At 60.3% G+C, this 53,080-nt stretch carries 60 protein-coding genes, 1 other RNA gene and 1 pseudogene (1 of these 62 cut by a window edge); 26 read left to right on the forward strand and 36 right to left on the reverse strand.

What is annotated here, in order from left to right; all coding sequences use genetic code 11:
• The first annotated feature begins 200 nt into the window (after nt 1-200).
• Nucleotides 201-1,511, forward strand: coding sequence for an MFS family transporter (locus ACP39K_RS23165; protein WP_033632262.1), 1,311 nt, complete (start codon nt 201-203; stop codon nt 1,509-1,511).
• A gap of 36 nt (nt 1,512-1,547) precedes the next feature.
• On the opposite strand, the gene pssA is transcribed toward ACP39K_RS23165, so the two are convergent.
• From pssA to trxC, 4 genes are all read right to left on the reverse strand, one after another.
• The gene (gene pssA, locus ACP39K_RS23170; RefSeq protein ID WP_028127521.1) at nt 1,548-2,903 is read right to left on the reverse strand and encodes a CDP-diacylglycerol--serine O-phosphatidyltransferase; all 1,356 of its coding nucleotides are present in this window, start codon (nt 2,901-2,903) and stop codon (nt 1,548-1,550) included.
• Between the two features lie 152 nt (nt 2,904-3,055).
• Nucleotides 3,056-5,704, reverse strand: coding sequence for a bifunctional acetate--CoA ligase family protein/GNAT family N-acetyltransferase (locus tag ACP39K_RS23175; protein WP_089184963.1), 2,649 nt, complete (start codon nt 5,702-5,704; stop codon nt 3,056-3,058).
• 42 nt (nt 5,705-5,746) lie between these two features.
• Nucleotides 5,747-6,442, reverse strand: coding sequence for a tRNA-uridine aminocarboxypropyltransferase (locus ACP39K_RS23180; RefSeq protein WP_004928866.1), 696 nt, complete (start codon nt 6,440-6,442; stop codon nt 5,747-5,749).
• A 114-nt stretch (nt 6,443-6,556) separates the two neighbouring features.
• On the reverse strand, nt 6,557-6,976 hold the full coding sequence (gene trxC, locus ACP39K_RS23185; protein WP_004928868.1) for a thioredoxin TrxC: 420 nt from the start codon (nt 6,974-6,976) through the stop codon (nt 6,557-6,559).
• Nucleotides 6,977-7,183: 207 nt separating this feature from the next.
• Here trxC and ACP39K_RS23190 point away from each other — a divergent pair, with 207 nt between their 5' ends.
• Nucleotides 7,184-8,272 (forward strand): tRNA/rRNA methyltransferase, encoded by a 1,089-nt coding sequence (locus ACP39K_RS23190; RefSeq protein ID WP_004928870.1) that lies wholly within the window; start codon nt 7,184-7,186, stop codon nt 8,270-8,272.
• A gap of 60 nt (nt 8,273-8,332) precedes the next feature.
• Here the strand turns inward: ACP39K_RS23190 and emrB are convergent, their stop codons facing one another.
• The 7 genes from emrB to ACP39K_RS23225 all read right to left on the reverse strand — a co-directional run bounded on the left by emrB (nt 8,333) and on the right by ACP39K_RS23225 (nt 15,650).
• Nucleotides 8,333-9,871 (reverse strand): multidrug efflux MFS transporter permease subunit EmrB, encoded by a 1,539-nt coding sequence (gene emrB / locus ACP39K_RS23195; RefSeq protein WP_016929856.1) that lies wholly within the window; start codon nt 9,869-9,871, stop codon nt 8,333-8,335.
• A 17-nt stretch (nt 9,872-9,888) separates the two neighbouring features.
• A complete protein-coding gene (gene emrA, locus ACP39K_RS23200; RefSeq protein ID WP_016929855.1) occupies nt 9,889-11,061 on the reverse strand; it encodes a multidrug efflux MFS transporter periplasmic adaptor subunit EmrA in 1,173 nt (390 codons plus the stop codon).
• Nucleotides 11,062-11,084: 23 nt separating this feature from the next.
• Nucleotides 11,085-12,536, reverse strand: a complete 1,452-nt coding sequence (locus ACP39K_RS23205; RefSeq protein ID WP_497008906.1) for an efflux transporter outer membrane subunit — start codon at nt 12,534-12,536, stop codon at nt 11,085-11,087.
• Between the two features lie 28 nt (nt 12,537-12,564).
• Nucleotides 12,565-13,083, reverse strand: a complete 519-nt coding sequence (gene mprA, locus ACP39K_RS23210) for a transcriptional repressor MprA (protein WP_004928879.1) — start codon at nt 13,081-13,083, stop codon at nt 12,565-12,567.
• Nucleotides 13,084-13,245: 162 nt separating this feature from the next.
• Nucleotides 13,246-13,593, reverse strand: a complete 348-nt coding sequence (gene ygaH, locus ACP39K_RS23215) for an L-valine transporter subunit YgaH (protein ID WP_048796612.1) — start codon at nt 13,591-13,593, stop codon at nt 13,246-13,248.
• Nucleotides 13,583-14,329: an AzlC family ABC transporter permease gene (locus ACP39K_RS23220; RefSeq protein WP_016929851.1), complete on the reverse strand. Its 747-nt coding sequence runs from the start codon at nt 14,327-14,329 to the stop codon at nt 13,583-13,585. The genes ygaH and ACP39K_RS23220 overlap by 11 nt, the downstream gene beginning before the upstream one ends.
• A gap of 121 nt (nt 14,330-14,450) precedes the next feature.
• On the reverse strand, nt 14,451-15,650 hold the full coding sequence (locus ACP39K_RS23225) for an MFS transporter (RefSeq protein ID WP_033639538.1): 1,200 nt from the start codon (nt 15,648-15,650) through the stop codon (nt 14,451-14,453).
• A 105-nt stretch (nt 15,651-15,755) separates the two neighbouring features.
• Between ACP39K_RS23225 and ACP39K_RS23230 the strand changes: the two genes are divergently transcribed.
• Complete coding sequence (locus tag ACP39K_RS23230) at nt 15,756-16,634, forward strand: LysR family transcriptional regulator (RefSeq protein WP_004928891.1); 879 nt, start codon at nt 15,756-15,758, stop codon at nt 16,632-16,634.
• Nucleotides 16,635-16,664: 30 nt separating this feature from the next.
• Here ACP39K_RS23230 and proX read toward each other — a convergent pair whose 3' ends face one another.
• From proX to proV, 3 genes are all read right to left on the reverse strand, one after another.
• Complete coding sequence (proX, locus tag ACP39K_RS23235; RefSeq protein ID WP_016929848.1) at nt 16,665-17,666, reverse strand: glycine betaine/L-proline ABC transporter substrate-binding protein ProX; 1,002 nt, start codon at nt 17,664-17,666, stop codon at nt 16,665-16,667.
• Nucleotides 17,667-17,735: 69 nt separating this feature from the next.
• Nucleotides 17,736-18,842, reverse strand: coding sequence for a glycine betaine/L-proline ABC transporter permease ProW (gene proW / locus ACP39K_RS23240; protein WP_115116541.1), 1,107 nt, complete (start codon nt 18,840-18,842; stop codon nt 17,736-17,738).
• On the reverse strand, nt 18,835-20,037 hold the full coding sequence (gene proV, locus ACP39K_RS23245) for a glycine betaine/L-proline ABC transporter ATP-binding protein ProV (protein ID WP_033639540.1): 1,203 nt from the start codon (nt 20,035-20,037) through the stop codon (nt 18,835-18,837). The genes proW and proV overlap by 8 nt, the downstream gene beginning before the upstream one ends.
• Nucleotides 20,038-20,163: 126 nt before the next feature.
• Between proV and ACP39K_RS23250 the strand changes: the two genes are divergently transcribed.
• Nucleotides 20,164-20,427 carry a hypothetical protein gene (locus ACP39K_RS23250; protein WP_126186591.1) on the forward strand — a complete coding sequence of 88 codons (264 nt, stop codon included), beginning with the start codon at nt 20,164-20,166 and terminating at the stop codon, nt 20,425-20,427.
• Between the two features lie 16 nt (nt 20,428-20,443).
• Here the strand turns inward: ACP39K_RS23250 and ACP39K_RS23255 are convergent, their stop codons facing one another.
• Nucleotides 20,444-21,130 (reverse strand): response regulator, encoded by a 687-nt coding sequence (locus ACP39K_RS23255; protein ID WP_033639541.1) that lies wholly within the window; start codon nt 21,128-21,130, stop codon nt 20,444-20,446.
• A 32-nt stretch (nt 21,131-21,162) separates the two neighbouring features.
• On the reverse strand, nt 21,163-22,755 hold the full coding sequence (locus tag ACP39K_RS23260; protein ID WP_033639542.1) for an ATP-binding protein: 1,593 nt from the start codon (nt 22,753-22,755) through the stop codon (nt 21,163-21,165).
• A gap of 326 nt (nt 22,756-23,081) precedes the next feature.
• On the opposite strand from ACP39K_RS23260, the gene ACP39K_RS23265 reads away from it, so the two are divergent.
• Nucleotides 23,082-24,437, forward strand: coding sequence for a 2-hydroxycarboxylate transporter family protein (locus ACP39K_RS23265; RefSeq protein WP_016929843.1), 1,356 nt, complete (start codon nt 23,082-23,084; stop codon nt 24,435-24,437).
• A 98-nt stretch (nt 24,438-24,535) separates the two neighbouring features.
• On the opposite strand, the gene ACP39K_RS23270 is transcribed toward ACP39K_RS23265, so the two are convergent.
• Nucleotides 24,536-25,507, reverse strand: a complete 972-nt coding sequence (locus tag ACP39K_RS23270) for a patatin-like phospholipase family protein (RefSeq protein ID WP_033639543.1) — start codon at nt 25,505-25,507, stop codon at nt 24,536-24,538.
• Between the two features lie 206 nt (nt 25,508-25,713).
• On the opposite strand from ACP39K_RS23270, the gene ACP39K_RS23275 reads away from it, so the two are divergent.
• The gene (locus ACP39K_RS23275) at nt 25,714-26,658 is read left to right on the forward strand and encodes an MBL fold metallo-hydrolase (protein WP_049300417.1); all 945 of its coding nucleotides are present in this window, start codon (nt 25,714-25,716) and stop codon (nt 26,656-26,658) included.
• 12 nt (nt 26,659-26,670) lie between these two features.
• Here ACP39K_RS23275 and ACP39K_RS23280 read toward each other — a convergent pair whose 3' ends face one another.
• Nucleotides 26,671-27,564, reverse strand: a complete 894-nt coding sequence (locus ACP39K_RS23280; protein WP_048795850.1) for a LysR family transcriptional regulator — start codon at nt 27,562-27,564, stop codon at nt 26,671-26,673.
• Between the two features lie 102 nt (nt 27,565-27,666).
• On the opposite strand from ACP39K_RS23280, the gene ACP39K_RS23285 reads away from it, so the two are divergent.
• From ACP39K_RS23285 to ACP39K_RS23300, 4 genes are all read left to right on the forward strand, one after another.
• On the forward strand, nt 27,667-28,407 hold the full coding sequence (locus ACP39K_RS23285; RefSeq protein WP_016929839.1) for an SDR family oxidoreductase: 741 nt from the start codon (nt 27,667-27,669) through the stop codon (nt 28,405-28,407).
• Nucleotides 28,408-28,471: 64 nt separating this feature from the next.
• Nucleotides 28,472-28,666 carry a DUF1289 domain-containing protein gene (locus ACP39K_RS23290; protein ID WP_060445239.1) on the forward strand — a complete coding sequence of 65 codons (195 nt, stop codon included), beginning with the start codon at nt 28,472-28,474 and terminating at the stop codon, nt 28,664-28,666.
• A gap of 77 nt (nt 28,667-28,743) precedes the next feature.
• Complete coding sequence (locus ACP39K_RS23295) at nt 28,744-29,031, forward strand: CopG family ribbon-helix-helix protein (protein WP_033639547.1); 288 nt, start codon at nt 28,744-28,746, stop codon at nt 29,029-29,031.
• The gene (locus tag ACP39K_RS23300; protein WP_033639548.1) at nt 29,031-29,318 is read left to right on the forward strand and encodes a type II toxin-antitoxin system RelE/ParE family toxin; all 288 of its coding nucleotides are present in this window, start codon (nt 29,031-29,033) and stop codon (nt 29,316-29,318) included. The genes ACP39K_RS23295 and ACP39K_RS23300 overlap by 1 nt, the downstream gene beginning before the upstream one ends.
• Before the next feature lie 43 nt (nt 29,319-29,361).
• Here the strand turns inward: ACP39K_RS23300 and nrdF are convergent, their stop codons facing one another.
• The 4 genes from nrdF to nrdH are packed head-to-tail and all read right to left on the reverse strand — an operon-like array spanning nt 29,362 to nt 33,112.
• Entirely contained in the window at nt 29,362-30,333 is a 972-nt protein-coding gene (nrdF, locus tag ACP39K_RS23305) for a class 1b ribonucleoside-diphosphate reductase subunit beta (protein WP_033639549.1), read from the reverse strand.
• 8 nt (nt 30,334-30,341) lie between these two features.
• Entirely contained in the window at nt 30,342-32,486 is a 2,145-nt protein-coding gene (gene nrdE, locus ACP39K_RS23310) for a class 1b ribonucleoside-diphosphate reductase subunit alpha (protein ID WP_072009650.1), read from the reverse strand.
• Nucleotides 32,468-32,872, reverse strand: coding sequence for a class Ib ribonucleoside-diphosphate reductase assembly flavoprotein NrdI (gene nrdI / locus ACP39K_RS23315; RefSeq protein ID WP_048795848.1), 405 nt, complete (start codon nt 32,870-32,872; stop codon nt 32,468-32,470). Before nrdI ends, nrdE begins: the two co-directional genes overlap by 19 nt.
• 9 nt (nt 32,873-32,881) lie before the next feature.
• Nucleotides 32,882-33,112, reverse strand: a complete 231-nt coding sequence (gene nrdH / locus ACP39K_RS23320) for a glutaredoxin-like protein NrdH (RefSeq protein WP_004928934.1) — start codon at nt 33,110-33,112, stop codon at nt 32,882-32,884.
• Nucleotides 33,113-33,531: 419 nt separating this feature from the next.
• Between nrdH and ACP39K_RS23325 the strand changes: the two are divergent.
• A pseudogene (locus ACP39K_RS23325) lies at nt 33,532-33,831 on the forward strand (MocR-like pyridoxine biosynthesis transcription factor PdxR); the annotation flags it as partial.
• Nucleotides 33,832-33,898: 67 nt separating this feature from the next.
• Here ACP39K_RS23325 and ACP39K_RS23330 read toward each other — a convergent pair.
• Nucleotides 33,899-34,207, reverse strand: a complete 309-nt coding sequence (locus ACP39K_RS23330; RefSeq protein ID WP_004928950.1) for an ElaB/YgaM/YqjD family protein — start codon at nt 34,205-34,207, stop codon at nt 33,899-33,901.
• Between the two features lie 229 nt (nt 34,208-34,436).
• On the opposite strand from ACP39K_RS23330, the gene asr reads away from it, so the two are divergent.
• Nucleotides 34,437-34,787, forward strand: a complete 351-nt coding sequence (gene asr, locus ACP39K_RS23335; protein ID WP_004928953.1) for an acid resistance repetitive basic protein Asr — start codon at nt 34,437-34,439, stop codon at nt 34,785-34,787.
• 195 nt (nt 34,788-34,982) lie between these two features.
• Here asr and ACP39K_RS23340 read toward each other — a convergent pair whose 3' ends face one another.
• Both ACP39K_RS23340 and ACP39K_RS23345 read right to left on the reverse strand, forming a co-directional pair.
• Nucleotides 34,983-35,363, reverse strand: coding sequence for a DUF4440 domain-containing protein (locus tag ACP39K_RS23340; protein ID WP_016929834.1), 381 nt, complete (start codon nt 35,361-35,363; stop codon nt 34,983-34,985).
• Nucleotides 35,360-36,742, reverse strand: a complete 1,383-nt coding sequence (locus tag ACP39K_RS23345; protein ID WP_497008914.1) for an MFS transporter — start codon at nt 36,740-36,742, stop codon at nt 35,360-35,362. The genes ACP39K_RS23340 and ACP39K_RS23345 overlap by 4 nt, the downstream gene beginning before the upstream one ends.
• A 105-nt stretch (nt 36,743-36,847) precedes the next feature.
• On the opposite strand from ACP39K_RS23345, the gene ACP39K_RS23350 reads away from it, so the two are divergent.
• The 3 genes from ACP39K_RS23350 (at nt 36,848) to ACP39K_RS23360 (ending at nt 39,457) form a co-directional block, all read left to right on the forward strand.
• Nucleotides 36,848-37,753, forward strand: coding sequence for a LysR family transcriptional regulator (locus ACP39K_RS23350; RefSeq protein ID WP_497008916.1), 906 nt, complete (start codon nt 36,848-36,850; stop codon nt 37,751-37,753).
• A 90-nt stretch (nt 37,754-37,843) separates the two neighbouring features.
• Nucleotides 37,844-39,016 carry an MFS transporter gene (locus ACP39K_RS23355; RefSeq protein ID WP_033639555.1) on the forward strand — a complete coding sequence of 391 codons (1,173 nt, stop codon included), beginning with the start codon at nt 37,844-37,846 and terminating at the stop codon, nt 39,014-39,016.
• A gap of 102 nt (nt 39,017-39,118) precedes the next feature.
• Entirely contained in the window at nt 39,119-39,457 is a 339-nt protein-coding gene (locus ACP39K_RS23360) for a DUF2002 family protein (RefSeq protein ID WP_016929830.1), read from the forward strand.
• 25 nt (nt 39,458-39,482) lie between these two features.
• Here the strand turns inward: ACP39K_RS23360 and ACP39K_RS23365 are convergent, their stop codons facing one another.
• Both ACP39K_RS23365 and ACP39K_RS23370 read right to left on the reverse strand, forming a co-directional pair.
• Nucleotides 39,483-39,929 (reverse strand): DUF1198 family protein, encoded by a 447-nt coding sequence (locus ACP39K_RS23365; RefSeq protein ID WP_033639556.1) that lies wholly within the window; start codon nt 39,927-39,929, stop codon nt 39,483-39,485.
• Nucleotides 39,930-39,996: 67 nt separating this feature from the next.
• Entirely contained in the window at nt 39,997-40,332 is a 336-nt protein-coding gene (locus tag ACP39K_RS23370; protein WP_004928976.1) for an MbeD/MobD family mobilization/exclusion family protein, read from the reverse strand.
• 184 nt (nt 40,333-40,516) lie between these two features.
• Between ACP39K_RS23370 and smrA the strand changes: the two genes are divergently transcribed.
• Complete coding sequence (smrA, locus tag ACP39K_RS23375; RefSeq protein WP_048794740.1) at nt 40,517-41,089, forward strand: DNA endonuclease SmrA; 573 nt, start codon at nt 40,517-40,519, stop codon at nt 41,087-41,089.
• 50 nt (nt 41,090-41,139) lie between these two features.
• Here the strand turns inward: smrA and ACP39K_RS23380 are convergent, their stop codons facing one another.
• The gene (locus ACP39K_RS23380) at nt 41,140-41,553 is read right to left on the reverse strand and encodes a DoxX family protein (RefSeq protein WP_016929826.1); all 414 of its coding nucleotides are present in this window, start codon (nt 41,551-41,553) and stop codon (nt 41,140-41,142) included.
• Between the two features lie 192 nt (nt 41,554-41,745).
• Between ACP39K_RS23380 and ACP39K_RS23385 the strand changes: the two genes are divergently transcribed.
• Both ACP39K_RS23385 and ACP39K_RS23390 read left to right on the forward strand, forming a co-directional pair.
• Nucleotides 41,746-41,976, forward strand: a complete 231-nt coding sequence (locus ACP39K_RS23385; RefSeq protein WP_115116547.1) for a (4Fe-4S)-binding protein — start codon at nt 41,746-41,748, stop codon at nt 41,974-41,976.
• A 1-nt stretch (nt 41,977) separates the two neighbouring features.
• Nucleotides 41,978-42,256: a GNAT family N-acetyltransferase gene (locus ACP39K_RS23390; protein ID WP_016929824.1), complete on the forward strand. Its 279-nt coding sequence runs from the start codon at nt 41,978-41,980 to the stop codon at nt 42,254-42,256.
• A gap of 32 nt (nt 42,257-42,288) precedes the next feature.
• On the opposite strand, the gene ACP39K_RS23395 is transcribed toward ACP39K_RS23390, so the two are convergent.
• A complete protein-coding gene (locus ACP39K_RS23395; RefSeq protein WP_212562951.1) occupies nt 42,289-42,471 on the reverse strand; it encodes a GDFGVC terminal motif YodC-like protein in 183 nt (60 codons plus the stop codon).
• A 120-nt stretch (nt 42,472-42,591) separates the two neighbouring features.
• On the opposite strand from ACP39K_RS23395, the gene ACP39K_RS23400 reads away from it, so the two are divergent.
• The gene (locus tag ACP39K_RS23400) at nt 42,592-43,107 is read left to right on the forward strand and encodes a DUF1543 domain-containing protein (protein WP_033649790.1); all 516 of its coding nucleotides are present in this window, start codon (nt 42,592-42,594) and stop codon (nt 43,105-43,107) included.
• Here the strand turns inward: ACP39K_RS23400 and ACP39K_RS23405 are convergent.
• Nucleotides 43,102-44,028 carry a LysR substrate-binding domain-containing protein gene (locus ACP39K_RS23405; protein WP_033639560.1) on the reverse strand — a complete coding sequence of 309 codons (927 nt, stop codon included), beginning with the start codon at nt 44,026-44,028 and terminating at the stop codon, nt 43,102-43,104. The genes ACP39K_RS23400 and ACP39K_RS23405 overlap by 6 nt on opposite strands.
• Nucleotides 44,029-44,113: 85 nt before the next feature.
• Between ACP39K_RS23405 and ACP39K_RS23410 the strand changes: the two genes are divergently transcribed.
• On the forward strand, nt 44,114-44,611 hold the full coding sequence (locus ACP39K_RS23410) for a GNAT family N-acetyltransferase (RefSeq protein ID WP_497008921.1): 498 nt from the start codon (nt 44,114-44,116) through the stop codon (nt 44,609-44,611).
• 73 nt (nt 44,612-44,684) lie between these two features.
• Here ACP39K_RS23410 and ACP39K_RS23415 read toward each other — a convergent pair whose 3' ends face one another.
• Nucleotides 44,685-45,419 carry a class I SAM-dependent methyltransferase gene (locus ACP39K_RS23415; protein WP_079450455.1) on the reverse strand — a complete coding sequence of 245 codons (735 nt, stop codon included), beginning with the start codon at nt 45,417-45,419 and terminating at the stop codon, nt 44,685-44,687.
• 100 nt (nt 45,420-45,519) lie between these two features.
• On the opposite strand from ACP39K_RS23415, the gene ACP39K_RS23420 reads away from it, so the two are divergent.
• The 4 genes from ACP39K_RS23420 to ACP39K_RS23435 all read left to right on the forward strand — a co-directional run bounded on the left by ACP39K_RS23420 (nt 45,520) and on the right by ACP39K_RS23435 (nt 48,679).
• Complete coding sequence (locus tag ACP39K_RS23420; RefSeq protein WP_082172235.1) at nt 45,520-45,972, forward strand: GNAT family N-acetyltransferase; 453 nt, start codon at nt 45,520-45,522, stop codon at nt 45,970-45,972.
• Between the two features lie 112 nt (nt 45,973-46,084).
• Entirely contained in the window at nt 46,085-46,495 is a 411-nt protein-coding gene (locus ACP39K_RS23425) for a DUF2946 domain-containing protein (protein WP_049278578.1), read from the forward strand.
• Nucleotides 46,496-46,614: 119 nt separating this feature from the next.
• Nucleotides 46,615-48,228 carry a DUF2534 family protein gene (locus ACP39K_RS23430; protein WP_497008922.1) on the forward strand — a complete coding sequence of 538 codons (1,614 nt, stop codon included), beginning with the start codon at nt 46,615-46,617 and terminating at the stop codon, nt 48,226-48,228.
• 103 nt (nt 48,229-48,331) lie between these two features.
• Nucleotides 48,332-48,679, forward strand: coding sequence for a DUF6404 family protein (locus ACP39K_RS23435; protein ID WP_060445246.1), 348 nt, complete (start codon nt 48,332-48,334; stop codon nt 48,677-48,679).
• Between the two features lie 97 nt (nt 48,680-48,776).
• On the opposite strand, the gene ssrA is transcribed toward ACP39K_RS23435, so the two are convergent.
• Nucleotides 48,777-49,140, reverse strand: a transfer-messenger RNA (tmRNA) gene (ssrA, locus tag ACP39K_RS23440).
• Nucleotides 49,141-49,189: 49 nt separating this feature from the next.
• A complete protein-coding gene (smpB, locus tag ACP39K_RS23445; RefSeq protein ID WP_016929804.1) occupies nt 49,190-49,672 on the reverse strand; it encodes an SsrA-binding protein SmpB in 483 nt (160 codons plus the stop codon).
• A gap of 161 nt (nt 49,673-49,833) precedes the next feature.
• Here smpB and ACP39K_RS23450 point away from each other — a divergent pair, with 161 nt between their 5' ends.
• Both ACP39K_RS23450 and ACP39K_RS23455 read left to right on the forward strand, forming a co-directional pair.
• Nucleotides 49,834-50,268: a type II toxin-antitoxin system RatA family toxin gene (locus ACP39K_RS23450; RefSeq protein ID WP_004929096.1), complete on the forward strand. Its 435-nt coding sequence runs from the start codon at nt 49,834-49,836 to the stop codon at nt 50,266-50,268.
• The gene (locus tag ACP39K_RS23455) at nt 50,261-50,545 is read left to right on the forward strand and encodes an RnfH family protein (protein ID WP_004929098.1); all 285 of its coding nucleotides are present in this window, start codon (nt 50,261-50,263) and stop codon (nt 50,543-50,545) included. Before ACP39K_RS23450 ends, ACP39K_RS23455 begins: the two co-directional genes overlap by 8 nt.
• A 118-nt stretch (nt 50,546-50,663) precedes the next feature.
• Here the strand turns inward: ACP39K_RS23455 and bamE are convergent, their stop codons facing one another.
• From bamE to nadK, 3 genes are all read right to left on the reverse strand, one after another.
• The gene (bamE, locus tag ACP39K_RS23460) at nt 50,664-51,002 is read right to left on the reverse strand and encodes an outer membrane protein assembly factor BamE (RefSeq protein ID WP_004929101.1); all 339 of its coding nucleotides are present in this window, start codon (nt 51,000-51,002) and stop codon (nt 50,664-50,666) included.
• Nucleotides 51,003-51,242: 240 nt separating this feature from the next.
• Nucleotides 51,243-52,904, reverse strand: a complete 1,662-nt coding sequence (recN, locus tag ACP39K_RS23465) for a DNA repair protein RecN (RefSeq protein WP_497008923.1) — start codon at nt 52,902-52,904, stop codon at nt 51,243-51,245.
• A gap of 86 nt (nt 52,905-52,990) precedes the next feature.
• A protein-coding gene (nadK, locus tag ACP39K_RS23470; RefSeq protein WP_004929107.1) for an NAD(+) kinase crosses the window boundary here: on the reverse strand, nt 52,991-53,080 show its final stretch. Its footprint extends 789 nt past the window's final position; 90 of the gene's 879 nt are visible here — the last part of the coding sequence; the start codon falls outside the window, past its right edge — the gene reads right to left on this strand; it ends in the stop codon at nt 52,991-52,993.

A 53,080-nucleotide genomic window follows, 5' to 3' on the forward strand; every position in this document is an offset into this window, starting at 1 on the left:
AGGAAAATCCCCGTTGTAATCCGCTTCAACTTTCATCGTACTGTTTAATATTCATCACAAAACCAACGCATTGTTTCTCTGAATGTCAGATATTCTTCGTCCGCTATCAAGTTTGGCTGTTAACTTATAAATAACAATAAAGTAACAACCAGGGCGGCAGGACGCCGAATTTCATCATTGCTATGGCTCGGAGAAATATCATGACAGAAACAACCTCGGCTCTTGGGGATGAGCACGGCGTCGAACAGGGGGCGCTGGATAACAAGAAACGCATTTTCGCTATCGTCGGGGCTTCATCAGGCAATCTGGTGGAGTGGTTTGATTTTTACGTTTACTCCTTCTGTTCCATTTATTTTGCCGCCTCGTTCTTTCCAGCGGGCAACAGCACCACGCAGCTGCTGCAAACCGCCGGTGTTTTCGCCGCCGGCTTCTTTATGCGACCTATCGGCGGTTGGCTGTTCGGCTATATTGCCGACAAGCATGGCCGAAAAAACTCCATGCTGCTTTCAGTCTGCATGATGTGCGCCGGATCGCTGGTGATCGCCTGCCTGCCGACGTATGAATCGATCGGCAGCTGGGCGCCGGCGCTGCTGCTGATCGCCCGCCTGTTCCAGGGGTTGTCGGTAGGGGGGGAATACGGCACCAGCGCCACCTACATGAGCGAGGTGGCAATCAAGGGGCGGCGTGGCTTCTACGCATCGTTCCAGTACGTGACGCTGATTGGCGGGCAACTGTTGGCGCTGCTGGTCTTGGTGATCTTGCAGCAGATATTGCCCGCCGAAGAGCTGAAAGCCTGGGGATGGCGTATACCGTTTGCCTTGGGGGCCGTGTTGGCGGTGGTGGCGCTGTACCTGCGCCGCTCGCTGAATGAAACCTCCGATGCGAAGACGCGTAACCACAAAGATGCCGGTTCGCTGACGGGGCTGTGGAAAAATCGCAAGGCGTTCCTGATGGTGCTGGGCTTTACCGCCGCCGGTTCACTGACCTTCTACACCTTCACCACCTACATGCAGAAGTACCTGGTGAACACTGCCGGTATGGACGCCAAGCTGGCCAGCGCCATCATGACCGTTGCGCTATTCGTCTTTATGCTGCTGCAGCCGGCGGTAGGCGCGTTTTCGGACAAAATCGGCCGTCGCAGCTCGATGCTGATCTTCTCAGCCTTCGCCACGGTGTTGACGGTGCCGATCCTGTTTGCCTTGAAAGAGGTGACCAACCCCTTTATGGCGTTCGGTCTGATCGTGTTGGCGTTGTTCGTTGTCAGCTTTTACACCGCGATCAGCGGGCTGCTTAAAGCCGAGATGTTCCCGCCGGAGGTACGCGCGTTAGGGGTAGGCTTGTCTTATGCGGTGGCGAATGCTCTGTTCGGCGGTTCGGCGGAATATGTCGCGTTGTCGCTTAAATCATTCGGCGTGGAGAATGCCTTCTTCTGGTACGTTTCCGGCATGTGCCTGCTGGCGTTGCTGGTTTCGCTTCGGTTGCATCGCAAAGGCAAGGAGATACAGCTGTAATAAAAACCCCGGCCTTGGCCGGGGTCAGAGTACCGCTTACAGGATACGGCTAATCAGCCGATCGATGCGGATACGCCGCAGACGGCGAATCAGCTTGCGCACCTTGATCGGATACTGCTGAATACTTTGCAGCTCCTGATAGTGGCCGACCACGGTGGTGTGAGTGCGGATGCACTCTAGCTCTTTTTGCCGCTGTTCGCGCATCTCTTGTTTGGGATCGTGGATCAGAATGGCGTTTTCCAGATCCAGCCGCCAGGCGCGCGGGTTGAGATTATTGCCGGTAATCAGCTGCCACTCTTCGTCTACCCACATGCCTTTCAGGTGATAGCTGTTATCGCCATCCTTCCACAGACGCACGATCAGCTGCCCGGTATCGATATAACGCTGCAAGCGGCTCAGGAAGCGGCGCAGGTTGATCTCGTACAGGTAGGGCAGCGCGCCGATGATTTTGAACGGCTGGTCTTCCGGAATATAGAAATCGTTGGCGGTCTTGTCGCCGACAATGATCTCCACCTGTTTGCCCTGGCGCAGCAGATAAATGATGTTGCGCACCAGCAGCGCCGGCAGGTTGAAGTAGGGGGTACAGAGCGTCAGTTTCTGGTCGGCGCACGACATCAGGTGATGAATGGTTTTATTCAGCACGCTTTGCTTGCCAAGCCCAACCAGCGGCGTCACCGCCAGCTCATCGTTGCCGGCCTTGCCACGGAAGTGGTAACCGGCGCGGCGCAGGGCGAAACGGAACAGACGGGTCTCGTTTTTGATCTCCGGGCTTTTCGGCCGATCGCTGCGATCGAGGCGCTGTACGGCGCCGGCGGTGAGCAGATGCTGCTTGATGTAATCGATCAAGGTATCGGCCAGCACGCCGTTGGTGATCAGCTGATAGCGATCGTAACGGTATTTCTCATGCTGATGCAGATAAACGTCGTTGATGCTGGCGCCGCTGTAGATCGCGGTATCGTCGACCACAAAGCCTTTCAGGTGCAGTACGCCTAACGCTTCGCGGGTATTGACCGGCACGCCGTAGATCGGCACCGACTGTTCCGGATGTTGGCTGGCCATGGCGCAGTACCAGTCGGCGTTGGTATTGGCGGCGGCGGCGCCGATGCGCCCACGCTGTGCGCGGTGCCAGTCGACCAGTACGCAGATTTCCAGCTCGGGCCGCCGCTGTTTGGCTTGATACAGCGCGTTGAGGATCTCGCGCCCGGCGTCGTCATGCTCCAGATACAGGGCCACCAGATAGATGCGTTGGGTGGCGTTGGCGATGGCGCTCAGCAGCGTGGTGCGAAAATCGGACGGCGCGTACAACGTACGAACATCAGCAACCGTCTGGGGGAGTTTGGGCAGTTGTGCAAGGTGTTGTTGATGTTTGCTACGTTTAAATTTTGACAACATCACAGTGCGTTTCTTCTCTCATGATTGATGGCCAGAACGCCACAGGCATAAAAACAATAAACCGAATAATCGGGCGATAATACCATTAGTTGCCCCGATTGTGCGTATGTTTTGGCGTTAAGTGGTGGATTCGTAGCGCATTGCGACGCAGGTCACTGCGCGTCGGCGGCCTGCAGCGGCAGCGTCAGATTGACGATGCCGTCCTCAAGCTGCACCTCGATGCCAAAGCCCAGCCGCTGCGCCAGTGCGATCATGCCGCGGTTATTCGGCATGGTGATGCCGCTCAGACGGGTCAGGCCATGAGCGCGCGCATAGGCGATCATTTTCTCCAGCAACTGACGGCCCAGGCCCAGGCCTTTGAGGTCGGAACGCACCAGCACGGCGAATTCGGCGTCGGTGTTGTCCGGATCGGACAGCGCGCGCGTCACGCCGATGATCTCGTCTGCGCGCACCGCCACAAAGGCCATTTCTCGATCGTAGTCGATCTGCGTCATGTTGGCCAAATCGTCATGGGTAAACTCGTTGATCTCGCTGAAGTAGCGATAATAGAGGTCTTCCTTGGTCACCCGGTCGATGAAATGTTTCAGCGTCGGCTCGTCTTCCGGCAGGATCGGGCGGAACAGGCATTGGCTGCCGTCTTTCAACACGATGGTCTCTTCCAGCTCATGCGGATAAGGGCGGATCGCCAGCCGCGCCTGCGGATCGCCGCTGAACGGCGCGAGCTGCATCGAAACGTCCAGCAGAGTGAATTCGCTGCCGGAGGCCAACACCGGGTGAATATCCAGCCGGGCGATCTCCGGGCAGTCGAGGATCAGGTTGGAGACCTGCACCAGCAAGCGGCTTAGTCCAGGGATATCTAAAGGCCGCAGCGCGCTGCGCCCGCGGATCTTGCCGCCTTTCACCGCCTGCAGCACCAGATAACGCGCCAGCGCCATGTTCAGCGGCGGCAGCGCGACCGCCACCTGATTTTCCTGGCGCCACTCCACGCCGCCTTCACCCAGCATGATCAGCGGGCCGAAAATCGCATCCTGCTCCACCGCGATGCGCAGCTCCTGGGCGCCGGCGCGGTTGGCCATGCTCTGCACCAGCAAGCCGTGGATGCGCGCCTGAGGATAGGTGCGCTTCACGCGGTCGAGGATCGCCTCCGCCGCGCGCTGCACTTCGGTCGCGGTGCGCAGGTAGAGCATGACGCCCTGAACTTCTGACTTGTGCGGGATATCTGGCGAACGAAGCTTCAGCGCTACCGGGTAGCCGATCTGTTCGGCGATATGTACCGCTTCGGCGCTGTCTTCGGCGATCCAGGTCGGCAGGGTGCTCAGGTCATAAGCCTGCAGAATGGATTGCACCTCGTGGGTATCCAACTGGGTAGCGCCTTCGGCCAGCGCCTGATGGATCAGGCGGTGAGCGTCGGCGGTATTGGCGGTCAGGCCGACCGGCAGCGCCGGGGTCTCTTTCAGCTGCTTCTGGTTGCGGCGGTATTCCACCATATGCATAAAAGCGGTCACAGCGCCTTCCGGCGTGCGGTAGGTGGGTATGGCGGCCTCGGTAAACAGCCGGCGCGCCTCTTGAGAAGAGTATTCGCCGCACCAGTTGGTCAGCAAGGTGATGCGTTTGCCGCGCGCATGCCGGTGCAGCGCGTCGATCAGCCGCTGCGCCGTGGCGGTGCCCGGCGCCGCCGCGCTCGGCGCATGGATCAGCAGCAGCGCGTCATAGTCGTGGCTGTCGAGCAGCGCTTCGAGAGCCGCCAGGTAGCGCTGCGGCGTGGCGTCGTCGCGCAGATCGAGCGGGTTGCCGGCGCGAATGAAATCCGGCAGCGCATCGCTCAGCTTCGCCAGGCTCTCATCGTTCAGCGTCGCCAGCTTGCCGTTGCGCCCGAGCAGCTCGTCCAGCGCCATTGCCGCCGGCGCCGCCCCGTTGCTGACGATCATCAGCCGCTCGCCGCGCAGCGGATGCATATGGCTGAGGGTTTCCACCGCGGAGAACAGCTCATGGGTATCCTGCACGCGCAGCAGGCCGGCTCGCTGGATGGCGGCGTCGTAGGCGGCGTCCAGCCCCTGCTGGCTGTTGAGCAGTAATTGCGCCTGTTGGCTGCGGCCGCTTTTGATCACCAGAATGGGCTTGTTGCGTGAGGCGCTGCGCGAGGCGGAGAGAAAGCGCCGTGCGTCGCTGATGTTTTCCAGATACAGCAGGATGGCGCTGGTTTTGCTGTCGCGCGCCAAAAAGTCGAGCAGGTCGTCGACGTCGATATCCAGGCTGTCGCCCAGCGCGATGAAGTAAGAGAAGCCGACTTCGCGCTGCTGCGCCCAGTCGAGAATGGTGTTGGCGACGGCGGCGGACTGCGAGATAAACGCCAGCTTGCCTTTTTGGATCGGCACCGGCGAGAAGCTGGCGTTGATGCCTTGCCACGGCGCCAGTAATCCCAGACTGTTGGGGCCCAATAGCCGCATGGCGTAGCGCTGCGCGCAGGCTTTCAGTTCGGCGAACTGTTCTGGCGGTGAAGAGAGCACGATGGCGGTTTTGCAGCCGCGCTGCCCCAGCGCGTCGAGCAGCGCCAGATTACGCTTGGCGTGAGTGCAGATGATCGCCAGATCCGGCGTCAACGGCAGGCTGGCGACGTCGGGGTAGGCCATGACGCCGCATACCGCCTTGTAGCGCGGCGTCACCGGCAAGATGGGGCCGCCGAAACCGCCGGCCAGCAGGTTGCTCATCATCAGGTTGCCGGCGCGGCCCGGCTGCTGCGAAGCGCCCAGAACGGCGATCGATTTGGGACGTAGTAGCGCTTCTAACCCTCGCTGGCTCATGCACGGCTCCTTTTGGCAACGTTACGCCTGATTTTAGGCGCTTTATGGCTGCATTGCTGTGACCGATGCCTCCGGCCGGGTCGGTTTTCCCGCCAGATACTGTTGACGGAAATAGCGAAAATGCTGATTCAACCCTTCGGCGGCCGGCAGATCGCCCGCCTGTTGCAGCAGGGCGGCGGCCACTTCCGCCGTGCAGTGTTGCTCGGCGCGGCTGGCTTCGCGCAGTTGGTAGTCCGATGCGGCGTCGACGTTGAGGGAAAACACCGGGAATTGATTGAGATACGGGCTTTTACGGAACATTTTGCGCGCCTCCGCCCAGGTGCCGTCCAGCATGATGAACAGCGGCGGTTTGCCGCCGACGGGCAGCGCGCTGAACACCGGCCGTTCGGCGTCGGCGTAGGACGCGGGGAACACCACATAAGGCTGCCGGGTGGGATCGTTGATGGCCGCCAGCAGGGCGGGATCGACCTCGGTACGCGACCAGAGGAACGCCTGGGTGTCCGGCAGGATATCGGCGATCAGGCGGCCGGTGTTGCTGGGCTTGAGCGGCTCGGCGCCGAACATGATCAGGCAGAAACGGCTGCCGGCCTGCTGTGGGCGAATGGTGTCGCACAGGCAGTTCTTATGCGGCAGCAGGCAACCCTGACAACGCGCCACACGGCAACCGCGCGCCAAAAAAGGGCGGGTGGCGCGGTCTAAACGGAATTGGCGCAGGCGAAGTACGGCGTTGTCGGTCATAACGATCCTGGGGAAAAACCGCTATTGTAACGCAGAAAAAAGCCCGCCGGGAGGGGCGGGCTCGATCGGGGCGCGTTCGCGCGCAATGGCGGGATACGGCCTATACTTGCCGAATCACACTAACTCGTTGAGCCAGTTATCAAACGGCGCTTTCGGCATCGCGCCGTTGAGCATGTCGACCATTTTGCCCTGACGGAACACCATGATGGTCGGGATGCTGCGGATGCGGAAACGGGCGCTCAGCTCCGGCTCGGCTTCGGTGTTCACTTTCACGAAGCGCACTTTGCCGGCGCGCTCTTCGGCCACGTCTTCAAAGATCGGCGCAAAGCTGCGGCACGGGCCGCACCACGGCGCCCAGAAATCGACCACGACCGGCAGATCGTCCTGCAGCAACTGGTCCAGCGTGGCGGCGGTGGCGTTGATCACTTCACCGTCGAAGAGCTCATGGCCGCAGCGGCCGCATTTCGCGTTGTCCGCCAGACGTTCTTCCGGCACGCGGTTGGTGGCATTGCAAGCTGCACAAACTGTATTCATGTTGACCTCGGGTACAGAGAAAGCATGGTCCCCGCAACGCGGTTGCGGAGATGTTTCTTTAATGCTGACAATTATCGGCAAAACCCGGCGCGTGAACAATGAGGTTTGTTCAATGGATGTGATAGTTGGGAGCTTTTAGCGCAAGTTGGTGGCTTCGTGCACCAACATCAGGTAATCTTCGCGCCCTGCGCGTTGGTGGAGAAGACAATGAACGATTCATTTAGTGGCAAGAACGGTAAAGTCAAAGTGATGTACGTCCGCAGTGACGACGACAACGGCGACGACCGTAACAAGAATAAACGTCCGGCCGGCAAAGGCCGTCCGGCTGACGGTGCGCGATCGGGCCGCACCGGTCAAGACAAGGCGCGCGGCGGCAACGATCGTCGCGGCGCCGACTCCCGCCGCAGTGAAAGCGATCGTCCTCGCCGTCCGGCGCGCTCTGAAGATCGCGGTGGCAATGAGTCGCCGTGGAGAACCGTCTCACGCGCGCCGAATGAAGAGCCGGCGTTCGATCATGGCGGCATCAGCGGCAAAAGCTTCATCGATCCTGAGCAACTGCGCCGCCAGCGCGCGGAAGAAACCCGCGTTTACGGTGAAAACGCCTGTCAGGCGCTGTTCGCCAGCCGTCCGGAAGCGATTGTGCGCGCCTGGTTCGTGCAGTCGGTCACCCCGCGCTTCCGCGAAGCGCTGCGCTGGATGGCGGCTAACCGCAAAGCTTACCACGTGGTGGATGAAGAAGAACTGGCCAAGGCTTCCGGCACCGAGCACCACGGCGGCGTCTGCTTCCTGATCAAAAAACGTCAGGGCCTGGATGCGCAGACCTACCTGAAAACCGCACCGGCGACCGACTGCGTGCTGGCGCTGGAAGAAGTGGGCAACCCGCACAACCTGGGCGCCATCGTCCGTTCGTGCGCCCACTTCGGCGTCAACGGCGTGCTGCTGCAGGATCCGGCGCTGCTGGAGTCCGGCGCGGCGGTGCGCACCGCAGAAGGCGGGGCGGAGCATATCAAGGCGATCAACGCTGACGATTTCCTGTCGGTGCTGGATACCTTCCGCAAGGCGGGTTACACCATCGTCACGACCTCGAGCCACAAAGGCACCGCGCTGGCGCAGGCCAAACTGCCGGCCAAGATGGTGCTGGTGTTGGGCCAGGAACGCGACGGTCTGAGCGACAGCGCCTGGCAGCAGGGTGACATGAACGTGTCTATCGGCGGCACCGGCAAGGTGGAAAGCCTGAACGTTTCCGTGGCGACCGGCATTCTGCTGGCGGACTGGTGGCGTCAGAATCAGGCGTAATCTTTTCTACGTCGGATAAAAAAACGGGCGCCCCAGGGCGCCCGTTTCGTTTATTGCAGCTTAGTGCGCGCCGCCGCCCCCACCGCCGCCGGAGCTGAACGGCGGTTTCGCCACCCACACCAGCACCAGCAGCACCAGGAACACCCCGGCCGATAGCCAGAAGATTTCGTTGGCGGAGATGATCAGGCCCTGCGCGGTGATCTCGTTGGCGATGTACGCCGACGCCTGCTGCTTGCTCATGCCGAGCTGCTCCAACTGGTGGTACATCTCCTGCGACTGCGGGTTGTACGGGTTGACGAACTCCGTCAGCTGCGAATGGTGCTGCGATTCGCGCTGCGTCCACAGGGTGGTAGTGATCGAGGTACCGATCGAACCCGCCAGCGTTCGCGTGAAGTTCGACAGGCTCGATGCCGCCGCCATACGCTCCGGCGGCAGGCCGGACAGCGTGATGGTGGTCAACGGCATGAAGAAGCAGGCGATGGCGAAGCCCTGGACGAACTGCGGCCAGGCGGAAGCGCCGAAGTCCATGCCCGGTTCAAACGTATAGGCGCGCCAGTAGAAGCACACGGCATACATGATGAAGCTGAAGGTCACCAGCCGGCGCATGTCGAGCCGGTTGCCGAACTTGCCGATGATCGGCGACAGCAGCACCGGGATCAACCCGACCGGCGCCGACGCCAACCCCGCCCAGGTGGCGGTATAGCCGTACACCTCTTGCAACAGCTGCGGCAACAGCACGATGGCGCCGAAGTACAGCATGTACGCCAGGCTGATGCACAGGCAGCCGATGGTGAAGTTGCGCGATTTGAACAGCGACAGATCCACCACCGGATGGTCGTCCGTCAGCTCCCAAACCACCAGGAACAACAGCGCCACCACCGCCACGACGGTCAGGGTGATGATCTCGGTCGAGTTGAACCAGTCCAGCTCCTTGCCCTGATCGAGCATCACCTGCAGCGAACCGATGCCGACGATCAGCAGCACCAGTCCAACCGTGTCGATCGGTTTGATCTCGGTTTTGGTTTCTCGCCCCTTCAGCGTCGCCATCGCCGCCATGATAACGAAGGCGCCGATCGGGATGTTGATGAAGAAGATCCAACCCCAATGGTAGTTGTCGCTGATGTAACCGCCGAGGATCGGCCCGAAGATCGGCGCGACGATAACGGTCATCGACCAGAGCGCCAGGGCCATCGCCCGCTTGGCGGGCGGGTAGTTATTCAGCAACAGGCTCTGCGACAGCGGGATCAGCGGCCCGGCCACCACGCCTTGGATCACGCGGAAGAAGATCAGCATGCCGAGGCTGTTGGAGATGCCGCACAGCCAGGAAGCGAGGACGAACAGCGCGGTGGACCAGAGGAACAGCCGCACTTCGCCGATGCGCTTCGCCAGCCAGCCGGTGATCGGGATCGAGATGGCGTTCGCCACGCCGAACGAGGTGATCACCCAGGTCCCCTGCGAGTTGGAAGACCCGAGGTTACCGGCAATGGTGGGGATCGCCACGTTGGCGATGGTGGAGTCCAGCACCTGCATGAAGGTCGCCATGGCGAGCGCGACCGTCATCCAGGCGAGCTGGGCGCCTTCAAGCGGTTTCTGTGGCAAGATGGCCTCCCGCGCGCTTAGCCGGCGTTCGCATGGATCACGTCGGCGATCAGCTGGTTAACCGGCGCCAGATTCAACGCCAGCGCGTCGCTCTGGTACAGCGGTTTGTCGCGCACCACGTCAGACAACACGCGGCCGTCCAGATTGGCGGTGTCGACGGTCACCAGCGTCGAAAGACCGATGCGCAGCGGATGATCGGCCACCTGCTTGGCGTCGAGCTCAATACGCACCGGCAGACGTTGTACCACCTTGATCCAGTTGCCGGTCGCGTTCTGAGCCGGCAGCAGCGAGAAGGCGCTGCCGGTGCCCATGTCGATACCGACCACTTTGCCTTGATACACCACGTCATCGCCGTAGACGTCGCTGACCACCGTCGCCGGCTGGCCGATGCGCATGTTGGCGATCTGGGTTTCCTTGAAGTTGGCGTCAACCCAGATGTGATCGGCCGGCACCACCGCCATCAGCGGCGAACCGGCGGCGATCTGCGCGCCGACCTGCACGCTGCGGCGCGAGACATAACCGGTAATCGGGCTGATCACCTTGGTACGCTGCAGCGCCAGCCAGGCGTCGCGCATCTGCGCGGCGGCCTGTTGGATCGCCGGCTGCTGTTCCAGCGGGGTATTCAGCACCATCGCCTGATTGGCGTTGTATTGCTGCACCGCCACTTCCAGGGCGGCCTTGGCGCTGTCGACCGCATCGCGCGCGTGTTGCAGTTCTTCGCGGCCGATGGCGTCGACGCTGCCCAGCACCACGCGGCGTTTCAGATCGTTCTCGGCCTTGCTCAGATCGGTCTTGCGCAGGGCGATGTTGGCCTGATATTGCTTGCTGTTGATGATCAGCTGGTGGGTCTGACGCACGCTGTTGGCCAGGCCGGTCTTGGCGCGTTCAAACGCCTGCTCGGCATCGGTCGGATCGAGCGTCAGCAGCACGTCGCCCTGCTTGACGTAGTCGGTGTTGTCGAAATTGACGCTGTTCACGCTGCCGGACACCTGGGCCATGATCTGCACCTGGTTGCCGGAGACGTAGGCGTCGTCGGTTTCCTGATGATGACGCAGCACCAGGAACCAATACACTAAGTAAGCCACCCCTATAACAATGAAAATAACCGTCAGCAACAGCAGCCAAAATTTGCGCTGCTTCTTTTTGCCGCTCGGCTGCTGCGGGTTTTGAGTTTCCGCGCTTGCGCTCATGGTGTTCTCCAAGCCTTATATTATTATGCTTTCGAATCCGCTGCGGCCGGGGCCTGGTAGCCACCGCCCAGCGCGCGGATCAGTCCTATCTTCGCCTGCAGTAAATTGCTGCTGGCATTCAACTCCGCCTGTTGCTGCTGTAATAGCTGCGTTTGGCTGGTCAACAGATCGTCGCGCCCGATAATCCCTGCCTGGTAACGGGCGTTGGCGACCTGGTACACCTGTTGCATCGACTGGGCCGCGGACGCCGCCTGCAGCTGCTGTTGCGCAGAACTCTGCTGGATGGTGATGGCGTCAGCGGTTTCCTGTACCGCATTCAGGATGGTTTGGTTGTAGGATTCCACCGCTTCGTCATACAGCGCGGATTCCTCGCCCAGCTTGCTGCGCAGCGCCCCGGCATGGAAGATCGGCAGCGAGATCGCCGGCATCACGTTCCAGGCCTGGCTGGCCGCTTCAAACAGATTCGGGCTGGTGCCACTGGTATTGGTGGTCATCAGGCCGGCGAAGGCTGAAATGGTCAGGCTGGGATAAAACTCTTTACGCGCGGCGCTGACGCGCTGGCTGTAAGATTCCACCAGCTGGCGTTGCGCGGCGATGTCCGGGCGTTTACCCAGCAGATCCGCCGTCAGCTCGCCCTGCGGCGCCATCAGGTTGTCTGCGGGCAACGGCACCTGACGCAGGTGCTGCATGGCGTTCGGCCCCTGGCCCGCCAACGCGGCAAGCTGGTGTCTGAGCTGTTCGATTTGCGACTGCAGCTGCAGGATCTGCTGCTTGGCGACGTCGGACTGCGCCTGGGTCTGTTGCGGCACATCGACGCCGGTCAGCCCGGCCTGATAGCGCTGTTGGCGCAGCCCGGTCAGGCGCTCATTGTTGTTTACTTCCTGCTGCAGCAGCTTCTCGAGCGCCAGATTGCTCTGCAGCTGGTAGTAGGCGGACGCCACCGAGCTGGTCAGCGTCAGCGCCGCCTGTTCCTGCTCGGCGCGCGCGGCGTTGACCTGCGCCTTGGCGGCGTTCACCTGGTTGCGGTATTTGCCCCACCAGTCGAACTCGTACGCCAGGTTCAACCCCAGCGAGTTGGAGCTTTCGTAGATCGGCTTATGCGGATACCCCAGCCCCATATTGACGTTTTGCGGCACGCGCTGGCGCTGGGTGCTGGCGTTCAGATCCAGGTTCGGCCCGTTGGCGGCGCTGGCTTCACCCACCACGCTCTGCGCTTCGCGCACGCGGGCGGCGGCTTGACGCAGGGTCGGCGAGCTTTGCAGCGTCTGCGTCATCAGGGTATCCAACTGCGGATCCTTGAGGGCGCGCCACCACTGCGGGCTGACGGCCAGCGAACTGACTTTCGGCTGAGCCAACTGCAGGCTCTGCGGATCCATCAGCGTGGATTGCGGGGCAATATTATCGGTCGAAGCACACCCGGCCAGCAGTAACACGGCGAACAGCGGGGTGAATCTCCAGTGAAATGGGGATCGCATAAGTAGGTACCTGAACAGAAATTGTGAATTAGGGTAACTGTTCTGTGATTTCCATTTGATCCAGACGTGCCAGCAATTTGCGCGTCAGCTGTTCCAGCTGTTTTTGCTCATCGTCGGTCAATGTGGACCACAGGAAATGCAGACATTGATGCTGCGGCGGCAGCAGTTGACTGAGAAATTCTTCCCCCTGCGGCGTCAGGTGCAGATGCAGGCAGCGGCGATCGTTGTCGCTTTCCCGGCGCTCGATCCAGCCGCGTTTCTCCAGCTCGTCGGCGATGCGGGTCGCATTGGTGCGCGAGGAGCCTAAGGCAGAGCTTAGCTCAGAAGGTTGGATGCTGTGGCTTTCCTGCGCATCCAGGGTAATCAGCGCCATAAACAGTGTTTCGTTAATCCCCTGCGCTTTGAGCATCTTATTGCGGTTTTCCAGCAGCTTGCCTTGCATGTGCATGCACAGGCGGGTCAGCAGGATTTCCTGATAAGGGAAATCTTTCTGCCGCGTGGCGCGGAAATTCAGCATTTGTTCTATGGGGGCAAACGAGCTTTCCATAATTTAGGGCCTCATTAATTTCGTTCGAGATAGTAACGACGGTGACAAATAATGTAAATGTTCAGCCGTGCGGATAATTTAGCAATTCGTGTCATTTGTCAGTGTTTGTAAAGATGTGGCGCCTGAAAACGCCAGTGTGAAGCCAAACGATCGGGAGCGGCGTCAGCCCGCGCCGAAAATCATTAACAGCTTTAATGTGACGCCAAAGGCCGTTGCGCCGAGCAGCGTCGACAGAATGATGCTTTTGCTGCGGAAGAAGCACAGCGCCAGCGCGGCGAACCCCACCAACGTCGGCAGCAGTTTGTCCGGCTCGCGCATCACCACCGGCGTGCTGGAGACCACCAGCAGGGCGCAGATCGAGGCGATGCCGATGCTGTCGAGCAGCAGGGCGGCTTTACCGCGTTTGAGGCCGGGCTGGGCGCGCGCCGGCGCCAGCCGCAGCGGCAGATAACGGAACAGGTAATTGGCGCAGCCCACCACCAGGCCGATCACCAGCACATCAGTGTTCATGGCTGGCCTCCGCAGGGGCAGGTTGGAACAGAGCGGCGACGCAACCGGCGCCGATGCCGGCCAAAATGGCGACCGGGATGGAGAACAGCACCACGCCGAGCAGCGCGCCGGCCAATGAGGCTGCGATGGTCAGGCTCTGCGGACGCCGGAAGGCGGCCAACAGGAAGCTGAGAAACAGCGCCGGCAGCATGAAGGCCAGCGAGGCCTCGATCACCGGGAACTGCTCCAGCGGGCCGTTGCCGAACAGCGCGCCGAGCGCGGTGCCGGCCACCCAGGAGAGCCAGGAACAGAGCGCGATGCCCAGCATCCAGTTTTCGCTCCAGCTGCGGTTATTGCGCATCAGTCTGGCGGTGGCGGCGGCGAAGACCTCATCGGTCAGACCAAAGGCCCACATCGCCGTTTTACCGGGCGACATGCGCGAGACGATACGATGACGCAGCGCCGGGCCGTACAGCAGGTGGCGCACGTCCATCGCCATCACCGTCAATGCGGAGACCCACAGCGACATCCCGGCGCTCAGCAGGGCGGTGATCACGAACTGGCTGGCGCCGGCGTAGATGATGCAGGAGAAGAAAATGCTTTCCAGCGGGGAAAAACCCAGTTTGACGGCGCTGAGGCCGAAGGCGAACGCCACCGGGACATACCCGATGACGATCGGCAAACTGTCGACGACGCCGTTGGCGAAAGTGGCGCTGACGGCGGGCGGATTGAGGCTGTCTGCAGCTTGGCTTTGCATGGTTGTGGATCGCAGGGTAGATAGGACTTCAATAGTTTATGCCCAGAACATTACCAGAGAGTAAGTAATGTTTATACCCTGCACCGCTAATAAATTTCTTTAGTGACTATTTGCACGATAATCAGATTGTCGCGGGCCCCTGCGGATCGTGGTGCTTGCCGAGCCACCAGGTCAGCAGGTTGAGCAGGCATAACACCCCGCCGGCGGCGGCCACGCCGTACCAACCGGCATGTTGATAGGCCGAGGCGGAGAGCAGTGAACCGAGAGCGCCGCCGATAAAGTAGCTGGTCATGTAGCCGGCGGTCAGGCGGTTGCGCGCGTCCGGCATGATGCGGTACATCACGCTCTGGTTGGTGACGTGCACCGCCTGCACCGCCAGATCGAGGATCAGAATGCCGGCGATCAGCGCCCACAGCGATTGTTTGGCGAACGCGATAGGGATCCAGGACAGCAGCAGCAACACCAGGCCGACGGTGGTGGTCAGCCCGGCCTTGCCTTTGTCCGCCAGATGCCCGGCGCGCGAAGCGGCCAGCGCCCCGGCGGCGCCCACCAGGCCGAACAGCCCGATCACTCCCTCGGAATAGTTGAACGGCGGCGCGGCGAGCAGAAAGGCCATTGAGGTCCAGAGCACGCTGAAGTTGGCGAACGACAGGGCGCCGAGGATGGCGCGGGTGCGCAGCAGCGGCGTGCGGCAGAACAGGCTGAAGATCGAGGCCAGCAGCTGCGGGTAGTTCAGCCCGGAGTGTTGCTTATAGCGCGGCAGCGCGCGCCACAGGATCAGCGCCATCAGGATCATCAGCACGCTGGCGACCCAGTAGATGGTGCGCCAGCCGCCGAACGACGCCAGTGCGCCCGCGACGGTTCGCGCCAGCAGGATGCCGAGCAGCAGGCCGCTCATGATGATGCCGACGGTCTTGCCGCGCTTTTCCGGGTGGGCCAGCGTGGCGGCCAGGGGCACCAGGATCTGCGCCACTACCGAGAACAGCCCGGTGAGCGCGGTGCCGAGGATCATCATCGGCAGCGTGGCGGAGGTGGCGGTGATCAGCATGCCGCCGGCGGCCAGCAGCGTCATGAAGACGATCAGGCCGCGGCGTTCGAACATGTCGCCGAGAGGCACCAGCAGCAGCAGGCCGGTGGCGTAACCGAGTTGCGCGGCGGTGACGATAAAGCCGGCCTGGTTGACCGACAGGTTGAAACTGGTGGCGATGGTTTCCAGCAGCGGTTGCGCGTAGTAGTTGCTGGCGACCGCCAGGCCGGTGGCGATGGCAATCAGCACGGTCAGCGCCGGGCTGAGGCCCGGATGGGCGTTTTGTGGGTTCATGATTTTTTCATCACGGGAAGAAGATAGCGCGCAGTATCCGGCAACGCGTCTGCGGAAACCAATGTATAATTTTCATTTGATTTATCTCATTTCAAGATAGATGCCATGAACCTGAAACAGATCCGCTACGCGCTGGCGGTGGCGGAAGAACAGAGTTTCACCCGGGCGGCGCAGCGCTGCCATACGGTGCAGTCGGCGCTCAGCCACCAGATCGCCAAACTGGAAGAAGAGCTGGGCTGTACGCTGTTTGAACGCACCTCGCGCCGGGTGCGGTTGACCCCCGCCGGCCAGGCTTTCATTCCGTCGGCGCAGCGACTGTTGGCGGCGCAGCAGGCGCTGGTGGAAGAGGTGACCGCCGCCGGCGATGCGGTGTCCGGCACCCTGACCATCGGCACGATTTCAACCATAAACGCGATTGATCTGACCGAAAAGCTCGACAAGTTTCATCGCCACTATCCGGCGGTGAACATCCGCCTGTACGTTGGCATGAGCGAAGCCCTGCTGGAGGATGTGCGTCAGCAGAAGTGCGATATGGCGTTCGTCGGCATTTGGCCCGGCGATGTCGATTTACTGCCGATGTCGCACCGGCAGTTGACCGATGAGCCACTGGTGGCGCTGGTGGCGCCGCAGCACCCACTGGCCAACCGCGAGCGGGTAAACCTGCAAGCGCTGGCGGAAGTCCCGCTGGTGGATTTCTACAGCGGCACCGGCGCGCGGCGCCAAACCGATCGCGCCTTCCTGGCGGCGGGCATCCGCCGACACGTCAGTTTTGAGATAGATCATATCGAATGGCTGGAGAATTTGGTGCGGCGTGGATTGGCGGCGGGCATCGTACCTGTCTCGACCGCGCAACGCTTAAGCGCGCTGGTGTCGATTCCGATTGAAGACGGGCCGCGGCGCCAGGTGTATTGCATCTGGCCGCAGCCCTTGTCGAACGCCGCCGCACGTTTTTTACAGTTCAGCGGCATCGATATGGCGGGGTAGGGGCGCGGCAAAGGCGGCGCCCCTGAACGGTTACGACTTCGCCGCTGCGGCGGCGGTTTTCACCCAGCCGTCGAAGGTCGCCTGGTGCGCCTTGATCCAGCCGTTAACGTGGTTCTGGATATCGGCTTCCGAAGCCTGGCCTTCATGCATGCGCAGGTTTTGCGCGTTGATGTCGGCGATCGGCAGCTTCATGATGGCGAACAGCTTGGCGGCCGCCGGATTGGCTTCGGCCCACTGTTTGTTGGCGGCGATGCGCATGGTGTTGACCGGGAAGCCGTAGTTGGCGCCGTTAGGCAGCTTGGTGTCGACGTTCTTCTGCTCGCCCGGCAGCGAGGAGAACGGCACCTGCAGCCAGACCACGTCGCGGCCCGGCACCATCACATCGCTGACCCAGTACGGCGTCCAGGTGTAATACAGCACCGGTTTGCCCTCTTTGTAGCGGGTAATGGTGTCGGCGATCATCGCCGCGTAGTTGCCCTGGTTGTGTTCGACGGTGTTGCTCAGGCCGTAGGCCTTGATGTGGTGGTTGATCACCGCTTCGCAGCCCCAGCCCGGGGTGCAGCCGGTCAGATCGGCCTTGCCGTCGCCGTTGGTGTCGAACAGTTTGGCGATCTTGGGATCCTTGAGCTGCTCGACGTTGGTGATGTGGTATTGCTCGGCGGTTTTCTTGTCGATCAGGTAGCCCTGCGCGGCGCCGTTGACGTAGACGCCTTCGCGGTAGAACTTGGCGTCGCCGCCGGCGGCCTTGTACTGATCGGCGTGCAGCGGATCCCAGTTGACCGCGATAAAGGTCGCATCGCCGGAGGCGATCGAGGTGTAGGCGACGTTGTAATCCACTTCACGCGGTTCTTTCACGTCATAACCCAATTTTTCCAGCGCTTTGCTGACCAGCAGCGTCTGGAACGTCTCTTCGGATATGGTGCTTTGCACCGGCTGTACCGCGATCCCCTTGCCGGGTAAATCTGCCGCGCTCACGCTCTGTGAGCCAATCAGCGTCGTCAGGGCGAGAGCCCAGATGCCCGTGGTGCGCATAGTGTTTCCCCTCTTTCGATGTGGTGGTGTCATAGCCCGCCGGGGCCGTAGCCGCCGGCGGGAAAAGCGTCAGGCTTGCTTGATGAACGGGCGAGTCAGCAGCCCGATGGGGCCGCGGCGATACCAGCGGCCGATGCCTTTACTGCGGCGATCGCGCCCCAGCGATTGGGTGAGGCGATCGAGAATGATCGCCAGGATCACGATGCCGACCCCGCCGACGGCGGCCAGGCCCATGTCCAGCCGACCGATGCCGCGCAGCACCATCTGGCCCAAACCGCCGACGGCGATCATCGAGGCGATGACCACCATCGACAGCGCCAGCATCAGCGTCTGATTCACGCCGGCCATGATGGTCGGCATCGCCAGCGGCAACTGCACCTTGAACAGCAGTTGGCGCGGGCTGGCGCCGAAGGATTCGGCGGCCTCGATCAGATCCTCCGGCACCTGTTTGATGCCCAGAATGGTCAGACGCACGATCGGCGGCAGCGCGAAGATGATGGTGACCACCACGCCCGGCACGTTGCCGATGCCGAACAGCATGACGATCGGCACCAGGTAGACGAAGGCCGGGGTGGTTTGCATCGCGTCGAGCAGCGGTCTAATCACCTTGGCGGCGTGCTTGCTGCGCGCCAGCCAGATGCCGAGCGGCAGGCCGATAAGGATGCAGAAGAACAGCGCGGTCAGCACCAGCGCCAGCGTGACCATCGCCTGTGACCAGGCGCCAATGGCGCCGATGGCGATCAGGGAGAGCAGCGTCGCGGCGCCCATGCCGAGGCCCGAGACCTGCCAGGCGAGCAGCGAGAACACCAGAATGGCGATCGGCGCCGGCATGCCCAGCAGCAATTGCTGGAAGCCGCTCAGGATCATGTCCACCGGCACGCGGATGCCCTGGAACAGCGGGCGGAAGTGCAGCACCAGCCAGTCGATGCCTTGCGTGACCCAGGTGTCGAACGGCACCCAGGCTTTGTGGAACGGATCGAGCAGGCTGAAGTGCTCTGGCTGCGCCGGGGCGCCGCTGAGCCAATCGGCGCTTTGCCCGGCGGCGTCATGAGCGGCCGGCGGCGGCGTGCTGGACCAGGCGTCGCCGGCGTTGGCGGCGGCATCGCTGGCAGGTGCGGAGCCGGTATCGGCCGCTGCGGTAGCCCAGGGATCTTGGGTTTGCGTGGTATCACTCATTGGTTGAGCCCTCCTTGTCCAACGCCTGCAGCAGCATGGCCTTGGAGATGATGCCGAGATAGTTATGTTCCTCGCTCACCACCGGTACCGCGCACGGCGCCTGGGCGACCAGGGAAATCAGATCGCTGAGCGGTGTGTCGGCCGGCACGGCGGCGGGGGCCTCGAGCAGGGCATCGTCCAGCGTTTGATTGGCGGACAGCGCTTTTTTCAGCGACTCTATCGACACCACGCCGATAAATTTCTTCCCGCGTTCAACAACATAACCATAATCACGGTCCTCATCGCGCAGCAGCTGCAGCGCCGAGCGAGGGCCAAAACCGGGGGTTTTGCGGATCAGCGTCACCGGGCGCCGTTGGGCGATATCCTTGGCGCTGAACACATGACTGATGTCCACGCCGCGGAAGAAGGTGCGCACATAGTCGTTGGCCGGGTTGTTCAGGATCTCGTCCGGCGTGCCGACCTGGATCACCTCACCGCCCTGCATGATGGCGATGCGATCGCCGATGCGCATCGCCTCGTCCAGATCGTGTGAGATAAACACGATGGTGCGTTGATGCTGGGCCTGTAATTTCACCAGCTCATCCTGCATTTCGGTGCGAATTAACGGATCGAGCGCCGAGAAGGCTTCGTCCATCAATAATATATCCGGGTTATTGGCCATGGCGCGGGCTAATCCTACGCGCTGGCGCATACCGCCGGATAATTCATCCGGATAAGACAGCGCATAATTCTCCAGCCCGACCTGACGCAGGGCATCCAGCGCTTTTTCCTGGCGTTCCTGCAGCGGCATGCCGGCTAATTCCATACCAAAGGCAGTATTATTCAGGACATTCATGTGCGGCATCAGCGCGAATGACTGGAATACCATGCTGATCTTATTTCGCCGCACGGTGCGCAGCGCGGTGTCGGATATTTTGGCGATGTCCTCACCGTCGATCAACACCTGACCGCGGGTGGGTTCTATCAGACGATTGAGAAGGCGTACCAGGGTGGACTTGCCGGAACCGGAGAGCCCCATGATGACAAATATCTCGCCTTCTTCAATGGCCAGAGTGGCGTCTTTTACGCCGAGCGATAAGCCGGTTTTTTCAAACAGCCGATCTTTTGTCAGACCTTTATCCAGCAGTTTGAATGCGCGTTCCGGGTGTTCGCCAAATATCTTATACAGGTTCTTTACTTCGAGTTTAATTGCCATGCAATTTGCTGTTTCCTCTGGTTTAATTAACGCGTTATGGGCTGTCCTTAGCAAAATAAAAGAGCTTTTTACCCTAACACAGTGAATATCTGAGACAACCCTCAATGTCATTTAAATGGGATATTAGTGGTTTACATCAAGGTTTTAATTAGTTATGGTAATTTGGCCCGTGACTCAAAATTGACGGCCATTATTCGGCATAATGGTTTGGTTTTTGGGAAAATAATACGGTGTGGCGCAGAGAGATATTTTGGCGCCGCGCCTGCCGTTCGGATAATAAAAAACCCGACCAGAGGCCGGGCAAAAGTCATCAGTATTTCATCAGTTTTAACGACAGGTGCCGATATCGAGGGGGATATCGTCGAGCGTCATGTTATCGCCTTAGTGTGACAGCCAGATGGCAGCCTCAGGCCTTGCGGTACAGCCGCCGCGGATGGCCGATATTGCCGTACAGCATCTCCACCCGCACGAACTGGGTGGCGACGCAATATTCCAGATAACGGCGGGCGGTGGTCTTGCTGATGCCGACTTGCTCAACCACGTCTTCCACCGCATGCGCCACCGCCGGCTGGGCGATAAACAGCGCCTGCACCAGCTCGAGGGTATTGGTTTCGATGCCTTTGGCGCTCGGCTCGCTGGAGAACTGCTTCGACTGCAGGTTGTACAGCGCATCGACGTTGTCCTGATCGATGATCTTGAAGGTGCGCTGGGTCTGCACGAACTGCATGAAGCGTTCGAGCGAATTGCGCAGTCGCTTATAGGACACCGGCTTGATGATGTAATCGAAAGCGCCGTTGCGGATCGCCTGGCTGCAGGTATGCATGTCGCTGGCGGCGGTGATGAAGATCACCGAACAGGCGGGGTTCTTCACCGCCGGCTCTTCCATCAGCTCGATGCCCTGGCCGTCCGGCAGGAAGTTATCCAGCAGGATCAGCCGCGGCTGATGCGCGTTGGCTTTGGCCCGCGCTTCGGCCAGCGTGGCGGCGTAAGCCACCACCCGCAGGTTGAAATTTTTCTCGATGAACTCCGCGTGCAGCGTCGCCAGTTGCGGCTCGTCTTCCACGATCAGAACGTCCAGTGTTAGGTGTGACATAATCGGGTGCTCAAAAAATCGGGTTATGGGTTTTATTTAGGGATAAATATAGAGAATATCGCGCCGTGCGGCTCATTGTCCGACACTTCTATGCTGCCGTGCGCCTGCGCCACATGGCTGGCGACCAGATGCAGGCCGATGCCGTGGTCGCTTTTATCCGCTTTGGTGGTGACGCCCTGTTCAAACAGCGTATCACGAATCTCCTCGGCGATGCCGGTGCCGCGATCCGCCACCTCGATCACCAGCTCGTCGCTGCCGTCGCTGATATAGAGTTCAATCGCGTCGTGCGGCGCCGGGCAGTGCAGCGTCGCTTCCACCGCATTATCCAGCAGATTGCCGACGATCGACATCAGTTCGGTCTCATTCAGCGCCGCCGGGATCTGCCGCAGTTGGCAAGCCGGATCGAAGCGCAGCTCGATGCCTTTTTCTCTGGCGCTGGAATATTTGCCCAGCAGCAGGCCGCACAGCGCCGCCGAACTGAAGCGCTGCGAGATGAAATCGAGGATCTCCTGCGCGCCCTCTGACTGGGCTTCCACATAGCGGATGGCCTCGTCGTAGCGCTGCATATGCAGCAGCCCGGCCAGCGTGGCGGTCCAGTTCAGCTGCTCGTGGCGCATGATGCGCAGATTGTCGGCATAGCGTTTCACCTGGCTGAGCTGGCTGCTCAGGGTATTGATATCGTTCTTGTCGCGGAAGCTGATCACCCAGCCTTGCAACTCCTGCTCCTGCATGATGCGCACCCGGCTGGCGATCACCCGAACATGGTTGAAGCGGCACACCTCGTCATGCGTATCCTGGCCCAGTTGCGCGGCGGCGAAGAAGTCCGGCTGCGCCTGGATCACGTCGCCGATCGGCCGGCCCAGCAAGCTGGCGGCGGGCTGGTGCAGATCCAATAGCTCGCGCGCCGCATGGTTGATGGTGATGATCCGCAATTGCGGATCGATGGCGATCACGCCCTCATAAATGGCTTCCAGCAGCGCTTTTTGCTGGCGCACCAGCAGCGCGATCTCTTTCGGTTCCAGCCAGAACATCTGGCGCTTGAGATTTTTCGACAGCAGCCAGGAAAAAACGAACAGGGCGATCAGCAGCAGAACGATGGAGCCGATAATTTGCGTCAACGTCCTGGCATTTAAATTATCGATGTGCGATTTCAAATAGCCGACGGAAACGATGCCGATCACGTGATTATTTTCATCCAGGATCGGCGCCTTGCTGCGCAATGAAACGCCAATGCCGCCCTTGCGAATGGAAATAATGCTTTTCCCTTCCAGCACCTCTTTATTATCGCCGCCGATCATCGGCGTGCCCAAGCGGCCTTCGTATTCGGAATGATAAAGATGGCGGGCGTGATTATCGCCGATGACGATATAACTGGCGTCGCTGCTGGCGCGGATTTTTTTCATCAGCGCGGCAATTCTGGCGGCGTCGTGTTTTTCCACCGCGTCCACCAGCGAAGGGATAAGGGCGATTTCCCGCGCCTGCACCTGGGCGCGGGCGCCGAGATCGCGGTGCAGTTGCGCATCCAACTGGTAATAGGTGTAGGCGCCGATACAGGTCAGCAGCAGGCAGGAGAAGGCCACCAGGCACAGAAACAGTTTGATTTGAAATGAGAGTTTGAGGCGCATGGCGGAGCTTCACCGTAAAGAGATCCTGAAGCCTTACCCTATCACGAGAAGCGGGGTCTGTAATATTGCGCCCGATCAACTTGTGATCCCTCACACGGGATTAGAGTGAACCGGACGAGAATTGTTCGCCTGCGATAAAATTGATAAGCTTTAAAATAAAAACGGTATTAACACCATTAAAACCACGTCGGTTTTTACATAATCTTAATTAACCCCATAGAAACCATAACCACCATTAAAAACCCTTTTTAACTTTGAACATAATCACAGCAGATAATCCGTGCGCTTCTCTATGATGGCTGAACAAACTAATAAGAGGCCAGATTATGAGCACAACAGATGATTCTTACCTCGTAGCCAAAGACAAGACCGCCGATATTCCTCTGCGTGAGAAATGGTGGCGGATACTGGACAATTATAAAGTAGGGATTATTCCGTTACCGTTCTTTATTCTGGCCGGCGTATTGATTCTGCTCGACTGCCTGGAAGGCAAATTGCCGAGCGATATCGTGGTGATGGTGGCCACCCTGGCGTTCTTCGGTTTCGCCTGCGGCGAATTCGGCAAACGGCTGCCGTTGATCGGCAAAATGGGCGCGGCGGCGATCTGCGCCACCTTCATTCCTTCCGCGCTGGTGCACTATGGCCTGTTGCCGGACGTGGTGGTGGAGTCGACCACCAAGTTCTACAAATCGACCAACATTCTTTATCTCTACATTTGCTGCATCATCGTCGGCAGCATTATGAGCATGAACCGCCAGGTGCTGATCCAGGGCTTCCTGCGCATCTTCATTCCGATGCTGTGCGGCGAGATCGTCGGCATGCTGGTGGGGATGGGCGTCGGCATGGCGCTGGGCCTGGAGCCGTTCCAGATCTTCTTCTTCCTGATCCTGCCGATCATGGCCGGCGGCGTGGGTGAAGGGGCGATCCCGCTGTCGATGGGCTACGCGGCGATCCTGCACATGGAGCAGGGCGTGGCGTTGGGGCGCATTCTGCCGATCGTGATGCTCGGCAGCCTGACCGCCATCGTCATCGCCGGCCTGCTCAACCAACTGGGCAAGCGTTATCCGCACCTGACCGGCGAAGGCAGCCTGATGCCGAGCAAGCAGGGCGACAGCGGCATGAACGCGGTGGAAAAAATCAGCGGCAAGGTGGACGTCAGCACCATCGCCTGCGGCGCGTTGCTGGCTATTCTGCTGTATATGGTGGGCATGCTGCTGCATCGCCTGATTGGCCTGCCGGCGCCGGTGGGCATGCTGTTCGCCGCCGTGGCGGTGAAGCTGGCGCACGGGGTATCGCCGCGCATTCAGGAAGGCTCGCAGGTGGTGTACAAATTCTTCCGCACCGCCGTGACTTATCCGATCCTGTTCGCGGTCGGGGTGGCCATCACGCCGTGGCAGGAACTGGTGGATGCGTTCACCGTCCAGAATCTGATCGTGATCGTTACGACCGTCAGCGCGCTGGTGGCGACCGGTTTCTTCGTCGGCAAGAAAATCGGCATGCACCCTATCGATGTGGCGATTGTCTCCTGCTGCCAGAGCGGGCAGGGCGGCACCGGCGACGTCGCGATCCTCACCGCCGGCAACCGCATGTCGTTGATGCCGTTCGCCCAGATCGCTACGCGTATCGGGGGCGCTATCAACGTCTCGCTGTCGCTGCTGGTGTTAGCCAAGTTCTTCGTATAACTCCTATAAATCCTTAGCGTTACTTTGCCTTTCCCCGCCCCCGCGGGGATTTTTTTTGCCCGCGCGCCGGCCAGACGCGCGGGCAAGGGGAACGCCGGTTATGCCGCCTGTTTCATGGCGGCATCGTACCAGGCGAAGTAGCGCTCTACGCCGCGTCGGCCGGATTCGATCAGCGCGCGTTTCTTCTCTTCGCTGATGCCGAACTCCAGCGTGCCGACGTCGAGCGTGTCGACATACACGGTGCGCTTCCAGTCGTCGCTGTCCAGATGCACCTTGGTTTGGATGTCCAGCATCACGTTGGCCACCGCCAGGGTGAAATCAAACAGGTTGTTGACCGGCGTGCGCGGGCCGGCCTGACCGGCGGCCTGGGCGATTTCACCGGCGGAGTCCAGGCGAAGGCCCAGGGTGCGGGTGTTGATGCGTTGGCTGGAGACGTCGATGTAAGGCGGCGTGGCGGAGAAGTCATAGTCGAATAGCCGCACCGGGTAGTTGTCGATCATGCCGCCATCGATGCACAGGTCGCCCAGGGTATTGTTCTTCGCCACGAAGGCGAACGGGAACGACATCGAAATGCGCAGGCCGTCCGCCACTTTCATGCGCGGCGTAGTGCGGTGCGAATAAACTTCGCGTTGGCCGCTGTTGAGGTTGGCGCCGATAAAGTAAATCGACTTGAACCCTTTCGCCGCCTTCATCGCTTCGAACTGCTCGAAGGTGATATCCGGGTTGCCGGTATATTGCTTGATAATATCGCGTGACCATTGATAGAAATAATCGCCGGGCGCGATGCCGTATTGATTGAACAGGCGATAGGCGTCCTGGATCGTACCGAAAAAACCGCCGTTATAATCGAGGAATTTTTTAAAATCCATCGCCGACAGAATTTTGGTGACGTCCGCCGAGCTGCAGCCCAGGCCGACCAGCAGCGCGGCGATGGCGCCCGCCGAGGCGCCGGAGGTTTGCTTGATCTGCGGCATGATGCCTTTGGCTTCCAGCAATTCCAGCGCGCCGCCATAGGCGATGCCTTTTACGCCGCCGCCTTCAAAGACCAGATTTTCGAATTGATAGTTCATGATATTTCCTCACTCTTGATTTAGGGAGTAAGAAAAATAACCAAGTCGCGAACCGGAAAATATTGATTGGGGTTGTGTGAGTCGGCAAACAAAATTATTCATGATAAATATATTGTTTATATATTTATCAAAGGCATTTATTAAACAGGCGCATCGGGCTTTTTGCGTCAATACTTAGCGCTGTTCAATTCTCGCAAGGAGTCATCATGTTCTGGAAACGTTGTCTGCTGGGCGCGGCGCTGGCCGTTATGTCATTACAGGCCGGGGCCGCCGCGCCGCAGGCCAAAACCCCGACGCCGGGATTTTACCGCATCATGCTGGGCAGTTTTGAAGTGACCGCGTTATCCGACGGCATCATTCGCCTGCCGGCGGACAAACTGTTGCTGAACACCACGCCGCAGCAGATCGCCGCCGGGTTGGCCGAGCGGCATCAAAGCCTGCCGGTGGTCACCTCGGTCAATGCCTATCTGATCAATACCGGCGACAAGCTGGTGATGATCGACAGCGGCGCCGGCCAACTGCTGGGCGACGGCCTGGGCAAGCTGGTGGATAACCTGCGCGCGGCGGGCTACCAGCCGGAGCAGGTGGATGAGATCTACCTGACCCACATGCACCCGGACCACCTCGGCGGCCTGACGCACGACGGCAAGGCGGTATTCCCCAATGCGGTGGTGCGCGCCGCCAGCCAGGACGCGGACTTCTGGCTGAGCGCGGACCAACTGAAACAGGCCAGCGCAGGCAGTAAAAGCAACTTCGAACGGGCCCAGGCGGCGATCAAGCCATACCAGGCGATGGGCCACTTTAAGCCGTTCAGCGGCGACGGTGAACTGTCGCCGGGCATTGCCGCCTTCGCCGCCCACGGCCATACGCCGGGGCACAGCGTGTATCAGGTGACCAGCCAGGGCAAGAAGCTGTTGCTGTTGGGGGATCTGATCCACGTGGCGGCGGTGCAGTTGCCGCATCCGAAGGTGGCTATCAGCTTTGACAGCGACGCCAAGGCGGCTGTCGCTCAGCGGCTGCGGATATTTGGCGACAGCGCGCGGCAGAGCGAACTGGTCGGCGGCGCACACCTGTCGTTCCCGGGGTTGGGGTATCTGAACCGCCAGGGCGACGGTTACACCTGGGTGCCGTTGAACTACGGCGCGCTGTAACGCCCGCTCTCGTTATCGGTTCCGCTCGGCGAACACCCGGCTGAACCAGTCGAGAAATACGCGCACCCGCGGCGACAGCTGGCGGTTGCGCGGATAAAGCAGCGAGACCGGCATTGGAGGAGAAGGCCAATCCGGCAGCAGCGGCAACAGGCTGCCGTCGGCCAGATCGCCGCGCAGGTGATAGCGCGGCACCTGAATGATGCCCAGTCCGGCGCGGGCGGCGGCGACCAGGCTCTCCGCCGCGGTGACCGACACCGTCGCCGGCAGCGTGACGGGTTGCGCTTGTCCCGCCACCGTGAACGCCAGCGGCATCAGCGCGCCGGTCGCCGAAGAGCGAAAGCCCACCATGCGGTGATGGCGCAGATCGTCCAGGCTTTGCGGCGTGCCGAAGCGCTGCAGGTAGGCCGGGGCGGCGCAGGTCACCTCTTCCAGCTCGCCCAGGCGGCGCGCCACCATGTCGCTGTCCCGCAGTTTGCCGACGCGCACCACGCAGTCGATGCCTTCCCGCAGCGCGTCCACCAGCCGATCGCCTTCGCTCATATAAAGCTCGATATCCGGGTATTGCGCCAAAAAATCCGGCAAATCGGGCAACAGAAAATGGCGCGCCAGCGTGCCGTGCACGTCGATGCGCAGCAATCCGCGCGGTTTGGCGCCGGCGAACGCCATCTCTGCTTCTTCGATGTCCGCCAGAATGCTCAGACAACGCTGATAGTAGGCTTCGCCGTCCAGCGTCGGGCTGACGTGGCGGGTGGTGCGTTGCAGCAGCCTGACCTGCAGCCGGGCTTCGAGCTGTTTGATGGCGTCGGTCACGGTGGATCGCGGCAGGTTCAGATCCTGCGCCGCCTGGGTGAAGCTGCGTTGTTCTACCACGCGGGTGAACAGGCGCATGGCGTCGATTCTGTCCATAATTGTTCGTTTATTTCGGATAGTAATAACGAAGAATAGGGGATTATTCGCCGTGCCGAAAGGTGCATGATGACTGTACATTAACCCGATGAGGAGATATCCATGAATCACGCGACTCAACGCGTCGCCATCGTCACCGGCGCATCCCGCGGCATCGGCGCGGCCATCGCCGAGCGTCTGGCCGCCGATGGCTTTACCGTCATCATCAACTATTCAGGCAATCCGGCGCCGGCCGATGAGCTGGTGGGCAAGATAGAACAGCGCGGCGGCCGCGCCTTGAGTGTCAAGGCCGACGTCAGCGATGCGGCTGCGGTCGCCCAACTGTTCGACAGCGCCGAACGGGCGTTTGGCGGCGTCGACGTGCTGGTTAATAACGCCGGGGTGATCGCGTTGGCGCCGGTGGCGGACATGCGTGATGAAGATGCGGATCGCCTGCTCGACATCAATCTGAAAGGCAGCTTCAATGCGATGCGCGAGGCGGCGAAGCGCCTGCGCGACAATGGCCGCATCATCAACTTCTCCTCCAGCGTGGTGGGGTTGCTGCAGCCGGGGTACGGCATGTATGCCGCCAGCAAGGCGGCGATCGAAGCGCTGACCAGCGTGCTGGCGAAAGAGCTGCGCGGCCGCAATATCACGGTGAACGCCGTCGCGCCGGGGCCGACCGCCACCGGCTTGTTCCTCGACGGCAAAACCCCGGAGCTTATCGAGCGGCTGGCGAAGATGGCGCCGTTGGAACGTCTGGGCACGCCGGACGATATCGCCGCGGCGGTGGCTTTCCTCGCCGGGGCAGACGGCGGCTGGATCAATGGCCAAACCCTGCGCGCCAACGGCGGCATCATCTGATTGGCGACGCGCCGCCGCAGGATCGGGTATCCTGTGGCGGAACATATCACATCAAGGGCAACGTATGGCGGGCCACACTCAGCAATCCCATCCTGGCGTCAGATCGCCCTGCGTGAGCCTGTGCCGGATCGACGACGAAACCCAGCAGTGCCGCGGATGCCGGCGCACGCGGGCGGAGATCGCCGCCTGGCCGACCGCCAGCGACACGGAGAAACGCGCTATTTGGCGGCGGCTTGAGCTGCGTCAATCGGTGAAATAATCCTCTACATTATTGCGCTGCCAGACTGCATGTAGCACAATTGAGCTACATGTGATTGACCGACGTTAGGAGCGATTATGTCGACGACGACCATTCGTATTCCAGATGAGCTTAAAGCCCGAGTCGCTGCCGTCGCCGAGCAGGTTGGCGTCACGTCTCACAGCTTTATTTTGCAGGCAATAGCGGAGAAAACGCAGCAGGAAGAGTTGCGCCGTGACTTTGAGAATGAAGCGGAAAAACGCTATGCCAAGATAATTGCGACGGGAGAGACAGTCTCTTGGAAAGAGATGCGCGGTTATTTGGAAAATTACGCAGCGGGTGATACTGCCGCTGTCAAACCTCCGGTTAAAAAATTGGGGCGCTGATGGCAAATGTCGAGTTGGCGCCAGAGGTCAGGGATGATATCGAACGTATTCTCGCTCATTTGGCTCAGTATGGCGCTGCGGATTCAGGGCGGCGCATTCAGGAAATCATCCAGGCAATTGCGGTATTGGAACATAATCCATTGATCGGACGGTCCCTTGGCGCAGGGCTGCGTGAATTGATTATTGGGCAGCAAGCTCGCGGTTATTTGGCGCTCTACAAATACATTCCTGATATCGATACGGCGTTTGTTCTGGCGATCCGCAGTCAGAAAGAACAAGGGTATTGAATGCACGATACCGGCCTGAAAGACCGGCATCGCTGTCATGTCCTCAGAAATCCCAGTCCTCATCCTCGGTGTTGACCGCCTTGCCGATGACGTAGGACGACCCTGACCCGGAGAAGAAGTCGTGGTTTTCGTCGGCGTTCGGCGACAGCGCCGACAGGATCGCCGGGTTGACCTCCGCCATCGCCGGCGGGAACAGCGCTTCATACCCCAGGTTCATCAGCGCCTTGTTGGCGTTGTAGTGCAGGAAGGTCTTCACGTCTTCCGTCCAGCCGACGCCGTCGTACAGCTCCTCGGTGTAACGCACCTCGTTGTCGTACAGATCCTGCATCAGGTCGAAGGCGAAATTTTTCACCTGCTGGCGCCGCGCAGCGTCCACTTTCTCCAGCCCTTTCTGGAACTTATAGCCGATATAGTAGCCGTGCACCGCCTCGTCGCGAATGATCAGGCGGATCAGATCGGCGGTGTTGGTCAGCTTGGCGCGGCTGGACCAATACATCGGCAGGTAAAAGCCCGAATAGAACAGGAACGACTCGAGGAACACGCTGGCGACCTTTTTCAGCAGCGGATCGTCGCTGCGGTAGTGCGCCAGAATGATGCCGGCTTTCTTTTGCAGCGCGCGGTTTTCCTCGCTCCAGCGATAGGCGTCGTCCACGTCCGGCGTTTGGCACAGGGTGGAGAAGATTGAGCTGTAAGAGCGGGCGTGCACCGCCTCCATAAAGCTGATGTTGGAGTACACCGCCTCTTCGTGCGGCGTCAGCGCATCGGCGATCAGGGCCGGCGCGCCGACGGTGTTCTGGATGGTGTCCAACAGCGTCAGCCCGGTAAATACCCGAATGGTCAGCTGCTGCTCCTTCGGCGTCAGCGTGGCCCAGGAGGGGATATCGTTGGACAGCGGCACCTTTTCCGGCAGCCAGAAGTTGGAGGTCAGGCGGTTCCATACCTCCAGATCCTTGTCGTCTTCGATGATGTTCCAGTTGATGGCGCGCACCAGCGGCGCCGATGTTACGGTCGTCATAAGTTGCCTCACAGCGCGCAGGACACGCAGCCCTGCACCTCGGTGCCTTCCAGCGCCATCTGGCGCAGGCGGATGTAGTAAATGGTCTTGATGCCTTTGCGCCAGGCGTAGATCTGCGCGCGGTTGATGTCGCGGGTGGTGGCGGTATCGCGGAAGAACAACGTCAGCGACAGCCCCTGATCGACGTGTTGCGTCGCGGCGGCATAGGTATCGATGATTTTTTCCGGGCCAATCTCGTAGGCATCCTGGTAATACGCCAGGTTGTCGTTGGTCATGTACGGCGCCGGGTAGTAAACGCGGCCGATCTTGCCTTCCTTGCGGATCTCGATGCGCGAGACGATCGGATGGATGCTGGAGGTGGCGTTGTTGATGTACGAGATGGAGCCGGTCGGCGGCACCGCCTGCAGATTCTGATTGTACAGCCCGTGCATCATCACCGACTGACGCAGCGCGCGCCAGTCGTCGCGGCCCGGAATGGCGATGCCGGCGGCGGCGAACAGCTCGCGCACCCGCTCGGTCTGCGGCAGCCAGTCGCGCTCGGTGTACTTGTCGAAGTACTCGCCGCTGGCATAGCGAGAGTGCTCAAAGCCGTCAAAGGCGCCGCCGCGCTCGATCGCCAGCCGGTTAGAGGCGCGGATGGCGTGATAGGCCACGGTATAGAAATAGAGATTGGTGAAGTCGATGCCTTCTTCCGAGCCGTAGAAGATGCGCTCGCGCGCCAGGTAACCGTGCAGGTTCATCTGGCCCAGACCGATGGCGCGGGCGCTGCGGTTGCCTTCGGCGATCGACGGCACCGAGCGGATATCGCTCATGTCGGCCACCGCGGTCAGCGCGCGGATCGCGGTCTCGATCGCCTTGCCGAAGTCCGGCGCGTCCATGGTTTTGGCGATGTTCAGCGAGCCGAGGTTGCAGGAGATATCTTTGCCGATGCGATCGTAGCTCAGATCCTCGTGATAGGTGCTGGCGCGGTTGACCTGCAGGATCTCCGAACACAGGTTGCTCATGTTGATGCGCCCGGCGATCGGGTTCTCCCGGTTGACCGTGTCCTCGAACATCACGTAGGGGTAGCCGGATTCGAACTGGATCTCCGCCAGCACCTGGAAGAACTCGCGCGCGTTGATGCGCGACTTGCGGATGCGCTTGTCGTCCACCATCTCGCGGTACTTCTCGCTGACGGCAATCTCCGAAAACGGCACGCCATACACCCGTTCGACGTCGTAGGGCGAGAACAGGTACATTTCTTCGTTGTTCTTCGCCAGCTCGAAGGTGATATCCGGGATCACCACCCCCAGCGACAGCGTTTTGATGCGGATCTTCTCGTCGGCGTTTTCCCGCTTGGTATCGAGAAAACGCAGGATATCCGGGTGGTGGGCGTTGAGATACACCGCGCCGGCCCCCTGGCGCGCGCCGAGCTGGTTGGCGTAGGAGAAGGCGTCTTCGAGCATTTTCATGATCGGAATGACGCCGGAGGACTGGTTCTCGATGCGCTTGATCGGCGCGCCCACCTCGCGAATATTGCTCAGCATGAAGGCCACGCCGCCGCCGCGTTTCGACAGCTGCAGCGCGGAGTTCACCGCCCGGCCGATCGATTCCATATTGTCTTCGATGCGCAGCAGGAAGCAGGAGACCAGCTCACCGCGCTGGCGTTTGCCGCAGTTGAGGAAGGTCGGCGTGGCCGGCTGGAAGCGGCCGGAAATCATCTCTTCCACCAGATCCTGCGCCAGGGCGGTGTCGCCCGCCGCCAGCGTCAGCGCCACCATGCACACCCGGTCTTCGTAGCGTTCCAGATAGCGCTTGCCGTCGAAGGTTTTGAGCGTATAGCTGGTGTAGTACTTGAAGGCGCCGAGGAAGGTCTCGAAGCGGAATTTCTTGGCGTAGGCCTGCTGGAACAGCTGCTTGATAAACGGGAATTCGTACTGCGCCAGCACCTGCGGCTCGTAGTAGCCTTCTTCCACCAGATAGCGCAGCTTTTCCTCCAGGTTATGGAAGAACACGGTGTTTTGGTTGACGTGCTGCAGGAAGTAGTGCCGCGCCGCCAGCCGATCTTTATCGAACTGGATCCGGCCTTCCGCATCGTAAAGATTGAGCATCGCGTTGAGCGAATGGTAATCCAGCGCGCCCGTCTCGGGCCTGGTCAATTCTGTCGTTGCCAAAATGCGGTTACTCCCTGTCTAACGTTTTCAACGTCTTGCGTAGTGCCGAGCAGCTCGAAGCGGTACAAAAAAGGCACCTGGCATTTTTTGGCGATGATGTCGCCGGCGATGCCGTACGCTGCGCCGAAGTTGGTGTTCCCGGCGGCGATGACGCCGCGCAGGTATGAACGGTTTTGCGGAACGTTGAGAAAGCGGATCACCTGGATCGGCACCGCGCCGACGGCGCTGCCGCCGCCATAGCTGGGTACGATCAAGATATAGGGTTGTTCCACCAGCAATTTGCTGCGGGCGCCGGCGATCGGAATGCGGATCGCCGGCAGGCCCAGTTTCTCAACGAATCGGTGGGTGTTCTCCGAACTGCTGGAGAAATAGACCAGCGGATTCATCGCCGAGCCTCAGCAGGTGAGCGCCAGCGCGCCGATTTTGTCCGGCCGGAAACCGGACCAGTGATCGTCACCGGCGATAATCACCGGAACTTGCTGATAACCTAAGGATTTAACGTGGTTCAGCGCCTGCTGATCCTGGGTGAGGTCGATCACCTGATAATCAATCCCCTGTTTATCAAATGCGCGATAGGTGGCGTTGCACTGGACACAGTCCGGCTTACTGTAAATAATAATGCTCATGATTCGCATTTACCTTTAGGCTGAAGGAAAGGCGGACAAGTCAGATAACGGAGCATCGTTCCTGGCGTTTCTGACGGCGTTATCAACCGAACAACGGTCCCTGCGGTTGATAGATAAAATACTATATGTAGATATTTGTTTTATCAACCACTCTATATATGGTGTTTTGTGGGATTGGTTACGTAGACCGCGTCGGGGCTGGAAAAGGCGAGGGAAAAATTTTTTCGGGTGAGAAATTCTCCTCTCTCAGTGAAGAGGGGGAGTCGAGCGCATTCTGACGCATGCTGACGACCAGACGATTGAAGGCGTTCGAAAGTCGGAGCGGCGATCTCGTTATCGCTGAAGTACGCTTTCAGCGCCTCGAAAGCGCTGTCTGGCGCGCCGGTGGCGGCGATCAGCGTCACCGACTCGGCCCATTCCAGCGCGGAGCCTGGATCCTCGAGGATGACTACGACAGCGAGTTTCGCTATCACGGGCGGCCATTGCTGCCGTTGCTGCAGGCAAGCGTGGCGGATTTTATCCGGCAAGGGCATTTCTATCGCCACCTGAAACGCATGCGGCCGCTGTATCGCCAGCGGTGCGAGTGGTTGACGCAGGCGCTCTCTGATTAGCGCATCGACCATCCGGCGGGGCAGGGGTGACTGTCGGGGGGCGCCAATTTCAGCCGGCGAGAGGAGGCGGAGCGGGCGGTACAGGGGCTGGCGCAGCTGTTTCGCTAAAATTAAACGGCCCGCGATTTCCGCGGGCCAGACGCACATCTGTTTTATCTTTATGACTGCAGGGGTGTTAACGCCGGGCCAGCAGCACGCCGAGCACGATGCCGACGGCGGCACCGATCCCTACGCCCTGCCAAGGTTTGTCACGCACATAGCTGTCGGCTTGATCGACCGCGTCGCGCGCATGCTGTGTCAGACTGGTGGAGCCATTGAACCGCGCCCGGGCGTCGCGCAGCACGCCTTTCGCCTTGCTGTGCAGCTCTTTCAGTTCCTCTTTGGTCTTGTCACCGGACTCGCGCAACACTTCATCCAGCGTATCGGCCAACAGAGTGACGTCCTGATCGATATCGCGTTCTGTTCTTTCCGCTTTCTTAAACATTCAGCTCTCCATTTCGACACATGTCTTTCAAGTGTAGACCATGCCGAAATTTGCGTGGCCGATCACGGAAAAAAACCGCCGTCACGCAGGTGTTTGCCGGCGCCTGGGCTTTGTACATTTGGTTACTCGGCGAAACCAATCACTCACGGAAGCGGCGGTTTGATTCCACTAGTATCTGTTTCAACGGCTCCACCGGAGCTTACCGAAACAACACTCTGAGGATTTAAAGATGAAAAAAGTATTAGCGCTGATCGTTGCTGCCACTATGGGTCTGTCTTCTGTTGCTTTCGCTGCTGATACCGCAGCTACTGCTCCGGCTACCACCACCGCGCCAGCTGCGACCACCACTACCGCTGCGCCAGCGGCTGCTGCTGAAAAAGCGCCAGCTAAAGCAACGCACCACAAGAAAGCCAAGCACCACAAAAAAGCGCCAGCCCAGAAAGCTCAGGCCGCTAAAAAGCACCACAAAAAAGCGCCAGCTCAGAAAGCCCAGGCTGCTAAAAAACACCACAAAAAAGCGCCAGTGCAGAAAGCTCAGGCCGCTAAAAAACACCACAAAAAAGCCGGTAAAAAAGCTTAATTAAGTGATGTTTGCGGAACCGGAAGGTTCCGCACGCTCCAGTCCGTACTCCAGACACCCGGTTCTTCCGGGTGTCTTCTTTTGAGGCGACGCACGATGATCAATCGCTATCTGTTTGAAGTCATTTTCAGCGCGGTAACCCTGTGCGGGGTGATCGTCGGTTGGGAACTGTTTTTGGCCGGCAGCTTCCTGTGATCATTGCGCCGCGGCGGTTTCGTGCAAATGCCGCCAGCCGAGCGCGTTGGGCTGACGTTCAAATACCACCGTGGAGTAGCGCAGCGTAGCGCTTTGTCCCGGCAGACTCTGTTTTTCCCGGTAGCTGACTACCGCGCCCGTCGGCCATTCGGCCACCAGCTTCATCTCTTCTATCTCGATTTCCAAACCCGGTTTGGCGGCGCGATGCGCGTGGAAAAAAGCGCACAGCGCGGTGAAATCCAGCGGAGCGCCGTTCAGCGCGATCATGCTGAAATCCGGCGTAAAGCGCGCCAGCAGCGCCTGCTCTTCTCCGGTCCCTTTGCCCAGCCAGCGTTCAATGGCGATGTGAGCGTCGATCACTTCGGTAAAATACGGGTTCATAAAGCATCCTGTTGAGCGTTGAGTTGGCGCACGATGGCGCGGTTGGCGAGGCGCAGGCACAGCAGCAGCGGGATGAGTACGCTGGCGCCCGCCAGAATGAAGCAGGTGCGGTAAGCCGCCGCGGGCGGCAACACGGCCAGCAGCAGATTCAGCAGCAGGCTGAGCAGCGCCACGCCGAGGCAAAAACTGAGCTGGCGGTTGATATTCCACAGTGCGCTGGCGTCCGCCAATTGGCCGTCGGGGATCTGCAGAAACGCGCTGCTCTGCGCGGTGCTGCTGCACAGGCTGCCGCCGAACCCCATCAGGGCGAAGGCGGCGATCTGCAACGCGTGCTGCCCGGCCTGATCGATCTGCGCCAGCGTCAGCATGCCGGCGCCTTGCAACAGGCAGCCGACGATCAGCAGCGGCCGCGGGCCGAGGCGGTTAAAGGTTTTGCCGGTCAGCGTGATGGCCAGGAACGACGCCAGCGCCCAGGGCAGCATCAGGCCGCCGACCTGTGCGGCGGGCATGCCCAGCTGGTTTTGCAGATACAGCATCGCCATCAGGCTGACGCCGATGAACAGGCCGGGAATACACAAATAAACCGCCATGGCGTTGCGCAGCAGCGGGTCGGCGACCAGCCGCAGGTTCAGCAGCGGCTGCGGGGTACGCAGGCTATGGCGCAGATAAGAGGCCAGCACCAGCAGGCCGGCAGCCAGCAGCGCCGCACCGGAAACCTGATGGCCGGCTTCGCTCAGCCGGGTCAGGCCGAGCAGCAGCAGCGTCAGCGCTGCGCAGGCGCTCAGTAATCCTGTCGCGTCGAGCGGTTTGCGCGCCGCCGTCGGCGCTTCCGCTCGCAGCCACAGCGCCGCCAGCGCCAGGGCCAGGGCCGCCAGCGGCAGGTTGGCGAAAAACACCCAGCGCCAGTCCAACCGATCGACGAGCCAGCCGCCCAGCGCCGGTGACAGCGCCGGCGCCAGCAGCCCCACCAACATGATGGCCGCCGACAGCCCGGCGCGTTCATGGCTGCGGTACAGCTGATAGGTCAGCGTCTGGCCGATGGGGATCAGCAAGCCGCCGCCCATGCCCTGCAGGGTGCGCCAGCCGATCAGCGCGCCGATGCTGTCGGCGTTGCCTGCGCCGAGGGTGGCCAGCATGAACAGCGCCAGCGACAGCAGAAACACCCGCCGTCCGCCGATGCGCTGCGCCAGCCAGGCGCTGAGCGGGATCACCAGCGTCAGGCCGAGAATATAGCCGTTGCTGACCCACGCCAGTTGGCTGACCGATGCTCGCATCGCCTGGCCGATGGCGGGGTAGGCGACATTGGCGATAAACATATTGATCAGATCGACGAAAAAGCCGAGCAGATAGACGATTGCCACTTTGCTGCGATAAGACATGGTGCCTCCGGTTGAAGGCGAGCAGTGTATCGGGGGGAAAAGTGCGGATAAATCGGCTGCGGGCGATTACACTGTCAAAATTATTTTGACAATAAGGGCAGCGAAATGCTGAATTTGCAGCGTCTGGCGATCTTCGCGGCGGTGGTGGAAGCGGGCAGCTTTACCGCGGCGGCGGCGGCGCTGGGGCAAACCAAGGCGGTGGTGAGCTTTAACGTCAAGCAACTGGAGAATGAGCTGGGGGTGTCACTGCTGGCGCGCAGCACCCGACGATTGTCGCTGACCGATGCCGGCGAACGCTTCTATCAGCGCAGCCAGCAATTGTTGCAGGAGGCGGAAAACGTGCTGGACGACGTGCGACGCGATCATCACGGGCTGAGCGGCGTGCTGCGTATCACCAGCACGCCGGAGTACGGCGCGCAGGTGGTGGCGCCGGCGCTGGCGGCGTTTTCGCGCCAGCATCCGCGCCTGCGTATCCAGCATGTGTCTTCTTCCTATCATGCCGATCTGATTTCGGAGCGCTTCGACGTGGCGATCCGCTTGGGCCAGCTGGTGGATTCCAGCCACCGCGCGGCGCTAATTGACAGCTTCGCCATTTTTCCGGTGGCGTCGCCGGATTATCTGGCCGAGCGGCCGATTCATACGCTGACGGATCTGGCGCAGGCGCAGTGGATCGCCCACAGCCGGCTCAGTTCGCCGCTCAGTTGGCAGGTGGTCACGCCGCAGCGCGAAGCGGTGCTGTTCAAGGTCGCGGACGCCGCCACGCTTACCGGCGACAGCGCCGCGGCATTGCTGGCGTTCGCCCTGCATGGCGCCGGGGTGGCGCTGCTGCCGGCGTGGCTGGCGCAGCCCGACATCGATGCCGGCAGGTTGCAGCGGTTGCTGCCGGATCACCGTTTCCCCGAGCAGAGCATCTATGCGCTCTACCCGAATACCCGTCACGTGCCGGAGAAGGTGCGGGCGTTTATCGATTTTCTGCGCGCGCGGGTGGCGGCAAAATCGTTAGCGAAATAATAATTCGTTATAACTCTCTCATTTATCATCAAATCTCATCGGGGTATGCTGGAGGGCTTCGTCTACCCCGTCCGATGCGAGCCACCTTCGATGACCGCAGAAAATAACCTCCAGCTGAACCGACGTATCTTGTCCGTGGTGATGTTCACCTTCGTCTGCTACCTGACCATCGGCCTGCCGCTGGCGGTGTTGCCGGGATTTGTGCATGACCACCTGGGCTACAACTCGGTGTTGGCGGGCCTTATCATCAGCGCGCAATACTTCGCCACGCTGTTCAGCCGCCCGCACGCCGGGCGTTACGCCGATCAGCTGGGGCCGAAGAAGGTGGTGCTGTTTGGCCTGGCGTGCTGCGGCGCCAGCGGCCTGTTTTACGCGCTGGCGTTCGGCGTTGACGGTTACCCGTGGCTCAGCCTGCTGTTGCTGTGCGTGGGGCGGGTGTTTCTCGGCGTCGGCGAAAGCTTCGCCAGCACCGGTTCCACGCTGTGGGGCATCGGCCGGGTCGGGGCGATGCACACCGCGCGGGTGATCTCCTGGAACGGCGTCGCCACCTACGGCGCGATGGCGGCCGGCGCGCCGCTCGGCGTGTATCTGAACCAGCAGTGGGGATTGGCCGGGGTGGCGGCGCTAATTGTGCTGGCGGTCGCGGTGGCGCTGCTGTTGGCGAGCGGCAAGCCGGACGTCTCGATCGCGGCTGGGCAGCGCATCGCCTTCCGCGCGGTGTTCGGCCGCATCTGGGCCTATGGTCTCGGGCTGGCGATGGGCACCGTCGGCTTCGGCGTGATCGCCACGTTCATCACCCTTTACTACGCCGACAAAGGCTGGAGCGGCGCGGCGTTTTCGCTGACGCTGTTCAGCTGCGCCTTCGTCGGCATCCGCCTGATCTTCAGCAACGTCATTAACCGCCACGGCGGGTTGAAGGTGACGCTGGCGTCGTTTCTGGTCGAGATCGTCGGGCTGCTGTTGATCTGGCTGGCCGGCGAGCCCTGGATGGTGCAAACCGGCGCGTTGCTGGCCGGCGCCGGTTTTTCGCTGGTGTTCCCGGCGCTGGGCGTTGAGGCGGTGAAACAGGTGCCGCCGCAGAATCAGGGCACGGCGCTCGGCACCTATTCGGCGTTCCTCGACCTGGCGTTGGGCATCACCGGCCCGCTGGCCGGGCTGCTTATTGGACAAGCGGGCGTGCCGTCGATTTATCTGGCGGCGGCGCTGCTGGTGGCGCTCGGGGTGCTGCTCACCCTGCGCCTGCTGCAGCGCCGCCGGGCCTGATTCAGGAATAGTCCGAAACCCGGATTCCTCCCCAGAAAATCATTGTTTCGGTGAATGATTACGGTAAGGTCGCTCAGCGGTCCAGAATGAGAGGAGGAATCGATGTATTTACGGCCGGATGAAGTGGCTAAAGTGTTGGAGAATACCGGCTTTGAGCGTGATTATGTCACCGATCAGGCCTATGGCTACCGCAAGGGTACGCATTATGTGTATGTGAATCGCGAAGCGCGGATGGGCAGAACCGCGTTGGTGATCCACCCGGCGCTGAAAGAGAGAAGCGTGCATTTCGCCACGCCGACCTCCCCGGTGCGCACCAGCGAGCAGTATCTGGAGTTTCCCCTGGATTTAAGCAGCGACGCCCCGAACCAGCGCTACGGCATCGCACACGGCTTCAGCTCGCGCGAAGCGCTGTCGCGCTACCTCTACAGCATGTTCCTGTAATCGGTCCCCCGTCCGGGGGACGCGATCAGCCGTGCGCCAACGCTTCGCGGTTGAAACGCTCGTTGTAGGCGCGGCGGAACTGCGCCAGTTCAAACGCATCGATATCCAGCTCGGCGAAGTAAAACAGCGCCGCTTCGGTGTGCTCGGCGTGCAGCTCCGGCGACAGCCCGGCGCGCAGCAGCACGTCGCGCCACAGGGCAATCTGTTCGTCGTCCGCCTGTTTGATGAACGTCAGGTAGATGAACAGCAGATAAGCCGCCTGGTGCATCTCTTCGGTGTAGCCGTTGTTCAGCATGCGGATAAAGGTCTGGCTTTGGCGGCCGCCCATTTCCTGGATCATCGATTCGATCAGCATCGGCTTGACCCTCAGCAGATGGGCCAGCGAATCGATGGCTTTGCGGGTGTCGGACGTCAGGACGCGGTAACCGATAATGAATACGACGATCAGGGCGGCGAGGATGATCCAGGTCATTTAGGCTTTATTACACTCTCAATACGCCAGAAGAGGGGCGGGAGGCGCTGTGCGACAGCGCCCGCTATCAATGCTGTTCGCCGCTGAAATTACCGACCGCGCTCTGTTGGCGCAGGTGGTGATTGAAGGTGGCCGCGTCTTTGGCCAGCGCGTCCAGATGGGCGCCGAGCATTTTGATCTGCTTGACCAGCGCATGCTGTTCCGGCACCGAACTGGCGGTGCTCAGTTTGCGCGCCAGTTGTTCATTCTGCGCCCGCAGCGCGGCTTCGCGCTGTTTGGCTTCTTCCAGCAGTTGCTGCAGCGCCTGGTAGCTCTGCTGCCATTCGCGGTGTTGCCGTTCGAAGCTGCTCTGCAACTCATTCATCGCATTTTGAAACTGGATTTCCAGCTCGCGCATTGTCATGGGCTCGATCCTTTGCGGCACTCAATGATGGCTTAGCAGTATAGCGAAAACTGTTCGCAAGCTCACCCGTTGACGACAAATGAGGCACATGCCGCTGACAATTCCCGGCTTGCAACCGTGGCAAGGCGTCTTACAATCGACCCCATTCCCAGCCGTAAAGGCTGCCGTTCAAGAGAGGTGGAACATGAGCGAGCAGGAAAAAGACTTTTTTGAACAGGCGATGGCGGATGTGGTGCCGCTGGAGAGCGGACGGCAGACGCTGTACCTCAAGCCGCAGGCGGCGGTGGACAAAAGCGCGCGGCGCGAAGCGCAGCGGCTGATGCAGGAAAACTTCCTCAGCACCGATTTTCTCGAGGTGATCCCCTGCGAACAGCCGCTGGAGTTCAAAGGGGAAGGCATTCAGCAGGGCGTGCTGGACAAACTGCGCAACGGGCGTTACCCGCCGCAGGCGTCGCTGAACCTGCTGCGTCAGCCGGTTGAAACCAGCCGGCAGGCGCTGTTCCGTTTCATTATGCAGGCGGAGGCGCAAAATCTGCGTTCGCTGCTGATCGTGCACGGCCGCGGGCGGCAGAACGAAAGCCATCCGAATATCGTGCGCAGTTACGTCGCCAAATGGCTGGCGCAGTTTGAGCAGGTGCAGGCGTTTTGCCGCGCCTTACCGCGCGACGGCGGCGAGGGCGCTTGTTATGTCACGTTGCGTAAATCGGCGCAGGCCAAGGCAGAAAACTTTGAGCGCCACGCCAAGCGCAGCCGGTGAAAGGATAGGCGAAATAAAATGGCCGGCGAATATCGCCGGCCATCGATGAATTATTTATTAAATATTTTATAGTCCAGCGAATAACGGCCGGCGCCGGTTACCGCCAGCAACAGCAAACCACCAATGATGCTGATGTTTTTAAAGAAGTTAATTTCGTTGCCCATCATTTCCATGCCGGTCATTTTCCAGAACGGATGGCCGATAAACGCGGTGCCCAACACATACAGGGCGAAAATGACCGCGATAGGGCGAGTAAACAGGCCGAGAATAAGCGCGATGCCGAAAATAAACTCCACCACCACGGCAACGATCGCCGCCAAATAAGGCATCGGCGTGCCATAGCCTTCCATCGCCGTGACGGTCGCACCGAAGTTGACCAGTTTCATCCAGCCGAAAATGATAAACAGAACCATCAGTAGAATACGGGACAGCAGAATTACGCCGTCTTTTGAGCTATCACCCATTTCGAACTCCTTAGCCACTGTCGGAATTATGTTGTCTTGCTGATTAAAGATTAGAACAATTTACGTTTTTTTCTAGCGGCGACGGGCGGTTGCGCCACTTTTTTCGTTGGGTGAGACGCGTGGTGAAGCCGACGGCATTGCCTATACTTGAGCCTGGAGCAAAAACAATAAAACAGGCAATGTGAGGCCAAGATGGATGAGGAATTGACCGCCGACGGTTACCGCCGTTATTCCGGCGACAAGATTGACGTTTATTTTAACAGCGCGATATGCCGCCATTCCGCCAACTGCGTGCGTGGCAACGCGGCTATTTTTACCCTGAACCGCCGGCCGTGGATTATGCCGGACAATGCCGACGCGGCCGAAGTGAAACGCGTTATCGACACTTGCCCCAGCGGCGCACTGAAATATAGGGAGAAATAATATGGAACATAAAATACTGGCAGACGAGAAGCGTTTTTATATCAATGACGAGCATGGCAAGCTGATCGCCGAGATCTCTTTCGTGCCGAGCGGCGACAAGCTGACCATTATCGATCACACCTGGGTGGATGAGTCATTGAAGGGGCAGGGCGTCGGCAAAAAGCTGGTGGCGCTGGTGGTGGAGAAAATGCGCGCGGAGCAGCGTAAAATCATTCCGCTATGCCCGTTCGCCAAGCATGAGTTCGATACCACCCCAGCCTATCAGGACATTCGCGCCTGAGGCGATAACGGGGCGCGGCGCGCCCCGATCATTCAGCAGACGCCGAAATCGCCGTCCTCGTGGTACAGCGCCACCTCGTTGGCCTGCACCTCCGTACGCTGCTCGTTACCCAGTTCATTCCAGCTGCAAACCAGGGTTTCGCCGTCGATCGCCACCACGGTCATCTTCGGGCCGCCGGTGGTGCGTTGTACAAAATCACCGATATTGAATGCCATGCGTTCCTCCACAACAGATTAAACCTCATCTATTGATAACACAGAATGGCGCCGCCGTTGGCAGGTGTTTCGTTATGCATTAGATTATATAGCGATTATCACCAAGGAGAGCAGACTAACATGCCGGGATTATTGATGTTTTATGTGGGCGGTACGGCGCCGGGCGCCAATATTGAGTTGCACGACGTGCAGTTTGCGGCGGCGGATCGGCCGGAAGAGGCGTATCCGCTGCTGCGCGAAAAGTGGTTCGGCGATAAGCGCAAGGTGCATGTCGACGGCTATGCGCGCATCGACTGGGCGGACGGTTACGACGTGAGCCTGGAGCCCGCGCCGTTCGCCGGTGAAGAGAAGCTGTTTTTCGTCAACGTGGGCGGCTACCGCAGCGATGAGCTGGCGGAACTGCACCAGTTCGGCCTGTTCGTGGCGCGCTCCGCCGACGAGGCGAAAGACAAAGCCAAACGGGTACTGCTGACTGACAGCGCGCAGCAGCACAAGGATGACCTGGCCGAGGTGGACGACTGTCTGCTGCTGCAGGCGCTGCAAGGCTACCACGTGCATCTGCGGGCCAACCCGCACGGGAAACCGGCCCGGCCGCTGTGGCAGGGATATCTGCCAATCGGCGAACCCGCGTTATAACGCCGCCAGCGCCTGCAGCTGTTGCTGCAACCAGCGGCAGGCCTCAGGCCGGCCGTTCTTGCGGTGCAGGTAGATTTTGATCTGATACGGCGGCACCGGAAACGGCAGGGGATGGATATCCAGCGCCGCCGCCTGCCGCAATTTTTGCGCGGCGTAACGCGGCATGCTCATCACCAGTTCGCTGTCGGCGACGATGAACGGCGCTCCCAGCAGCGAAGGCGTGCGGATGGCGATATCGCGCTGCAGCCCCAGTTTGTCGAGCTGGTAGTCAATGACGCCACGCTGTTCGTTCCACGGCGTCACCACCAGATGACGCGCCTGCAGGTAGTTTTCCAGCGTCAGCTCGCCGTATTTCGCGCTGAACGCGGGCGAACAGATCGCCACATACTCATCCTCCAGCCAGCTCACCTCGTCGATCTCCGGGTAGCTTTCGCCATCGGTTTCGGTAAAGCCCAGCGCGAAGTCGATGCGCCCCGCCAGCAGATCGTTCAGCGCCACCTTGCGCTCGGAATAGCGCAACTGAAACGATAACCCCGGCGCCAGGCGCTGCATCTGCGCCATCAGTGCGGGAAACACCGCGAAAGCGGTGTAATCGGTAATGGCGAAGGTGAAGCTCTCCCGGCTTTCGGTGGGGACGAAGCGCGGGCGCGGATGCAGCCCTTTGGCCAGCAGCGCCAGACTTTCGCTGACGGTCGGAGCCAGGCTGTCGGCATACACCGTCGGGTGCATGTCGTTGCCGACCCGGTAGAACAGCTCGTCCGCCAGCGCCTTGCGCAGCCGAATCAACGCGTGGCTCAGCGCCGACGCACTGAGGGCCAGCTCTGCTGCGGCGCGCGTCACCGATCGCAGCCGATAGACCGCTTCGAACACTAGCAGCAGGTTGAGATCGAGGCGCTTCAAATCCAGATGCATAATATTCATTACCTGTTGATAAAAATGCAGTTCATACAGTATTTGAGGCGCGATATGCTGGCAAGCACAGTCATCAACACACCCAGGATTTACCATGACCATTGAGATTTACCCGGCGCAAAAAAGCGACGCCAAACTGATTCTGGATATGATTATCGAGCTGGCGGTGTACGAAAAGGCGCGCGAGCAGGTGCTGGCCAGCGTGGAAGACATCGAACGCAGCTTGTTTGGGCCGGGCGCCTGTTCCGAAGCGCTGATTTGTACGGTGAACGGCGAGCCGGCGGGTTATGCGGTGTTCTTTATGAGTTACTCCACCTGGCTGGGTAAAAACGGCATCTATCTGGAAGACCTGTACGTGGCGCCGAAGCATCGCGGCGCGGGCGCCGGTAAAACGCTGCTGCGGCACATCGCCCGGCTGGCGTGCGAACGGCAGTGCGGCCGCCTGGAGTGGAGCGTGCTGGACTGGAACCAACCGGCCATCGATTTCTACCTCAGCATCGGCGCGCAGCCGCAGGGCGAGTGGGTGCGTTATCGTATGGCGGGCGAGGCGCTGACGCACTTCGCGGCGCACGGGGCGGCGCTGCCGGCGTAACCGTCATTGGGGGGAGGCGGCCTCCCCAACTGTGGTGGTGTGATCGGTTTACTGCGGGTGAATCAGGTCAGGATCAGGCGGGTTTGCGGGCGGCGAGAATGAAGATCATCGGGCGCTCCTGCTCTTCGTCCAGCGCCGGGTTAGCGGCGATTTGCTGCGCGCTGGGGCCCCATTCGTTCAAATGCTGGATGATAAACCCTTGCTGCGCCAGCGGGTTGATATAGCCGCCGAGCGTGCGGTGCTGCTTGATGACGCCTTCCGCCAGCCAGTTGGAAACGCGCTGGCCTTCTCGCTGGTAGCCGTTGACCGGCCAGGATTTCTGCCCGTTGCCGTCGGTCAGCCAGCCCTGCTGCGCCGGGGCGGTATAGATCGGGTGCTCGGCGGTGAAGATGAACTGCCCGCCGGGTTTCAGCGCGGCGTAAACCGTGGCGAACAGCGCGGGCAAATCCTCGAGGTAGTGCAGCGTCAGCGAGCTGTAGACCAGATCGTAACTTTCCGGCAGCAGTTGCAGCTGCGCCAAATCCTGCCGACGGTACTCGATACCCGCGTCGGCGGTCATCTCCCGCGCCTTGGCCAGCATTTTTTCCGAAACGTCCAGCCCCAGCACGCTGGCTGCGCCCTGTTCGCGCGCGCTGCGGCAGAACCAGCCGTAGCCGCAGCCGAGATCGACCACGCTTTTTCCCTGCAAATCCGGCAGGATGCGGCGGATGGCGGGCCATTCCGGCGCGCCGTCCAGACCGTGCTGCGAGCGGCTGAGCTGCGCATAGCCGTCGAAGAAAGCCTGATTGTCATAGATATTTTGCGTCATGATGACTCCTTGGGGTGAATGACGGCGGCGGAATGCCGCTGCCATACCCTGCATATTGCTGCATAATTCTACGCTGACAACATGAATAACGGGAATGACGATGGACATAATTTCGGTGCGGCAAGCGCCCGAGCTGGCGCCGCGCGCCATTGCGTATTTTCAGCGGCACTGGGCCACGGCAGAGACGCTGATGATGTATGAAGACGCCATCAACCGCAGCCTCGGCGCTGCCAACCCGCTGCCGCAGTGGTACCTGCTGATGGAAAATGACCAGATCCTCGGCTGCGCGGGGCTCATCACCAACGACTTTATCAGCCGTGGGGAGTTGTATCCCTGGCTGTGCGCGCTCTACGTAGAAGAGACGCAGCGCGGCCGAGGCTACGGCGCCAAACTGATTGAGCATGTAGCGGCGGAAACCCGCCGGCTGGGCTTCCCGCAGCTGCACCTGTGCACCGATCTGGAAGGGTACTACGAGCGCAGCGGTTTCGTTTATAACGGGCTCGGCTATCACCCCTGGGGCGAGGCCTCGCGGGTCTATTCGCGGGTGCTGTGATCGCCGCCGCCGTGTAAGACAAACCTGACTTTTCATTCACCTTATCGCGCCTCGCGGGTTACACTGGCCGCTTGTTCGCCACCGACCGGGTTAATTCGCCGCCGCGATGAGAGTGCCACGCCAGCTACCGCAACGCTTCACCGCCTGCATCGCCATTATGGCGGTGCTGTTGCTGTTTGTGGCTCCGGTGGTGTCGAAATCGCTGATGCACCATCAGATGATGGGCGGCATGATGCAAACGGACGCCGCCATGCCGCACGACATGCACGGGATGGCGATGCCCGCCGCCGAGTATGCCGGCCACCACGGCATGGACTCGGCGGAGATGATTTTCTGCGGCTACTGCGAGCTGCTGATCCACGTGCCGCTGCTGTTGTGGGTATTCGTCCCGCTGCTGTGGCTGATGACGCGCATCGCGCGCCTGCCTTGCGCGCCGCGCATCGTCCCCCCGCCCCTTCGGCGCCTTGCTCTGCGGCCAAGCCCGCGCGGGCCGCCCGGCCAGCCGTTTTTCCTTATTGCTTGATCATGGGTAACGCCGTTCGTATCGCTGCGGACGGTTTGCCTGCGCGCACAGTTTGAAAAACGAGAAAGGCCATGTCTTCGATAACCAAAACTCCACCTGCCGCATCGCCGAGAGGCGCGATGCTGAACCTGATCAGACGGCTGCATTTTTATATCGGCCTGCTGGTCGCCCCTTTTATTCTGGTCGCCGCACTGACCGGCACGCTGTATGTGCTGACCCCGCAGCTTGAAGAGGCGCTGTATCGCGATGCGCTGTCTACCGATCCGCACGGGCACGCGAGACCGCTGGCCGACCAGATCGCCGCCGCCCGCCGTGTGGCGGGTGACGAGGCGCGCATTTACGCCGTGCGCCCGGCGCCCGGTGCAACGGACACCACGCGTGTGCAGTTCGCGAGTGCCGATCTGGGCGCTTCCGAGTCGCGCGCGCTGTTTGTCGATCCTTACACTCTGGCAATCAAGGGGGATATGACGGTGTACGGCACCTCCGGCGTGCTGCCGCTGCGCACCTGGCTGGATAAGCTGCACAGTAGCCTGCTGCTCGGCGACCTGGGCCGCAATTACAGCGAGCTGGCGGCCTCCTGGCTGTGGGTGGCCGCCTTGGGCGGCGTGGCGCTGTGGCTGGCGACGCGGCCGAAGCGCAAGCTGAAAAGGCCGAAAGGGGGCTTTGCCGCCAGCCGCCATTGGCATATCACGCTGGGCGTGGCGCTGCTGGCCGGGCTGCTGTTCTTCTCGGCCACCGGGCTGACCTGGTCGCAGTGGGCCGGCGGCAACATCGACACGCTGCGGGCCAACCTGGGCTGGCTGACGCCGCAGGTCAACGCCAGCCTGCAGGCCGATGCGCCGCAGACGCCGGCCGATCCGCACGCCGAGCACCGCCTTATGATGCCGGGCATGAAGATGAATCCTGCCGCACAGACCAATGCGCTGAATGGCGACTGGGATCGGGCGCTGCACGCCGCGCGCGCCGCCGGAATAGACGCCGCTAAGGTCGAGCTGCGTCAGCCGAAAGGCGAGGGCAAAGCCTGGACGGTGACCGAAGTAGATCGCAGCTGGCCGACGCAGGTGGACGCGGTCGCCATCGCGCCGCAAAGCTTCGCCGTCGTCGATCAGGTGCGGTTCGACACTTTCCCGCTCATCGCCAAGCTGACCCGCTGGGGCATCGACGCCCACATGGGCATTCTGTTCGGCTTGCCGAATCAGCTGCTGCTGGCGGCGTTCGGCCTCGGGCTGTGCCTGATGATTGTGCTGGGTTACCGCATGTGGTGGAGACGCCGCCCGGCGGCGGGTGCGCAGCATCCGGTGCAGACGCTGGTTGCCGCCTGGCTGGCGCTTTCCCTGCCTGCGCGCGCCGGCACGCTGCTGGTAGCAGCGGCGCTGGGTTATTGCCTGCCGGTAATGGGCGTGAGCCTCGCGGCGTTGCTGCTGGTGGACGTATGGCGCTGGCGCGGCCAGCGGCAAGGCCAGCGGGATGAAACGCCGGAAGCGGCCGCCCGCCGCGCCGAGGTGCGCAAGTTCCGCGCGGCGGTGGCGACGGTGGCGGTAGCGGTCGGTTGCGTGATGGGCCGTGCGATCCTCGGCGGCACCGTCGAACAGTTTCAGCTGCCGATCGGCGACTGGAGCGCCCAGATGGTGATCATGCAGAGCCTGATGGTGTTGCTGTATACGCTGGTGTTCACCCTGTTGCTTTCCATTCCGCTGTGGTATTTCTTCCTGGGGGAAAAAGAGGGGCGGTGAGGTAGCGTCCGGCATGCCTATGGGCATGCCGGATATTTGGGAATGGCGCTTAAGCACGTATCATCTCACCAGATGGGTAATTTCCACTGAAAGGAAGCGAACGATGACGTTTAAACAACAAAGGGATAAGGCGATAGCGCTGATGGAGGAAAAGAAGATGTGGCGGAGTAACTATGCGCCGCCAATCTTGCGCTTGCTGTGGCGAATGGACGTGAATATGCCACCGCCGCCGTTTGCGCCTTTCTGGCTGAATATGCTGTTCTTCGGCATTTGGTTTGGCCCACTGTGGGGCGTGCTGATGTGGTTCATGGTATGGAAAAATCAGGGACATACTGGTGAAGATGCCCTGATATTAAGCCTCGCCGCCGGCCTGCTGTTTGGCTTTTTTATGGCGCTTTTCCACTATTGGCGAAAAAAGGCGAACAGGTTGCCGGACTGGAACGATCTTTGACACATTGGTGACGAACAGACACAAAAAAGCCCGCAACCGAAGTTGCGGGCTTTTTCGCTATTATCGCCGGGTCTATCTGGTTCACTGGCGACGTATTTGGTGGAGCTGGGGGGATTTGAACCCCCGTCCGAAATTACTACACCGTCGGCACTACATGCTTAGTCCAATCTTTACATTCGCCGGCCAGCTGCGGATGGACACGCTACTGACAGACTAGCCTGATTGAGTTTAACGCTTCAGCCCCAGGCAGGACGTCCACGCGATCTCTTTTGGGTTTGACCTCTCTTGATCCCCGTCCTAAGAGCGGAGGCTAGGGAGAGAGGGCTCTAAGCAGGGTATTAAGCTGCTAAAGCGTAGTTTTCGTCGTTTGCGACTATTTTTTTGCGGCTTTTTACGAGGCCAACCGCCCCTCGGCATGCTCCTAGGGCTTCGCAAATCCCGTCGAATCCAGAATCAGCCCCAAGTAACTTTGTGCAGTATACCAGAAGTTTACCTCGATAAGCCAGCGGCTTAACGATTGGCGTGCTTCATGATACGGGCTTTCGCCGTCTGCCATTCGCGATCTTTGATGTCATCGCGTTTGTCGTGCTCTTTCTTGCCTTTGGCTACGCCGATCTTGATCTTGCTCCAGGCATTTTTCCAATACAGGGACAAGGCCACCACGGTGTAACCGTCGCGGTTGACGCGGCCGAGCAGGGTGTCCAGCTCGCGTCGGTTCAGCAGCAGTTTACGGGTACGCGTCGGATCGCACACCACATGCGACGAAGCCACGTTGAGCGGGGTGATGGTGGCGCCAAACAGATAGGCTTCACCGTCACGGAACGTCACGTAGCTGTCGCTGAGGTTGGCTTTGCCGGCACGCAGCGATTTAACTTCCCACCCTTGCAGCGACAGGCCCGCCTCGAATTCTTCTTCAATGAAGTATTCGAAACGCGCGCGCTTGTTTTGGGCAATGGTGGCGGAACCGGGTTTGTGTGCTTTTTTCTTTGTCATAGTGCGTTCATTATACTGGATGCTTCAGCGAAAGAAATCCTTTCCCGTTCAGCACCTGCGCAATTTTTCGCATTTTTGGTGCCCTCATCCCGTAGCAGATTTTTTGTTTGCCGCCAGATAAATGATATTATCTGTACGTTTTATGTCTTACAGGAAATGATATGCCCCAGATCAGTCGGTCTGCATTAGTGCCGTTCAGCGCCGAGCAGATGTATCAGTTGGTTAACGATGTTCATTCTTATCCCGATTTTCTGCCAGGCTGCACTGGCAGCCGGGTGCTTAACGCTACCTCCAACGAGATGACCGCCGCGGTGGACGTCGCCAAGGCCGGTATCAGCAAGACCTTCACCACGCGCAATACGCTGCTGGATAACCAGAGCATCAATATGCAGCTGGTCGATGGCCCGTTCCGCAAGCTGATGGGCGGTTGGCAGTTCACACCGCTGAGCGAAGAGGCCTGCAAGGTGGAGCTGCACCTGGACTTCGAGTTCACCAACAAACTGATTGAGCTGGCGTTCGGCAAGGTGTTCAAAGAGCTGGCGGGCAGCATGGTGCAGGCATTCACCCAACGGGCGAAAGAGGTCTACAGTGTCTGACATCCAGGTCGAGGTGGTGTACGCCTTGCCGGAGCGGCAGTACCTGCGCAAGGTGAAGCTGGCCGAAGGCAGCAGCGTTGAGCAGGCGATCCAGGCTTCGGGCCTGCTGGAGCTGCGCCAGGATATCGATCTCAAGAGCAACAAAATCGGCATCTACAGCCGCCCGGCCAAGCTGGGCGATACGCTGAACGACGGCGACCGGGTAGAGATTTACCGGCCGCTGATCGCCGATCCGAAAGAGCTGCGCCGGCAACGGGCAGAAAAGGCAAAAAAATAAGGCGCTTATAGCGCCTTATTTTTTTATCTGAAACTGATTTTCTCTTCCGCGTTGCAGCCTGCGACTGTCATGAGGAACACCATGCCCCCTCATGGGCCGGAAGAGCGGGCGACGCCGATTACTTGGTCAGCGCCGGTTTGTTCTGGATATCGGTCAACACGCCTGCGCTGTCGAAGGTCAGCGTCAGCGTCTGCTGGGTGATGTCTTCATGGCCAGGCTGCTGGCGGAACACATAGAACCACGTTTGCGTTCCAAACGGATCTTGCAGCATTGGGGTGCCCAATGTGTAAGCGACCTGTTGTTGGGTCATCCCTTTCTGAATTTTCGCCACGTCGGTCGACGTCAGGTAGTTCCCCTGGTTGATGTCAGGACGATAAACCACCTTTTCAAAAGTAGAACAGCCTGCAGTCAGCATCACAAGAACTACAGCGGCGGCAGTCAGCGTTTTACAGCGCATAGTAATCACATTCCTTTAGGGCATAGGATGCCGATGATAATAGACCTTGCGGCAGTTGGAAACCTTTATACCCTTCATCTTTCACGTTGCGACGCATTGGCTTTCCTTTAGCACCTCAAGCGTTTGGCCTTTTTCAGGCTGTTGAGATGGCTTTGGATCACCGCCGCGCCGCACTTTAGATATTTCTCGGGCCAACAGCGTCACTGTCAGACCGCAGGAAAGTGAAAAAGTTGAGCTTTTTTATGCCGCCAGCAGTTCTTTGGCGTTCGCCAACGTATTGCGGGTGACTTCGCTGCCGCCGAGCAGGCGCGCCAGCTCCTGCAGCCGGGCGCGTTTATCCAGCGGCGCCATCCGGGTTTCGGTGACCGTGCCGTCGGTCTGCTTGCTGACGAACAGGTGCTGATGCCCGCATCCGGCCACCTGCGGCAGGTGAGTCACGCACATCACCTGGGTGGATTCGCCGAGCTGGCGCAGCAGACGGCCGACGATGGCGGCGGTCGGGCCGCTGATGCCCACGTCCACCTCATCGAAGATCAGCGCCGGGGTTTCCATCTTGCGGGCGGTGATCACCTGAATGGCCAGCGCGATGCGCGACAGCTCGCCGCCGGAGGCGACCTTCGCCAGCGGCTGCAGCGGCTGCCCCGGGTTGGTGGAGACGCAGAACTCGGTGCGGCTGGCCCCTTCGGCGCTCAGGTGCTGCGGTTCGAAGCGCACGTCGATGTTGAACTTGCCGTGCGGCATGGAGAGCGCCTGCATGCTGTCGGTGATGAGCGTGGTCAGCTCGGCGGCGTAGTGCAGGCGTTTCTGATGCAGTTGCTCCGCCAGCGCCAGCGCCTGCTGATGATGCAGGGTGACCGCCTCGTTCAGATGCTCATGGTCGCTTTCCTGCTGAGACAGCAGCTGCTGTTCATCCAGCAACTGCTGATGCAGCTGCGGCAGCTCTTCCGGCGCGACCTGGTGTTTACGCGCCAGGCTGATTTGGCGCGACAGGCGTTGCTCCAGCTCGTGCAGGCGATTGGGATCGAGATCCATGCGATCGGCGTAATGGCGCAGCTCGTCGCTGGCTTCGCTGATCTGGATAGAGGCCTCTTCCAGCATGTCCAGCAGGCCGCTGAGCTTATCGTCCAGCCCGGCCAGTTCAAGCAGCAGGTGTTTGGCGCTGTAAAGCTGGCTGAGCATGTTGTTCTCGTCGCTGTCGGCCAGCAGCTGCAACGCTTGCTGGCTGAGGGTCAGCAGCTGGCCGCTGTTGGCCAGGCGCTTGTACTCGGCGTCGGTCTGCTCGAACTCGCCGGCCTGCGGCGCGAATTCGTTCAGCTCTTTCAATTGGTATTGCAGCAGTTGCTTGCGCGCTTCGCGTTCGATGGACTGCTGCTGATGGTGCGCCAGTTCGCGGCAGCTCTGGTGCCAGCGCTGGTAGGCCTGGCTCATCGCCGCCAGCAGGGCGGGTTCGTCGGCGTAGGCGTCGAGCAGCGCTTTTTGGTGCTCCAGCTTGAGCAGCAGCTGATGGGCGTGTTGACCGTGGATTTGAATCAGGCGTTGCCCTAGCTCGCGCAGCTGCGACAGCGGCACGGCGGTGCCGTTGATAAAACCGCGCGAACGGCCGTCGGCGTTGATCACCCGCCGCAGCAGGCATTCGTTGCTGTCGTCCAGCTGGTTCTGCTCCAGCCATTCGCGCGCGGACGGGGTGTCCGCCAGCGAGAAGCGGGCGCAGATGTCGGCGCGGGCGGCTCCCAGGCGCACCACGTTGCCGTCGGCGCGGTTGCCGAGGCACAGCCCGAGCGCATCGATAGCGATGGATTTGCCGGCGCCGGTTTCACCGGTGATCGCCGTCATGCCCGGTTGAAAATCGATTTCCAACTCACGAACGATAGCAAAGTTGCTGATGGTTAATTGCGCCAGCATGGGAACCTTCCTGTGTATAAACACATAACTGTAGTTTCATACAGTATAAACTGGTTTTATATACAGTAAAGTGGCCGACGCAGATTTTAGAACAATTTTTTAGACCAGCCCAACTTGGTGCTTAACGTGTTGAAATAGCTGTAGTCCTTCGGGTGAATCAGGTTCAGATGGAAGTT

The organism is Serratia sp. EC4, from assembly GCF_059652115.1.

What these genes read in the sequence shown, in the direction of transcription:
- ACP39K_RS23165 (WP_033632262.1), top strand. Translation starts at nt 201, where the DNA reads ATGACAGAAACAACCTCGGCTCTTGGGGATGAGCACGGCGTCGAACAG.
- pssA (WP_028127521.1), bottom strand. Translation starts at nt 2,903, where the DNA reads ATGTTGTCAAAATTTAAACGTAGCAAACATCAACAACACCTTGCACAA.
- ACP39K_RS23175 (WP_089184963.1), bottom strand. Translation starts at nt 5,704, where the DNA reads ATGAGCCAGCGAGGGTTAGAAGCGCTACTACGTCCCAAATCGATCGCC.
- ACP39K_RS23180 (WP_004928866.1), bottom strand. Translation starts at nt 6,442, where the DNA reads ATGACCGACAACGCCGTACTTCGCCTGCGCCAATTCCGTTTAGACCGC.
- trxC (WP_004928868.1), bottom strand. Translation starts at nt 6,976, where the DNA reads ATGAATACAGTTTGTGCAGCTTGCAATGCCACCAACCGCGTGCCGGAA.
- ACP39K_RS23190 (WP_004928870.1), top strand. Translation starts at nt 7,184, where the DNA reads ATGAACGATTCATTTAGTGGCAAGAACGGTAAAGTCAAAGTGATGTAC.
- emrA (WP_016929855.1), bottom strand. Translation starts at nt 11,061, where the DNA reads ATGAGCGCAAGCGCGGAAACTCAAAACCCGCAGCAGCCGAGCGGCAAA.
- ACP39K_RS23205 (WP_497008906.1), bottom strand. Translation starts at nt 12,536, where the DNA reads ATGCGATCCCCATTTCACTGGAGATTCACCCCGCTGTTCGCCGTGTTA.
- mprA (WP_004928879.1), bottom strand. Translation starts at nt 13,083, where the DNA reads ATGGAAAGCTCGTTTGCCCCCATAGAACAAATGCTGAATTTCCGCGCC.
- ygaH (WP_048796612.1), bottom strand. Translation starts at nt 13,593, where the DNA reads ATGAACACTGATGTGCTGGTGATCGGCCTGGTGGTGGGCTGCGCCAAT.
- ACP39K_RS23220 (WP_016929851.1), bottom strand. Translation starts at nt 14,329, where the DNA reads ATGCAAAGCCAAGCTGCAGACAGCCTCAATCCGCCCGCCGTCAGCGCC.
- ACP39K_RS23225 (WP_033639538.1), bottom strand. Translation starts at nt 15,650, where the DNA reads ATGAACCCACAAAACGCCCATCCGGGCCTCAGCCCGGCGCTGACCGTG.
- ACP39K_RS23230 (WP_004928891.1), top strand. Translation starts at nt 15,756, where the DNA reads ATGAACCTGAAACAGATCCGCTACGCGCTGGCGGTGGCGGAAGAACAG.
- proX (WP_016929848.1), bottom strand. Translation starts at nt 17,666, where the DNA reads ATGCGCACCACGGGCATCTGGGCTCTCGCCCTGACGACGCTGATTGGC.
- proW (WP_115116541.1), bottom strand. Translation starts at nt 18,842, where the DNA reads ATGAGTGATACCACGCAAACCCAAGATCCCTGGGCTACCGCAGCGGCC.
- proV (WP_033639540.1), bottom strand. Translation starts at nt 20,037, where the DNA reads ATGGCAATTAAACTCGAAGTAAAGAACCTGTATAAGATATTTGGCGAA.
- ACP39K_RS23255 (WP_033639541.1), bottom strand. Translation starts at nt 21,130, where the DNA reads ATGTCACACCTAACACTGGACGTTCTGATCGTGGAAGACGAGCCGCAA.
- ACP39K_RS23260 (WP_033639542.1), bottom strand. Translation starts at nt 22,755, where the DNA reads ATGCGCCTCAAACTCTCATTTCAAATCAAACTGTTTCTGTGCCTGGTG.
- ACP39K_RS23265 (WP_016929843.1), top strand. Translation starts at nt 23,082, where the DNA reads ATGAGCACAACAGATGATTCTTACCTCGTAGCCAAAGACAAGACCGCC.
- ACP39K_RS23270 (WP_033639543.1), bottom strand. Translation starts at nt 25,507, where the DNA reads ATGAACTATCAATTCGAAAATCTGGTCTTTGAAGGCGGCGGCGTAAAA.
- ACP39K_RS23275 (WP_049300417.1), top strand. Translation starts at nt 25,714, where the DNA reads ATGTTCTGGAAACGTTGTCTGCTGGGCGCGGCGCTGGCCGTTATGTCA.
- ACP39K_RS23280 (WP_048795850.1), bottom strand. Translation starts at nt 27,564, where the DNA reads ATGGACAGAATCGACGCCATGCGCCTGTTCACCCGCGTGGTAGAACAA.
- ACP39K_RS23285 (WP_016929839.1), top strand. Translation starts at nt 27,667, where the DNA reads ATGAATCACGCGACTCAACGCGTCGCCATCGTCACCGGCGCATCCCGC.
- ACP39K_RS23290 (WP_060445239.1), top strand. Translation starts at nt 28,472, where the DNA reads ATGGCGGGCCACACTCAGCAATCCCATCCTGGCGTCAGATCGCCCTGC.
- ACP39K_RS23295 (WP_033639547.1), top strand. Translation starts at nt 28,744, where the DNA reads ATGTCGACGACGACCATTCGTATTCCAGATGAGCTTAAAGCCCGAGTC.
- ACP39K_RS23300 (WP_033639548.1), top strand. Translation starts at nt 29,031, where the DNA reads ATGGCAAATGTCGAGTTGGCGCCAGAGGTCAGGGATGATATCGAACGT.
- nrdF (WP_033639549.1), bottom strand. Translation starts at nt 30,333, where the DNA reads ATGACGACCGTAACATCGGCGCCGCTGGTGCGCGCCATCAACTGGAAC.
- nrdI (WP_048795848.1), bottom strand. Translation starts at nt 32,872, where the DNA reads ATGAATCCGCTGGTCTATTTCTCCAGCAGTTCGGAGAACACCCACCGA.
- nrdH (WP_004928934.1), bottom strand. Translation starts at nt 33,112, where the DNA reads ATGAGCATTATTATTTACAGTAAGCCGGACTGTGTCCAGTGCAACGCC.
- ACP39K_RS23330 (WP_004928950.1), bottom strand. Translation starts at nt 34,207, where the DNA reads ATGTTTAAGAAAGCGGAAAGAACAGAACGCGATATCGATCAGGACGTC.
- asr (WP_004928953.1), top strand. Translation starts at nt 34,437, where the DNA reads ATGAAAAAAGTATTAGCGCTGATCGTTGCTGCCACTATGGGTCTGTCT.
- ACP39K_RS23340 (WP_016929834.1), bottom strand. Translation starts at nt 35,363, where the DNA reads ATGAACCCGTATTTTACCGAAGTGATCGACGCTCACATCGCCATTGAA.
- ACP39K_RS23345 (WP_497008914.1), bottom strand. Translation starts at nt 36,742, where the DNA reads ATGTCTTATCGCAGCAAAGTGGCAATCGTCTATCTGCTCGGCTTTTTC.
- ACP39K_RS23350 (WP_497008916.1), top strand. Translation starts at nt 36,848, where the DNA reads ATGCTGAATTTGCAGCGTCTGGCGATCTTCGCGGCGGTGGTGGAAGCG.
- ACP39K_RS23355 (WP_033639555.1), top strand. Translation starts at nt 37,844, where the DNA reads ATGACCGCAGAAAATAACCTCCAGCTGAACCGACGTATCTTGTCCGTG.
- ACP39K_RS23360 (WP_016929830.1), top strand. Translation starts at nt 39,119, where the DNA reads ATGTATTTACGGCCGGATGAAGTGGCTAAAGTGTTGGAGAATACCGGC.
- ACP39K_RS23365 (WP_033639556.1), bottom strand. Translation starts at nt 39,929, where the DNA reads ATGACCTGGATCATCCTCGCCGCCCTGATCGTCGTATTCATTATCGGT.
- ACP39K_RS23370 (WP_004928976.1), bottom strand. Translation starts at nt 40,332, where the DNA reads ATGACAATGCGCGAGCTGGAAATCCAGTTTCAAAATGCGATGAATGAG.
- smrA (WP_048794740.1), top strand. Translation starts at nt 40,517, where the DNA reads ATGAGCGAGCAGGAAAAAGACTTTTTTGAACAGGCGATGGCGGATGTG.
- ACP39K_RS23380 (WP_016929826.1), bottom strand. Translation starts at nt 41,553, where the DNA reads ATGGGTGATAGCTCAAAAGACGGCGTAATTCTGCTGTCCCGTATTCTA.
- ACP39K_RS23385 (WP_115116547.1), top strand. Translation starts at nt 41,746, where the DNA reads ATGGATGAGGAATTGACCGCCGACGGTTACCGCCGTTATTCCGGCGAC.
- ACP39K_RS23390 (WP_016929824.1), top strand. Translation starts at nt 41,978, where the DNA reads ATGGAACATAAAATACTGGCAGACGAGAAGCGTTTTTATATCAATGAC.
- ACP39K_RS23395 (WP_212562951.1), bottom strand. Translation starts at nt 42,471, where the DNA reads ATGGCATTCAATATCGGTGATTTTGTACAACGCACCACCGGCGGCCCG.
- ACP39K_RS23400 (WP_033649790.1), top strand. Translation starts at nt 42,592, where the DNA reads ATGCCGGGATTATTGATGTTTTATGTGGGCGGTACGGCGCCGGGCGCC.
- ACP39K_RS23405 (WP_033639560.1), bottom strand. Translation starts at nt 44,028, where the DNA reads ATGAATATTATGCATCTGGATTTGAAGCGCCTCGATCTCAACCTGCTG.
- ACP39K_RS23410 (WP_497008921.1), top strand. Translation starts at nt 44,114, where the DNA reads ATGACCATTGAGATTTACCCGGCGCAAAAAAGCGACGCCAAACTGATT.
- ACP39K_RS23415 (WP_079450455.1), bottom strand. Translation starts at nt 45,419, where the DNA reads ATGACGCAAAATATCTATGACAATCAGGCTTTCTTCGACGGCTATGCG.
- ACP39K_RS23420 (WP_082172235.1), top strand. Translation starts at nt 45,520, where the DNA reads ATGGACATAATTTCGGTGCGGCAAGCGCCCGAGCTGGCGCCGCGCGCC.
- ACP39K_RS23430 (WP_497008922.1), top strand. Translation starts at nt 46,615, where the DNA reads ATGCTGAACCTGATCAGACGGCTGCATTTTTATATCGGCCTGCTGGTC.
- ACP39K_RS23435 (WP_060445246.1), top strand. Translation starts at nt 48,332, where the DNA reads ATGACGTTTAAACAACAAAGGGATAAGGCGATAGCGCTGATGGAGGAA.
- smpB (WP_016929804.1), bottom strand. Translation starts at nt 49,672, where the DNA reads ATGACAAAGAAAAAAGCACACAAACCCGGTTCCGCCACCATTGCCCAA.
- ACP39K_RS23450 (WP_004929096.1), top strand. Translation starts at nt 49,834, where the DNA reads ATGCCCCAGATCAGTCGGTCTGCATTAGTGCCGTTCAGCGCCGAGCAG.
- bamE (WP_004929101.1), bottom strand. Translation starts at nt 51,002, where the DNA reads ATGCGCTGTAAAACGCTGACTGCCGCCGCTGTAGTTCTTGTGATGCTG.
- recN (WP_497008923.1), bottom strand. Translation starts at nt 52,904, where the DNA reads ATGCTGGCGCAATTAACCATCAGCAACTTTGCTATCGTTCGTGAGTTG.